The 55551-nt window shown below is 64.6% G+C and carries 53 protein-coding genes, 1 tRNA gene and 2 pseudogenes (2 of these 56 running past the window's edge); 28 read left to right on the top strand and 28 right to left on the bottom strand.

Features of this window, described 5'->3' with window-relative positions:
- On the top strand, positions 1–135 hold the end of the coding sequence (locus tag HAP54_RS02730; RefSeq protein WP_166298670.1) for a hypothetical protein. 339 nt of this gene lie to the left of the window's left edge; only the last 135 of its 474 coding nucleotides appear in the window; the start codon falls outside the window, past its left edge; the stop codon is at positions 133–135.
- Positions 136–150: 15 nt separating this feature from the next.
- Here the strand turns inward: HAP54_RS02730 and HAP54_RS02725 are convergent, their stop codons facing one another.
- Positions 151–843: a glutathione S-transferase family protein gene (locus tag HAP54_RS02725; RefSeq protein ID WP_166298669.1), complete on the bottom strand. Its 693-nt coding sequence runs from the start codon at positions 841–843 to the stop codon at positions 151–153.
- 149 nt (positions 844–992) lie between these two features.
- Complete coding sequence (locus tag HAP54_RS02720; protein ID WP_166298668.1) at positions 993–1241, bottom strand: hypothetical protein; 249 nt, start codon at positions 1239–1241, stop codon at positions 993–995.
- A gap of 263 nt (positions 1242–1504) precedes the next feature.
- Between HAP54_RS02720 and HAP54_RS02715 the strand changes: the two genes are divergently transcribed.
- A complete protein-coding gene (locus tag HAP54_RS02715; RefSeq protein ID WP_166298667.1) occupies positions 1505–1945 on the top strand; it encodes a hypothetical protein in 441 nt (146 codons plus the stop codon).
- A 53-nt stretch (positions 1946–1998) separates the two neighbouring features.
- On the opposite strand, the gene HAP54_RS02710 is transcribed toward HAP54_RS02715, so the two are convergent.
- From HAP54_RS02710 to HAP54_RS02695, 4 genes are read right to left on the bottom strand one after another with little or no spacing between them, the layout of a single operon-like run.
- Positions 1999–2580: a GDP-mannose pyrophosphatase gene (locus HAP54_RS02710; protein WP_029084066.1), complete on the bottom strand. Its 582-nt coding sequence runs from the start codon at positions 2578–2580 to the stop codon at positions 1999–2001.
- A gap of 19 nt (positions 2581–2599) precedes the next feature.
- The gene (locus HAP54_RS02705) at positions 2600–3037 is read right to left on the bottom strand and encodes a GNAT family acetyltransferase (RefSeq protein WP_166298666.1); all 438 of its coding nucleotides are present in this window, start codon (positions 3035–3037) and stop codon (positions 2600–2602) included.
- Positions 3038–3051: 14 nt separating this feature from the next.
- Positions 3052–4479, bottom strand: a complete 1428-nt coding sequence (locus tag HAP54_RS02700; RefSeq protein ID WP_166298665.1) for an FAD-binding oxidoreductase — start codon at positions 4477–4479, stop codon at positions 3052–3054.
- A gap of 30 nt (positions 4480–4509) precedes the next feature.
- A complete protein-coding gene (locus HAP54_RS02695) occupies positions 4510–5496 on the bottom strand; it encodes an L-threonylcarbamoyladenylate synthase (protein ID WP_029084069.1) in 987 nt (328 codons plus the stop codon).
- Between the two features lie 79 nt (positions 5497–5575).
- On the opposite strand from HAP54_RS02695, the gene HAP54_RS02690 reads away from it, so the two are divergent.
- A tRNA-Pro gene (locus HAP54_RS02690) sits at positions 5576–5652 on the top strand.
- A 288-nt stretch (positions 5653–5940) separates the two neighbouring features.
- Here HAP54_RS02690 and HAP54_RS02685 read toward each other — a convergent pair.
- Together HAP54_RS02685 and HAP54_RS02680 are read right to left on the bottom strand one after the other, a co-directional pair.
- A complete protein-coding gene (locus HAP54_RS02685; RefSeq protein ID WP_166298664.1) occupies positions 5941–7197 on the bottom strand; it encodes a tyrosine-type recombinase/integrase in 1257 nt (418 codons plus the stop codon).
- 504 nt (positions 7198–7701) lie between these two features.
- Positions 7702–9036 (bottom strand): IS1182 family transposase, encoded by a 1335-nt coding sequence (locus HAP54_RS02680; RefSeq protein WP_166202952.1) that lies wholly within the window; start codon positions 9034–9036, stop codon positions 7702–7704.
- A gap of 420 nt (positions 9037–9456) precedes the next feature.
- On the opposite strand from HAP54_RS02680, the gene HAP54_RS02675 reads away from it, so the two are divergent.
- Together HAP54_RS02675 and poxB are read left to right on the top strand one after the other, a co-directional pair.
- A complete protein-coding gene (locus HAP54_RS02675; RefSeq protein ID WP_166298663.1) occupies positions 9457–10440 on the top strand; it encodes an alpha/beta fold hydrolase in 984 nt (327 codons plus the stop codon).
- Between the two features lie 83 nt (positions 10441–10523).
- Positions 10524–12260 (top strand): ubiquinone-dependent pyruvate dehydrogenase, encoded by a 1737-nt coding sequence (gene poxB / locus HAP54_RS02670; protein WP_166298662.1) that lies wholly within the window; start codon positions 10524–10526, stop codon positions 12258–12260.
- Positions 12261–12395: 135 nt separating this feature from the next.
- Here the strand turns inward: poxB and HAP54_RS02665 are convergent, their stop codons facing one another.
- On the bottom strand, positions 12396–12911 hold the full coding sequence (locus tag HAP54_RS02665; protein WP_166298661.1) for a DinB family protein: 516 nt from the start codon (positions 12909–12911) through the stop codon (positions 12396–12398).
- A gap of 86 nt (positions 12912–12997) precedes the next feature.
- Here HAP54_RS02665 and HAP54_RS02660 point away from each other — a divergent pair, with 86 nt between their 5' ends.
- Both HAP54_RS02660 and HAP54_RS02655 read left to right on the top strand, forming a co-directional pair.
- Positions 12998–13921 carry a LysR substrate-binding domain-containing protein gene (locus tag HAP54_RS02660; protein ID WP_166298660.1) on the top strand — a complete coding sequence of 308 codons (924 nt, stop codon included), beginning with the start codon at positions 12998–13000 and terminating at the stop codon, positions 13919–13921.
- Between the two features lie 41 nt (positions 13922–13962).
- Positions 13963–14181 (top strand): annotated as a pseudogene (locus tag HAP54_RS02655) (hypothetical protein); the annotation flags it as partial.
- Positions 14182–14207: 26 nt separating this feature from the next.
- Here the strand turns inward: HAP54_RS02655 and cycA are convergent.
- On the bottom strand, positions 14208–14600 hold the full coding sequence (cycA, locus tag HAP54_RS02650) for a cytochrome c-550 CycA (protein ID WP_029079258.1): 393 nt from the start codon (positions 14598–14600) through the stop codon (positions 14208–14210).
- A gap of 236 nt (positions 14601–14836) precedes the next feature.
- On the opposite strand from cycA, the gene HAP54_RS02645 reads away from it, so the two are divergent.
- Positions 14837–16330: an FAD-linked oxidase C-terminal domain-containing protein gene (locus HAP54_RS02645; RefSeq protein ID WP_166210078.1), complete on the top strand. Its 1494-nt coding sequence runs from the start codon at positions 14837–14839 to the stop codon at positions 16328–16330.
- 57 nt (positions 16331–16387) lie between these two features.
- On the top strand, positions 16388–17722 hold the full coding sequence (locus tag HAP54_RS02640) for an IS1182 family transposase (protein WP_166202952.1): 1335 nt from the start codon (positions 16388–16390) through the stop codon (positions 17720–17722).
- 222 nt (positions 17723–17944) lie between these two features.
- Here HAP54_RS02640 and HAP54_RS02635 read toward each other — a convergent pair whose 3' ends face one another.
- Together HAP54_RS02635 and HAP54_RS02630 are read right to left on the bottom strand one after the other, a co-directional pair.
- On the bottom strand, positions 17945–19288 hold the full coding sequence (locus HAP54_RS02635) for an IS1380-like element ISBdi2 family transposase (protein ID WP_166204320.1): 1344 nt from the start codon (positions 19286–19288) through the stop codon (positions 17945–17947).
- A gap of 121 nt (positions 19289–19409) precedes the next feature.
- On the bottom strand, positions 19410–19823 hold the full coding sequence (locus HAP54_RS02630) for a hypothetical protein (protein ID WP_166298659.1): 414 nt from the start codon (positions 19821–19823) through the stop codon (positions 19410–19412).
- A gap of 278 nt (positions 19824–20101) precedes the next feature.
- Between HAP54_RS02630 and HAP54_RS02625 the strand changes: the two genes are divergently transcribed.
- On the top strand, positions 20102–21247 hold the full coding sequence (locus HAP54_RS02625; protein WP_224741404.1) for an acyltransferase family protein: 1146 nt from the start codon (positions 20102–20104) through the stop codon (positions 21245–21247).
- Between the two features lie 146 nt (positions 21248–21393).
- Here the strand turns inward: HAP54_RS02625 and HAP54_RS02620 are convergent, their stop codons facing one another.
- Positions 21394–21876 (bottom strand): putative quinol monooxygenase, encoded by a 483-nt coding sequence (locus tag HAP54_RS02620; RefSeq protein WP_224741405.1) that lies wholly within the window; start codon positions 21874–21876, stop codon positions 21394–21396.
- Positions 21877–22298: 422 nt separating this feature from the next.
- Here HAP54_RS02620 and HAP54_RS02615 point away from each other — a divergent pair, with 422 nt between their 5' ends.
- The 5 genes from HAP54_RS02615 to HAP54_RS02595 all read left to right on the top strand — a co-directional run bounded on the left by HAP54_RS02615 (position 22299) and on the right by HAP54_RS02595 (position 27428).
- On the top strand, positions 22299–23537 hold the full coding sequence (locus tag HAP54_RS02615) for an FAD-binding protein (protein ID WP_166298657.1): 1239 nt from the start codon (positions 22299–22301) through the stop codon (positions 23535–23537).
- Positions 23534–24850 carry a glycolate oxidase subunit GlcF gene (gene glcF, locus HAP54_RS02610; RefSeq protein WP_166298656.1) on the top strand — a complete coding sequence of 439 codons (1317 nt, stop codon included), beginning with the start codon at positions 23534–23536 and terminating at the stop codon, positions 24848–24850. Before HAP54_RS02615 ends, glcF begins: the two co-directional genes overlap by 4 nt.
- A gap of 213 nt (positions 24851–25063) precedes the next feature.
- Positions 25064–25459 carry a histone gene (locus HAP54_RS02605; RefSeq protein WP_166298655.1) on the top strand — a complete coding sequence of 132 codons (396 nt, stop codon included), beginning with the start codon at positions 25064–25066 and terminating at the stop codon, positions 25457–25459.
- A gap of 402 nt (positions 25460–25861) precedes the next feature.
- Positions 25862–26851: a TorF family putative porin gene (locus HAP54_RS02600; protein WP_166298654.1), complete on the top strand. Its 990-nt coding sequence runs from the start codon at positions 25862–25864 to the stop codon at positions 26849–26851.
- Between the two features lie 70 nt (positions 26852–26921).
- Positions 26922–27428, top strand: coding sequence for an HPP family protein (locus tag HAP54_RS02595; protein WP_166298653.1), 507 nt, complete (start codon positions 26922–26924; stop codon positions 27426–27428).
- Positions 27429–27434: 6 nt separating this feature from the next.
- Here HAP54_RS02595 and HAP54_RS02590 read toward each other — a convergent pair whose 3' ends face one another.
- Positions 27435–29180, bottom strand: coding sequence for an ABC transporter ATP-binding protein/permease (locus tag HAP54_RS02590; protein ID WP_166298652.1), 1746 nt, complete (start codon positions 29178–29180; stop codon positions 27435–27437).
- A gap of 309 nt (positions 29181–29489) precedes the next feature.
- Between HAP54_RS02590 and HAP54_RS02585 the strand changes: the two genes are divergently transcribed.
- On the top strand, positions 29490–31160 hold the full coding sequence (locus HAP54_RS02585; protein WP_166298651.1) for an L-lactate permease: 1671 nt from the start codon (positions 29490–29492) through the stop codon (positions 31158–31160).
- Positions 31161–31313: 153 nt separating this feature from the next.
- Positions 31314–31730 carry an META domain-containing protein gene (locus HAP54_RS02580; protein WP_166298650.1) on the top strand — a complete coding sequence of 139 codons (417 nt, stop codon included), beginning with the start codon at positions 31314–31316 and terminating at the stop codon, positions 31728–31730.
- Positions 31731–31767: 37 nt separating this feature from the next.
- Here HAP54_RS02580 and HAP54_RS02575 read toward each other — a convergent pair whose 3' ends face one another.
- Entirely contained in the window at positions 31768–32454 is a 687-nt protein-coding gene (locus HAP54_RS02575) for a hypothetical protein (RefSeq protein WP_166298649.1), read from the bottom strand.
- A gap of 182 nt (positions 32455–32636) precedes the next feature.
- On the opposite strand from HAP54_RS02575, the gene HAP54_RS02570 reads away from it, so the two are divergent.
- Positions 32637–33389: a bifunctional transcriptional activator/DNA repair enzyme AdaA gene (locus HAP54_RS02570; RefSeq protein WP_312022753.1), complete on the top strand. Its 753-nt coding sequence runs from the start codon at positions 32637–32639 to the stop codon at positions 33387–33389.
- Positions 33341–33808, top strand: a complete 468-nt coding sequence (locus HAP54_RS02565) for a PaaI family thioesterase (protein ID WP_166298648.1) — start codon at positions 33341–33343, stop codon at positions 33806–33808. The genes HAP54_RS02570 and HAP54_RS02565 overlap by 49 nt, the downstream gene beginning before the upstream one ends.
- Positions 33809–34017: 209 nt before the next feature.
- Here HAP54_RS02565 and HAP54_RS02560 read toward each other — a convergent pair whose 3' ends face one another.
- Positions 34018–34545, bottom strand: a complete 528-nt coding sequence (locus HAP54_RS02560) for an ester cyclase (protein WP_166298647.1) — start codon at positions 34543–34545, stop codon at positions 34018–34020.
- 248 nt (positions 34546–34793) lie between these two features.
- Between HAP54_RS02560 and HAP54_RS02555 the strand changes: the two genes are divergently transcribed.
- Together HAP54_RS02555 and HAP54_RS02550 are read left to right on the top strand one after the other, a co-directional pair.
- Positions 34794–34991 (top strand): hypothetical protein, encoded by a 198-nt coding sequence (locus HAP54_RS02555; protein ID WP_166298646.1) that lies wholly within the window; start codon positions 34794–34796, stop codon positions 34989–34991.
- A gap of 188 nt (positions 34992–35179) precedes the next feature.
- Positions 35180–35946: pseudogene (locus tag HAP54_RS02550) on the top strand (IS5 family transposase).
- Positions 35947–35972: 26 nt separating this feature from the next.
- On the opposite strand, the gene HAP54_RS02545 reads toward HAP54_RS02550, so the two are convergent.
- A complete protein-coding gene (locus tag HAP54_RS02545; RefSeq protein ID WP_166298645.1) occupies positions 35973–37175 on the bottom strand; it encodes a hypothetical protein in 1203 nt (400 codons plus the stop codon).
- A 127-nt stretch (positions 37176–37302) separates the two neighbouring features.
- Positions 37303–37779, bottom strand: coding sequence for a MarR family winged helix-turn-helix transcriptional regulator (locus HAP54_RS02540; protein WP_166298644.1), 477 nt, complete (start codon positions 37777–37779; stop codon positions 37303–37305).
- 92 nt (positions 37780–37871) lie between these two features.
- Here HAP54_RS02540 and HAP54_RS02535 point away from each other — a divergent pair, with 92 nt between their 5' ends.
- On the top strand, positions 37872–38240 hold the full coding sequence (locus HAP54_RS02535; protein ID WP_166298643.1) for an antibiotic biosynthesis monooxygenase family protein: 369 nt from the start codon (positions 37872–37874) through the stop codon (positions 38238–38240).
- A 232-nt stretch (positions 38241–38472) separates the two neighbouring features.
- On the opposite strand, the gene groL is transcribed toward HAP54_RS02535, so the two are convergent.
- Both groL and HAP54_RS02525 read right to left on the bottom strand, forming a co-directional pair.
- A complete protein-coding gene (gene groL, locus HAP54_RS02530; RefSeq protein ID WP_166298642.1) occupies positions 38473–40110 on the bottom strand; it encodes a chaperonin GroEL in 1638 nt (545 codons plus the stop codon).
- Positions 40111–40273: 163 nt separating this feature from the next.
- On the bottom strand, positions 40274–40570 hold the full coding sequence (locus tag HAP54_RS02525) for a co-chaperone GroES (protein WP_018269780.1): 297 nt from the start codon (positions 40568–40570) through the stop codon (positions 40274–40276).
- Between the two features lie 318 nt (positions 40571–40888).
- Here HAP54_RS02525 and HAP54_RS02520 point away from each other — a divergent pair, with 318 nt between their 5' ends.
- Positions 40889–41407 (top strand): hypothetical protein, encoded by a 519-nt coding sequence (locus tag HAP54_RS02520; RefSeq protein WP_166298641.1) that lies wholly within the window; start codon positions 40889–40891, stop codon positions 41405–41407.
- Positions 41408–41733: 326 nt separating this feature from the next.
- Here the strand turns inward: HAP54_RS02520 and HAP54_RS02515 are convergent, their stop codons facing one another.
- Positions 41734–42510: a protein phosphatase CheZ gene (locus HAP54_RS02515; RefSeq protein ID WP_166298640.1), complete on the bottom strand. Its 777-nt coding sequence runs from the start codon at positions 42508–42510 to the stop codon at positions 41734–41736.
- Between the two features lie 308 nt (positions 42511–42818).
- Between HAP54_RS02515 and HAP54_RS02510 the strand changes: the two genes are divergently transcribed.
- Positions 42819–43619, top strand: a complete 801-nt coding sequence (locus HAP54_RS02510) for a L,D-transpeptidase (RefSeq protein ID WP_166298639.1) — start codon at positions 42819–42821, stop codon at positions 43617–43619.
- Between the two features lie 164 nt (positions 43620–43783).
- Here HAP54_RS02510 and HAP54_RS02505 read toward each other — a convergent pair whose 3' ends face one another.
- From HAP54_RS02505 to HAP54_RS02480, 6 genes are all read right to left on the bottom strand, one after another.
- On the bottom strand, positions 43784–44668 hold the full coding sequence (locus tag HAP54_RS02505) for a DUF2076 domain-containing protein (RefSeq protein WP_166298638.1): 885 nt from the start codon (positions 44666–44668) through the stop codon (positions 43784–43786).
- Positions 44669–44855: 187 nt separating this feature from the next.
- Positions 44856–45698, bottom strand: a complete 843-nt coding sequence (locus tag HAP54_RS02500) for a ChbG/HpnK family deacetylase (RefSeq protein WP_166298637.1) — start codon at positions 45696–45698, stop codon at positions 44856–44858.
- Positions 45695–46741 carry a glycosyltransferase family 2 protein gene (locus tag HAP54_RS02495; RefSeq protein WP_166298636.1) on the bottom strand — a complete coding sequence of 349 codons (1047 nt, stop codon included), beginning with the start codon at positions 46739–46741 and terminating at the stop codon, positions 45695–45697. The genes HAP54_RS02500 and HAP54_RS02495 overlap by 4 nt, the downstream gene beginning before the upstream one ends.
- Before the next feature lie 139 nt (positions 46742–46880).
- Positions 46881–47858, bottom strand: coding sequence for an ATP phosphoribosyltransferase (hisG, locus tag HAP54_RS02490; RefSeq protein ID WP_166298635.1), 978 nt, complete (start codon positions 47856–47858; stop codon positions 46881–46883).
- Positions 47855–49021, bottom strand: a complete 1167-nt coding sequence (locus HAP54_RS02485; RefSeq protein ID WP_166298634.1) for an ATP phosphoribosyltransferase regulatory subunit — start codon at positions 49019–49021, stop codon at positions 47855–47857. Before HAP54_RS02485 ends, hisG begins: the two co-directional genes overlap by 4 nt.
- Positions 49022–49372: 351 nt before the next feature.
- Complete coding sequence (locus HAP54_RS02480) at positions 49373–50125, bottom strand: 16S rRNA (uracil(1498)-N(3))-methyltransferase (RefSeq protein WP_166298633.1); 753 nt, start codon at positions 50123–50125, stop codon at positions 49373–49375.
- Positions 50126–50631: 506 nt separating this feature from the next.
- Here HAP54_RS02480 and HAP54_RS02475 point away from each other — a divergent pair.
- Complete coding sequence (locus HAP54_RS02475) at positions 50632–51366, top strand: hypothetical protein (protein WP_166298632.1); 735 nt, start codon at positions 50632–50634, stop codon at positions 51364–51366.
- A gap of 25 nt (positions 51367–51391) precedes the next feature.
- A complete protein-coding gene (ubiA, locus tag HAP54_RS02470) occupies positions 51392–52324 on the top strand; it encodes a 4-hydroxybenzoate octaprenyltransferase (protein WP_166298631.1) in 933 nt (310 codons plus the stop codon).
- Between the two features lie 329 nt (positions 52325–52653).
- On the opposite strand, the gene HAP54_RS02465 is transcribed toward ubiA, so the two are convergent.
- The gene (locus tag HAP54_RS02465; RefSeq protein WP_166298630.1) at positions 52654–53178 is read right to left on the bottom strand and encodes a DUF6101 family protein; all 525 of its coding nucleotides are present in this window, start codon (positions 53176–53178) and stop codon (positions 52654–52656) included.
- Between the two features lie 275 nt (positions 53179–53453).
- Between HAP54_RS02465 and HAP54_RS02460 the strand changes: the two genes are divergently transcribed.
- Positions 53454–54848 (top strand): TldD/PmbA family protein, encoded by a 1395-nt coding sequence (locus HAP54_RS02460; RefSeq protein ID WP_166298629.1) that lies wholly within the window; start codon positions 53454–53456, stop codon positions 54846–54848.
- Positions 54835–55551 carry the 5' portion of a 3'(2'),5'-bisphosphate nucleotidase CysQ gene (locus HAP54_RS02455; protein ID WP_166298628.1) on the top strand. The gene runs 93 nt beyond the window's last position, so the window shows 717 of its 810 coding nt (coding positions 1–717); the start codon lies at positions 54835–54837; its stop codon lies off the right edge, out of view. Before HAP54_RS02460 ends, HAP54_RS02455 begins: the two co-directional genes overlap by 14 nt.

The raw sequence follows: 55551 nt of genomic DNA, 5'->3' as shown, positions 1-55551 counted from the left end.
CGCCCCCTTGCAGCGAACGAAATCCATCAGGCTTTCAAGCGCGCCGCCAAGACGGTGCATCCCGACGGTGGCGGCAACGGTCCGGCATTCCTCGAACTCGCCGCCGCCCGCGACGCCTTGATCAAGCATCACTAGAGAAGGCTCTGGGCGTCAGGCGCTCACGGCGGAATGGATGGCGCGGCAATGCCGCACGATATTGTCGTGGGCAACGACGAACTGCTTCAGCGGCGTCTCGATATCGTAGAAATAGATGTTGGCGATGAAACCATAGAGTCCGGCATCGATCGCGGTCGGCGTGTCGCCGTGCACATAGCCTTGCTGCGGGATCAGCGCCGCGATCGCGGCAAGATCTGCAAGGCCGCGCGCCATCGCCGCATCGGGATCGAAGCGGCCGATGCCCTGGTAGTAGTAGCGCTGGGCATTGTATTCTTTCGCCTTGAGCAGGCCCTCGTCCGTCAGTGCCGGGTGCTCTCGCTTCAACGCATCGCGGAACAAGTGCCAGTAGCGCTCGTCCTTGCAGCGCGAATACGACATCACCCAATAGAGGTCGTCGAGCATTCGTGTGATCAGCAAGTTCTGCGTTCGCTGTTGCGGCGTCAGCGAGGCATCAATCGAAAGGCGATATTTCCGGGTGAGCCAGGCGAGGATGGTCTCGCTGTCGCCGACCGTGTCAGTGCCGTCGACGATATAGGGCAGCTGGCCGCGCGGCGCCTTCGAGGCGTCGAAGATGTGCTCGTGGCGGAACGGCACGCCGGCGAGCCTTAGGAAGGCAAACACCTTCAAGCCGTAGCCGTTGTTGTCGGCGACGCCGAACAGCGGCGGGTAGGAATAGAGTGTGAGCATGTCGCACCGTCCCAAAGGTTGAACAGGGGGCTCTACGACAGGATAACGCAGTGTGGGCAAATCGCCAGCGTGCCTACCATCTCACGTTCGAACGGGAATGGTGGGCACGGCGCGAGCGCGCCTTTGCCCACCCGCAGTTCGAATAGGGCTCAGAACGCGCAGGTGCCGTTGTTCAGGAGGCCGGTCTTGTAGACGAACGCGGCATCGAAGGTCGGCAATTCCTCGCTGACGACCGAGAAGTTCGCCGGCCACGGCGTGGTCGGGATGCTCTGGTCCCAGATCTGGCAGAAGCCGGTGTCCTGCCAGCGGATCAGGTGATAGGGGTTGGCGCTGGCCGGGCTTGCCGCGGCAAGCACGGTGGCGGCAATGGCGGCACAGGCAATCGCAAGACGACGCATGGGGAAATCTCCGGTGTGAAAAAATGCACGCTCCGCAAGGCAATTGTGGAGCTCTGGGGCCGATCGCCCCGGACATGCAGTGAGTGTTACAACCCCGGGAACAGGTTCAACGCCGATTGCGCGGAAATATCCGGCCGGCGCTGTGCCAAATTGCGCCGGATGATGCGCTTGCTACAGTCGGCGCGTTGCGATTCGCACCGTCGTCGCGACGCGTGCAAATCGATTTGAGCAAATCGGCTGAGTAACTCCTGGGGAGACCGTACATGAAACTTTCATCCACCCTTCGCGCCGCGCTGGTCGCGCTGATGGCGTTCATCGGCCTTGCCTTCTCTTCGGCGGCCCGTGCCGACAGCGGCTTCGTGACGCTGACGATCTACAAGGCGGGATGGATCATCGGCGGCTCCGGCGGCAGTGGTGTCCTGACCTTCCGCGGCCGCTCCTATGCGCTCTCGACCGGCGGTCTCGACTACGGTCTGGTGTTCGGCGGCTCCAAGACGGTGCTGCGCGGCCGCGTCAGCAACATCAACCGTCCGTCCGACGTTGTCGGCGTCTACGGCGCAGCGGGCGCGGGGCTTGCGGTCGGCCGCGGCGCCCGCGCGATCGTGCTGACCAATCAGAAAGGCGCGGTGCTCGAATTGACCGGCCACCAGGTCGGTCTGATGGCCAATGCCGATCTGAGCGGCCTTGCGATCACGATGCGGTAGAGCATTGAGTGCGCGTGCGATGCTGTCCCGGCACCGGCCGGGACGGAGGGCGTTCACCTGAACAGATGCAGCGCCGCGTATTGCAGCAGCATGATGGTCTTGGCATCGACGATGCGGCCGTCGCCGATCATGGCGAGCGCGTCGTCGATCGAGAGTTCGAGCACCTCGATGTCCTCGCCCTCGTCGGCGAGTCCGCCGCCTTCGCCAATGCGCATCGCAGCGTCGTATTCGGCGACGAAGAAATGCAGCTTCTCGGTCACTGCGCCCGGCGTCATGAAGGCTTCGAACACCTTCCGCACGTGGTCGAGCCGGTAGCCGATCTCTTCCTCCGCCTCGGCGCGAATGCGTGCCTCCGGCGCGGCGTCGTCGAGCATGCCGGCGGCGGCCTCGATCAGGAGATCGTCATAGCCGTTGGCGAAAGCGGGATAGCGGAACTGCCGCACCAGCACGACGCTGCGGGTCTTCAGATTGTAGGGCAATAGCACCGCGCCGTTGCCGCGGTCATAGCTTTCGCGGACCTGGGTCTGCCACTCGCCATTGCGGCGGCGGTAGTCGAACGTAGTGCTGGTGAGCAGATAACGGGCCTTGGAGAGGACGCGGACGTCCTTGACGCGAACGCGGTCGGCGATGCTCATGCGTGACCCTTCAACTCCCTTACGGCGTCGCTTCGCGGCCGTCGAGCCATTTCGCCAGCATGACCGAGGTCGACTCCTCGTAGCCGAGCGTCTGGTAGAATGCGCTGGCCTTGGCGTTCTCCCGCCGCACCAGCAATTGCAGCTTCGGCACGCCGGCCTGGCGTAGCCAGTCCTCGACCGCCTGCATCATGGTGCGGCCAAGCCCCTTGCCCTGGCGGCGAGGGTCGACCGCGACGTAATAGACCCAGCCGCGATGGCCGTCATGGCCGACCATCGCGGTTGCGACGATCGCGCCGGCGTCGCGGCCGACCAGCACGGCCGAACTCGGTCCGCGGCGCGCCAGCGCGATGTCGGCTGAGGGATCGTTCCACGGCCGCGTCAGGCCGCACGCCTGCCACAGTGCGACGACGTCGGCGACGTCGGCATCGGCAATCGGAGCAATGGCGAGGGAGGGCATCGTCGCCTGCGCGGTCACAGCACCTTGCCCGGATTCATGATGCCGAGCGGATCGAGCATCGCCTTGACCTGCCGCATCAGCTCGATCGCGACCTTGTCCTTGACGTCGGGCAGTTCGTCGCGCTTGAGCACGCCGATGCCGTGCTCGGCCGAGATCGAGCCGCCCATCCGCAGCACGATCTCGAACACCACGGCGTTGACGTCGTGCCAGCGCTCCAGGAAGTCGGCCGCATTGGCGCCGACCGGCTGGCTGACATTGTAGTGGATGTTGCCGTCGCCGAGATGGCCGAACGGCACCGGCCGCGCGCCCGGGATCAGCTTCACGACCGCCGCATTGGCCTCCTCGATGAAGGCGGGCACGGCCGCCACCGGCACCGAGATGTCGTGCTTGATCGAGCCGCCCTCCGGCTTCTGCGCCGCCGACATCTCGTCGCGCAGTTTCCAGAACGCCTGGCGCTGGCTCAAATTGGCCGCGATGACGGCGTCATCGACGATGCCGTCCTCCATGCCCTGGGCGAGGATCGCCTCCAGCGTGTCGCGCGCGTCGTCGCGCGACGACGACAATTCCATCAGCACGTACCAGGGGTGCTTGCTCTCGAGCGGATCGCGGATATCGATGCCGTGGCGGATCGAGAAATCGACCGCGACGTCGGCGAGCAGTTCGAAGCTCGTCAGGCTGCCTGCCGCCTCGTTGCGCGAGATCGACAGCAATTTGAGCGCCGCCGCCGGCGACTTCAGGCCGACATAGGCGGTCTCGATCGCGCGCGGCCGCGGAAACAGTTTTAACGTCGCCGCGGTGATGATGCCGAGCGTGCCCTCGGCGCCGATGAACAGGTTGCGCAAATCGTAGCCGGTGTTGTCTTTCTTCAGCTTCGACAGCGCGTTCAGCACGCGGCCGTCGGCCAGCACGACTTCGAGCCCGAGCGCCATTTCGCGGGCCACGCCATAGGCGAGCGCCGTGGTGCCGCCGGCATTGGTTGAGAGGTTGCCGCCGATGGTGCAGCTGCCTTCGGCGCCGAGCGACAGCGGGAACAGCCGATCGACTTCGCTGGCCTTCTGCTGCGCGATTTGCAGCACCACGCCGGCCTCGCAGGTCATGGTGTTGGATTCGACGTCGATGTCGCGGATCTTGTCGAGGCGCCGCAGCGACACCACCACCTCGCCATTATGCGGTGTCTGGCCGCCGACCAGGCCGGTGTTGCCGCCCTGCGGCACCAGCGCGATCTTGTGTTCGGTCGCAAGCTTGCAGATCGCAGCGACCTCGGCGGTCGAGCCGGGGCGCAGCACCAGCGGTGAGCGGCCCTGGAACAGGTCGCGCTCCTCGGTGACGTAAGGCTTGATGTCGGCGGCGTCGGTCACCGCATATTTCTCACCGACGATGGCGCGGAATTTTGCAAGCAATTCGGGCGGAAGCGGCGGCACCGCTGATTGGACGATGTTCATTTTTTCTTGGTCTTTCACGTGTGTCGGGATTTACCGCCCAACCGCTGCACGGCGCAGCCGGTCATTGATGGCTTCGCCCAGCCCGTCCTCGGGAATGGGCATCACCGCGATTGCGTCCGCGTTTCTCTTGTCGAGGGTGCGGAGGTAACCGAACAGATTGGCGGCGGCCTCGGCGAGATCGCCGCGCTCGGACAGGTTCATCTCCACCGAGGCGCATTCGCGCCGCGCTACCTTGGCCGGCCCGAACGCCAGCAGGGCTTCGCCGACATGGACGTCGCTGGCATTGAGCCGGACCGGCGTCCGCGGCGCGTAGTGCGAGGCGAGCATGCCGGGGGCGATCGGCTGGGCGTCGGTCTCGGCGTCCGGCGGCGGCGACTGCAACGGGTGGCCGAGCACGCGCTCGATCTCGGCGCGGGTCAGCCCGCCCGGCCGCAGCAGCACCGGATCGGAGAAGCAGCCAACGATGGTGGATTCGACGCCGACCTCGACCGGCCCGCCGTCGACGATCAGGTCGATGCGGCCTGCGAGATCGCCGTTCACATGGTCCGCGGTGGTTGGCGAGACATGGCCGGAGAGATTGGCCGACGGCGCTACCACGGCACCGCCGAACGCCTTGATGATGTCGCGCGCCACCTTGTGGGCCGGGATGCGAATCGCGACCGTATCGAGCCCGGCGGTCGCGAGTTCCGCGACCGGGCATGAGAGGGCCTTCGGCAGCACCAGGGTCAGCGGACCGGGCCAGAACGCTTCCGCGAGCCGCAGGGCCTGGCCGTCGAACAGGGCGATCCGGCGGGCAGCGCCGAGATCGGCGACATGGGCAATCAGCGGATTGAAGGCCGGCCGGCCCTTGGCCTCATACAGCCGGGCGATCGCGGCGGCGTTGCCGGCATCGGCGCCAAGGCCATAAACCGTCTCGGTGGGAAAGGCCACCAGACCGCCCTCGGCCAAAACCCCGGCAGCGGTTGCCGTGGCGGCTGCGCCGGCCGGCAGAACGTGTGTTTTCAGGCCTGTTTCCACTGTGACTAGATTCCTCAATTCGGTGCCTTGTCGTCCCTTGCGGTCCCTGAAGCCCGACGCTATAAGCCGGCCTCTTAGTCGGAGTGTGGCTCAGCCCGGTAGAGCACTGCGTTCGGGACGCAGGGGTCGCAGGTTCGAATCCTGCCACTCCGACCATTCTTCCAAGCACTTATAGTTTCTGTGTTTTTCGCGCGCAACGAAATGCGCAATGATTTGAGGCACGGCAGCCTTGTCCGTCGAGTTTCGGACCCACTCGAGGTCGGCCAATCGTGAGACAGAGCCGCTAGGATCTTGCGCTGCTCGGAACCAGACGCGGGGCAATTGGGTAGCGCAAGGGAAACGGGCCCTGTCGCGACGTTGCGCGGGACATCGCCAAGCACCACATGTCCTCCCTTTGCACCTTGGACATCAAAGCACGAATAGCTCGCGGCGAGTAGTCCTCAGCTAGCGCCTGCCCCCGAACGCTTCCGCCGCCTCTACCTGAAAATCCGGGTGGTGGTGGCCGTAGTTGGCCTCTAATTGCTCAACCGTCATTCCGAGCCAGCCGGCAGCCTCCCACATGTCAACGCCCGCCTGCATCAGCCACGTCGCCGCTGTGTGACGCAATGAGTGCCGAACGACATCATCGCCCAGCCCCGCATCCTCCAGAATACCTTCCCAAGCCGACCTGATCTTTCCGGCAAGCGGCTGGCCGTCGTGCATGCGGCTCACGACGAACCGGATTTGCTCACCGTCTCTCATGACCCCTGAGGCGCGGAGTTCTGCAGACCGAGCTTGGTCGATCCTGTGCCAACGAACCAAGTGGGGACGCAGGCGGTTCGCGATCTTTGCTGGCGGTCGCCGCTTCTTGGTTGATCGCTCCAGTGCTCCATTACCCTGGTAGACCATCGCGTCCAGGTTCATCCACGGATGGGTCGTTGATGGCAGCCACTGGGTGCGCCGGATGGTCTCTTCTCGACGAGCGCTGTAGAGGCCAATCAAGCAGAAGCGCACCGCGGGATAGCGACGACGAATGATCCACCGTTCTCGGCGCACGAGCGCGCCATCGTCTCTGCGCTTCCACCTCTCCTGCTCGGTATCCCAAACGTAGCCGATTGCCGCTCCGAGCAGGCGTGCGGCTTCGTTACGGGTCAACCAGCGGCGTCGTCCTTCAGCTTTAGGGGGAAGAGTGATCTTTGGAACGACGCTGAGCGTGTGTTCGGCGTGGTAGGCGTTCACCGCAGCGCGTAGATCTTCGAGCCGGCGCCGCGCGGTTTGATCGGAGACGGTCGCGTTGCGTGGCGAGATGCCGGCTCTCCTATTGTTGTCGTTCGCAGTGCCGGTAGACCAATCGACAAAGTCGCGACAAAGCTGCGCTTTGAGCTCACTGACGGTTCTATCGCCAAAAAAGTTATTGAGATCGAGCAGGCGAATGAGAAGCAGGTCATGTTGCGCCCACGGGCGTTCGTCCCCCTCGTCCTTGGGCCGCTTTGAAATTTCGTAGGCTGTGAGAACGTCGGCTATTGCGAGGACGTTCGGATCAGTGGCCCCGATAGTGCTGGTATGCCGCTCGCTAATGTGGGTCTCGAGCGCCTTCGCAGCTCCGTTAACGTCGTCGCGGCTGCAGCCTGTGCGGATTTGCCGGCCACGATCGAGGATGATCCAGGTGGCGTCGTCCTCTCTAAACCAGAGTCGTGGCGGCTTGGCTTTGCGGCCCGGCATGACGGCTTCACTAATTTGCGGATTGCGCGAGGTGTCGTGAGATCTTTGCCTGCCACTTTGGCGACTTCAAGAGCCCCTGAGGCCGCAGCCCTGCGCAACGATGATAATGTCAGCGGACCGTGCGGAAAAAACACGGCGCCGGCCTCGATAAGGGTCATTACTTCATCGTCGCCCCATTGGGTCGGATCGGGGCGAGCTTTTGCGCGGGCGAGCTTATCGATCTTGCGCTTCGGCATGTCTTGAACGCGGTGCTCGTTAGTTCGCACTGCCTTTGGATCAGGCGCTAGGGCTTACGTGTATACGAAATCTGCTCTTCGAGGGGCCCGCCGCAGCGTGGGTGGTGCAATCGGCGGCCTACGACTACGAAACGGACGATTTGCTTGGAGTCCCTGAAGCGCCAAGTTGCGCCCGGTGCTCCAGGAAACCGGATCAAGCCCAGATGGCAGTCCTAGGAGCCCGTCCAGATATGTTTTCGTGACGGGCATTTGTTGTAGAGTAGCAGGCTCAGGCTGCGTTTGCGAGGTTGAACAGCTTGAGGAGGTTATGGACGGTGCAGATCATTGTCCACTCGGCGCGCACTTTCTCGATGCCCCGCAACAGGAACTGGCGGAAGCCTCTTGCCTGTTTGATCTGCCCGAACACCGGCTCCACCACTTGCTTTCGCAATCGGTAGGGTGTTTCGAAGCCGCCATCGTCGATCTTCTTTCGCATGGCCTGTGTCAGCGGGCCGCCGACTTTTCCGTTCGCTACTGTCGGGTGCTTGGCGCGTCCGGGCGCGACATAGCCATCGATGCTGCGTGTGTCGAGCGCTTCGAGATTGGCTTCGCTGCAGTAGCCGGAATCCGCTGAGGCCTGCCGCGGCTTGCGGCCAAGATTGCTCTCGATGGCCTCGATCAGGGGCACCAACTGGCCCTGATCGCTGCCGTGCTGGGTCAGTTCTTGCGCGACAATGATCTGGGCATGTGCATCGACGGCCGCCTGGGCATTATAGGCCTGAACGAAGCCATCCTTCGACTTCATGATGCGGCTTTCCGGATCGGTGAAGTTGCGTTGCGCCTTGGGATTGGGTTCCTCCGATGGCAGCGCCGCCGGTTTGCCCGGCTTCTTGCGGCCTTCGGCCTGGCGCTGCTGTTCCTTTTCGGCCTCGATGCGGCGCTCTTCCTCCGCCGCCAGTTTGGCGTCCGCTTCCAGCGCCGCCATCGCTTGCTGGATCTTCGCCAGCCGTTTCTGCTTGTCGACGGTCCAGTCCGGCAGTTCGTCGCTGTTGCCGAAAGTCTCATCCTCCGAGGCATCCGCCGCCTCGGCGGCCGCCAGCATGCGAGCGACCTCGGCCTTCAATTCCGCCTCGCGCTTCTTCATGCGCTCATAACTCATCGCCTTGTGTTTCGACGCGTTCGCCTTGATCTTCGTACCATCCAGCGCGACATGACCGAGCTTGACCAGCCCGGCCGTCTCGCACAACTTCAGAACCTGCACGAATAGCGCGCCGAGCGCCTTCAAATGTCGCTTGCGAAAGTCGCTGATCGTCCGAAAATCCGGCGCATCCAGCGCCACGATCATCACAAAATCGTTCCGCTCCCGGCAGGCCTTGGCAATCCGACGCGACGAATACAGCCCACTCGCATAGCTATGCAGCAGCAGCGCCACCATCATCCGCGGATCAAACGGCGGCTGCCCAAGCCCGCTCACATAGCTGCCCATGATCTCCCTGAGATCGAGGCTCTCCCGCACCAGATCAACCATAAACCGCGAGACATGGCCTTTCGGCACGAAGTCCTGCACATTCGGCGGCAGAAGCAGCGTCTGATCGATGTTCCAAGGCCGAAAATACTTGCTCATCGCCCAATGTTGAATCAGACCCGACCAGATTTGAACAGCGACTATCCAGACAAGCTCCTAGGGTCGGAAATCATGGTACTCCTCCGATTACTTGAACTCGTCGTGCGGACCGCAGGTTCCTGTGGATACAGTGTACAACCCAGCAAGCGTTCCGGTCGCGTCCCGGTTTCGATGAAGCCTCGCGCCTGATGGCGAAATTGCCACCGCCAAACTATGAAATTACTAATGACGCAGGTATGAACCCGCTATCCACAGGCTGGGCGTGCTGTGGACAACTTCGCCGGGCGCGCGACCCGGAAAATCGACAATTGGCTTTCCGGACAAAAGCATGCTCGGGAGGACGCAAATCCAGTACCGGGCGAAACCTGGCTTTAGGTACCTCGTAGTTACCAGGTGCCCAACACCCTTCGGATCCCCTCGATGTTAACCGTGATCATCGCGCTGACGGCCGCAGGGCTGGCGCTGGCCCTGGCAACGCAAATCGGCGTCACGCTGATCCAGCGCGCCTTTCCGCCTCAGGGTCGCATGATCGAGGTGGCCGGCGCGCGGCTGCATATCGTCGAGCTCGGCCCGCGCGACGCCGCGGGGCCGCCGGTGGTGATATTGCATGGCGCAAGCTCCAACCTCCGCGCGATGCGGCCGCTCGGCGATCGCATCGCCAAAACTCGCCGGGTGATCCTGATCGACCGGCCGGGCCATGGCTGGAGCACCCGCGAGCGCGTTGCGGATTCGACGCCTGTCATCCAGGGCCGGATGATCATGGAGGCGCTGACCAGGCTCGGCATCGACAGGGCGATCGTTGTGGCGCATTCCTGGGCCGGCGCGCTCGGCCTGCGCATTGCGCTCGATCATCCGGACCGCGTCGCGGGCCTCGTGCTGCTCGCCCCCGTCGCCTATCCGTGGCGCGGCGGCGCCGGCCGCTACAATGACGTGATTTCGACGCCGCTGATCGGGCCGTTGCTGGCGCACACGATCACGCTGCCGCTCGGTTATCTCGTCGCCAATTCAGGCTCGCGCGGCGTGTTCGCGCCGCAAGAGATGCCGGACGATTTCGTCAGCGACAGCGCGACATTGCTGCTGCTGCGCCCGCGCGAGTTCATCGCCAATGCACGCGACCTGGTCACGCTGAAGGCCGCCGTCGTCGAGCAGGCGCCGCGCTACGCGGAGATCAAGGCACAGGTCACAATCATTGCGGGCGACATCGACAAGACGGTCTCGACCCGCATCCATTCGCGGCCGCTTGCAGCCACGGCGCCGAACGCCAAGCTCATCGTGATGCCGGGCGTTGGTCATATGGTGCAGTACGCTGTGCCCGATCTTGTGGCGTCCGAGGTCGAGGCGGTGGCGGGCAAGTTGGTCCAACCGGCAGCAGCAAAGGACAAGACCGCCCCCGCGAATCTGTGATCGGCTAAGGCTTGCGCGGGTCCATCGCGCCGAACATCATGCGGCGGCGCGGTTCTTCAGATCTCACCCAAAGGATAAGCCCCATGCGGATCGACAACGTCGCCGACCTCATCGCTGAAACCCTTGCCCAGGCTGGCGTGAAGCGCATCTACGGTGTCGTCGGCGACAGCCTCAACGGCCTCACCGAGGCGTTGCGCAAGCGCGGCACGATCGACTGGCTGCATGTGCGCCACGAGGAGGTGGCCGCCTTCGCCGCCGCCGCCGAATCCCAGATCACGGCAGGCCTTGCGGTGTGCGCGGGCTCCTGCGGCCCGGGCAATCTCCATCTCATCAACGGCCTGTTCGACGCGCATCGGAGCCGCACCCCGGTGCTGGCGCTGGCGGCGCAGATCCCGTCGGCCGAGATCGGCGGCGGCTATTTCGAGGAGGCCCATCCGCAGGACCTGTTCTGCGAATGCAGCCACTATTGCGAATTGGTATCGGATCCGACGCAACTGCCCTACATGCTGGAGAACGCGATCCGCGCCGCGGTCGGCAAGCGCGGCGTCGCCGTCTTGGTGCTGCCGGGCGACGTCGCGATGCGGCCGGCGCCGAAGCGCGACATCTCGCCGAATGCCGGCCTGCTGCCGCCGGCACCGGTGGTGCGTCCGGCCGAACCCGAATTGAACGCGCTGGCCGCGCTGCTCAATGGCGCCAAGCGCGTCACGCTGTTCTGCGGCCGTGGCTGCGCCGGCGCGCATGACGGCCTGCTCAAGCTCGCCGAGACGCTGAAGAGCCCGATCGTGCACGCGCTCGGCGGCAAGGAATATGTCGAGTACGACAATCCGTATGACGTCGGCATGACCGGTTTCATCGGCTTCTCCTCCGGCTACGCCGCGATGCATGGCTGCGACGTGCTGCTGATGCTCGGCACCGACTTTCCCTACAAGCAGTTCTTCCCGACCGGCATCAGCATCGCCCAGGTCGATCTCCGTCCCGAAAATCTCGGCCGCCGCTGCAAGCTCGATCTCGGCATCGTCGGCGACGTCGGCGAGACCATCGCCGCGCTGTTGCCGAAGCTCACGGTCAAGACCGACCGCAAATTTCTCGACGCCAGCCTTGCGCATTACAAGGACGCCCGCGCCGGGCTCGACGATCTGGCCCGCGGCAAGCCCGGCTCGAGGCCGATCCATCCGCAATATCTGGCGCGCCTGCTCAGCGAGCAGGCCACCGAGGATGCGGTGTTCACCGCCGACGTCGGCACGCCGACGATCTGGGCCGCTCGCTATCTGAAGATGAACGGCCGCCGCCGGCTGATCGGCTCCTGGGTCCATGGCTCGATGGCCAATGCGATGGCGCAGGCGATCGGCGTGCAAGCGGCACAGCCCGGCCGGCAGGTGGTGTCGATGTCCGGCGACGGTGGCTTTGCCATGCTGATGGGCGATTTGATCACGCTGACGCAAGCGAAGCTGCCGGTGAAGGTCGTGATCTTCAACAACAGCGTGCTCGGCTTCGTCGCGCTGGAGATGAAGGCCGCCGGCTTCATCGAGACCGGGGTCGACCTGAAGAATCCCGATTTCGCGGCGATGGCCCGCGCGATGGGCATTCACGGCGTCAGGGTGGAGGATCCCGGCGAGCTCGAGGGCGCGATCCGCAACGTGCTCGCGCATGACGGCCCGGCGGTGCTCGACGTCGTGACCGCGACGCAGGAATTGTCGATGCCGCCGACCATTACGCTGGAGCAGGTGAAGGGCTTCAGCCTGTGGGTGCTGCGCGCCGTGATGAGCGGCCGCGGCGACGAGGTCGTCGATCTCGCCAAGACCAATTTGCTGCCGCGCTAGCTAGAGCATGATCCGGAAAAGTGCGAAGCGGTTTTCCGAAGAGATCATGCTTAAACAAGAATCTAAAGCGCGATGACGATTCTACCTGATCTCATCGCGCTTTAGGGTTGACCGTCGCCCCGTTCTTGCGTCGGCTCAACCTAAATTCGGCGCAGGCACGCCGCGCTGAAAGGCTAAGAGGTCGAGTGAGGGCGGCTCGCTGCCGGTCAGGATTGAGCAGCACGCATGCGCCTGGCCGCGGTGGTGGGTCTGATGATTGAAGAGATGCAGCAGGATATCCTGCAGCGGCTGGCGATAGGGTTTGCCCGACGTTGTCTGATAGGCGATGGGCTCCAAGAGATCGGCGCCGGTATAGCTTTCGACCAACTCATTCAAGCGCGCATCCTCCGCCATCCGGGCGCGAAGAAGATCGCGGCGATCGTCGTGCAAAATCGCGTCGAGGCGATCCGGATGCTCGCCGGTGCCGGTCAATCGCTTCAACCATATCCGATCCGTCAGCAGCAAATGATTGAGCGTCCCGTGCAGGCTGCCAAAGAACACGCCGGTTGAACGGCGATAGGCTTCCTCGGGCAGTTCAAGCGCGGCGCCGTAGAGCCGCAGGTTGGCCCAATGATTAGAGGCCGCGAGCTGCCGGAAGTTTTCGGTTCCCATCTTGCTGTCCTGTTCGAAACGATAGCGGATGATAGCTTGCCCACCCCCCCAATTGGTGAAAATATCTCACCAATTAGGAGGACTCGATGGGACGGTCGGTTCCACCATCGGCGCGTGCACTCACAGCGCTCTCGCTGTTCGCCACGCTCGGCACCCTGACCGAGACGGCCGAACAACTGGGCGTTACCCGGTCGGCGCTGTCGCACCGGATTGCCGAATTGGAAAAGCGCCTCGGCGTGGCATTGGTGAGAAAAGTCGGCCGGCGAATTTCGCTGACCGAGGACGGCGAACGGTTGCTCGCCAGCATGGGCGACGCGCTCGACCGGTTGGAGGCGGCGGTTGAACCATTTCAACGTTATCGCGGGCAGATCCGTGTAAGCACGATCGCAACCTTTGCTTCTCACTGGTTGATCCCGCGCATTTCGCAATTTCAGGCGCGGCATCCCCTGATCGAGGTCGCTATCTCTACAACGACGAGAGCTGTCGACCTCAAAACGGAAGAGATGGATTGCGCCATCCGCCACGGCCGCGGGGCGTGGAAAGGGCTTTCCTCGACGCTACTGTTCCGGGAAACCCTGATGCCCGTTGCCAGACCTGATGTCGTGGCCCGTGCCGCGACGAGCGCCAAACGGGCAAATTCTGCAAAGACAAATTTTGCAAAGATCTGGCACGGCACACCACTGATTCGGGCCCGATCGCGATTCGCTGATTGGTCGAACTGGCAGCAGCACGATCGTACGCTGGCCCAACGGCGGATCAAATGGTTGACGGTGGAAACCCGTGCGCAGGCGCTCGATGCCGCAATGGCCGGCGCCGGCGTTGCGTTGATGGATATGGCCTATATTACGACGCCCGTGGACGAAGGCAGGCTCGAGAAGCTCGCGGAACGTCCCCTGCAACTCCAGACCGGCTACTATTTTGTCAACGTGCCCAACGCCCGAACCGTGCACCTGCTGAATCATCTGCGCGACTGGGCCGTGGAGGCGGCACGTCCGTTTCGGACGGCTTAACGTGCCAAGCAAGCTGCGCGTGATCTGGCGGAGTCTGATGCAGGGTCGAGGACTCTGGGGAGCTCGACGTCGTCACCGCGACGCAGGAACGGTCGATGCCGCCGATTATCACGCTGAAGCAGGTCAAGGGCTTCAGCCTGTGGGTGTTGCGGGCCGTGATGAGCGGCCGCGGCGACGAGGTGGTCGATCTCGCCAAGACCAATTGCCGCGCTGATCGCGATGGTGACTCCGCCCTGACGCTTGCGCCAGGGCGGGTTTGAGGCGGAGTTCAGACCGTTACGGTCGATTACTTCGGCTTGCCGTCCTTGTCGAACGACGACACGTAGGCCCAGAGGTTGTTGGCCTCGGTCTCGTTCTTGACGCCGGCGAACGCCATCTTGGTGCCGGGGATCTTGGCCTTCGGATCCTTGATGTATTCGAGGAAGGTGTCCTTGTTCCAGGTGATGCCGGAATTCTTGTTGGCGTCGGAATAATTGTAGTCCGGCGCGGAGCCGGAATGGCGGCCGTCGAGGCCATTGAGCTCGGGGCCGACCTTGTTCTTGGCGCCTTCGCCGATCGCGTGGCAGGCGAGGCATTTGTTGAACGAGGTCTTGCCGGCGGCGGCATCCTGCGCCAGCGCGGAGGATGCGGAGGCCAGCGATGTGACGACCGCCAGCGCGCTCAAGGTCTTTAGGTTCATGGGGTTCTCTTCGTTTCGTCCCGGGGGGTAGTGTTTGGTTTGTGGCATGTCCGGCTTGGACAGGACAAGCCACGAAACTTTGACAGGTTTCACGGCCGCCCGCTTGTCCCAGAGAGAACTCGCCATTGCGGGGCGGGGCAATCCGACCTTCGGCCGGTTGACTGAAACAGGTGCAGAATTGATTGATTTGTCGTAACAAAATCGGCAAAGGGCAAAAGCCCTCCGAGGGAACAGCGATGTCCATCATGATGCCGGCGGCCGACCAGGCCGTCCTCGCCCGTCGCACTGAGATCGTGGCCGCCTTGCGCGCAATCGTCCCTGGCGAGGGCGTGATCGACAGCGCCGCCGAGATGCTGGCCTATGAATCCGACGGCCTGACCGCCTATCGGCAGCCACCGATGGTCGTTGTGCTGCCCGATACGTCAGAACAGGTCGCAAAGGTCCTCAAATATTGCCACGGGCAGGGCATCAAGGTGGTGCCGCGCGGCTCCGGCACCTCGCTGTCCGGCGGCGCACTGCCGCTGGCCGACGGCGTGCTGCTGGGCTTAGGCAAGTTCAAGCGGATTCGCGAGATTGACTTCGACAACCGCGTTGTTGTCACCGAGCCCGGCGTCACCAACCTCGCGATCAGCCAGGCGGTCGCCCATGCCGGCTTCTATTACGCGCCCGATCCGTCGTCACAGATCGCCTGCTCGATCGGCGGCAATGTCGCGGAAAATTCCGGCGGCGTGCACTGCCTGAAATACGGCATGACCACCAACAACGTGCTGGGCTGCGAGATCGTGCTGATGTCGGGCGAGATCCTGCGCATCGGCGGCAAGTCGGCCGAGAATGCCGGCTACGATCTGATGGGGATCATCACCGGCTCCGAGGGGCTGCTCGGCGTCATCACCGAGATCACGGTGCGGATCCTGCAGAAGCCGGAGACCGCGCGCGCGCTGATGGTCGGCTTCGCCGAGGTGGAAGCCGCCGGCGAATGCGTGGCTGCCATCATCGGCGCCGGCATCATCCCGGGCGGCATGGAGATGATGGACAAGCCCGCGATCCATGCCGCGGAAGCCTTCGTCCATGCCGGCTATCCGCTCGACGTCGAGGCGCTGCTGATCATCGAGCTCGACGGTCCCCAGATCGAGGTCGACGAGCTGATCACGCGGGTCGAGACCATCGCAAAGGGCTGCGGCTCGGTGACGCTGCAGATTTCCAACTCGGAGGCCGAACGCAATCTGTTCTGGGCCGGCCGCAAGGCGGCATTCCCCGCGGTCGGACGCATCTCGCCGGACTATCTCTGCATGGACGGCACGATCCCGCGCGGCGCCTTGCCCAAGGCCTTGGCGCGGATCCGCGAGCTCTCGGAGAAATACGGCCTCGGCGTCGCCAATGTGTTCCACGCCGGCGACGGCAATCTGCACCCCTTGATCCTCTACGACGCCAACAAGCCGGGCGAGATCGAGAAGGCGGAGGCGTTCGGCGCCGACATCCTGCGCTGCTGCGTCGAGCTCGGCGGCGTATTGACCGGCGAGCATGGCGTCGGCATCGAGAAGCGCGACCTGATGCCGGAGATGTTCACCGAGATCGACCTCAACCAGCAGCAGCGGCTGAAATGCGCGTTCGATGCGGAGGGCCTGCTCAACCCCGGCAAGGTGTTTCCCACCCTGCACCGTTGCGCCGAACTCGGCCGCGTCCATGTCCACGCCGGCAAGCTGGCGTTTCCGGATATCCCGCGGTTCTAGGAGCTTGTCTGGATAGTCGCTGTTCAAATCTGGTCGGGTCTGATTCAACATTGGGCGATGAGCAAGTATTTTCGGCCTTGGAACATCGATCAGACGCTGCTTCTGCCGCCGAATGTGCAGGACTTCGTGCCGAAAGGCCATGTCTCGCGGTTTATGGTTGATCTGGTGCGGGAGAGCCTCGATCTCAGGGAGATCATGGGCAGCTATGTGAGCGGGCTTGGGCAGCCGCCGTTTGATCCGCGGATGATGGTGGCGCTGCTGCTGCATAGCTATGCGAGTGGGCTGTATTCGTCGCGTCGGATTGCCAAGGCCTGCCGGGAGCGGAACGATTTTGTGATGATCGTGGCGCTGGATGCGCCGGATTTTCGGACGATCAGCGACTTTCGCAAGCGACATTTGAAGGCGCTCGGCGCGCTATTCGTGCAGGTTCTGAAGTTGTGCGAGACGGCCGGGCTGGTCAAGCTCGGTCATGTCGCGCTGGATGGTACGAAGATCAAGGCGAACGCGTCGAAACACAAGGCGATGAGTTATGAGCGCATGAAGAAGCGCGAGGCGGAATTGAAGGCCGAGGTCGCTCGCATGCTGGCGGCCGCCGAGGCGGCGGATGCCTCGGAGGATGAGACTTTCGGCAACAGCGACGAACTGCCGGACTGGACCGTCGACAAGCAGAAACGGCTGGCGAAGATCCAGCAAGCGATGGCGGCGCTGGAAGCGGACGCCAAACTGGCGGCGGAGGAAGAGCGCCGCATCGAGGCCGAAAAGGAACAGCAGCGCCAGGCCGAAGGCCGCAAGAAGCCGGGCAAACCGGCGGCGCTGCCATCGGAGGAACCCAATCCCAAGGCGCAACGCAACTTCACCGATCCGGAAAGCCGCATCATGAAGTCGAAGGATGGCTTCGTTCAGGCCTATAATGCCCAGGCGGCCGTCGATGCACATGCCCAGATCATTGTCGCGCAAGAACTGACCCAGCACGGCAGCGATCAGGGCCAGTTGGTGCCCCTGATCGAGGCCATCGAGAGCAATCTTGGCCGCAAGCCGCGGCAGGCCTCAGCGGATTCCGGCTACTGCAGCGAAGCCAATCTCGAAGCGCTCGACACACGCAGCATCGATGGCTATGTCGCGCCCGGACGCGCCAAGCACCCGACAGTAGCGAACGGAAAAGTCGGCGGCCCGCTGACACAGGCCATGCGAAAGAAGATCGACGATGGCGGCTTCGAAACACCCTACCGATTGCGAAAGCAAGTGGTGGAGCCGGTGTTCGGGCAGATCAAACAGGCAAGAGGCTTCCGCCAGTTCCTGTTGCGGGGCATCGAGAAAGTGCGCGCCGAGTGGACAATGATCTGCACCGTCCATAACCTCCTCAAGCTGTTCAACCTCGCAAACGCAGCCTGAGCCTGCTACTCTACAACAAATGCCCGTCACGAAAACATATCTGGACGGGCTCCTAGCCCGTCCTATTCGTGAGAGTGCTTTTTTTAGTCCGATTGATGTGGCCGCACATCTGCTCTGACGAGGCGCGCGGGATTGCCTTCGGCTTTTCACCGCCTGACGACCCGTACTTTGCAACGCGCTTGAGGGATGGGTTGGGCGAACGGGGGGCGGACGCCCCGCCGGTCAAGGACCGAGCGGCAGCAGCGCGCCTGGCAAGCCGCGGATCAGGTCGGCTTCGGGACATGCCGCGGCAAACGCAAGGCGAATGCGGCTCGTGGTCTCGACGACACGGGCAGCGAGTTTCAAGAGACGAAGACGCAGCGTCGCGAACTCGGCTGTGGCCAATTCCCGGGCTTTGGGAATCGCGTCGCGCACGGTCAGCATCAGCCAATAAGCGGCGGTGTGGAGAACGAGGCGGACTTGATTGGCGAGCGCCGAACGGCAGCTGGTGCGATCGGAGGCGAGCTGTGTCTTATGCAGCTTGATCAGATTCTCGGCTTGGCCGCGCGCGCAATACAGGCTGTCGTAGATCCACTCGGCCGAGCCGACATCGAGGCTGGTGACGACGAAACGGATGTCGAGGCCGAGCATCGTCGCCTCAATACGGGCGACGGTACGCCGTTCGCGATCCCAGGACTTGGCCTTGTGGCGCGTCTCGGTATAGCCACGCAGAACCGGCAGGTTCTCGATGGCGCGTCGCGTGCGGATGTCGTCGGCGGCCTCGTCGAGTTTTCTGGCGAGCGGCTTGGTGCCGGACAGACCGAAGATGTAGTCGATGCCGTTGGTCTCGCACCACGCCATTGCCTCCGGCCGGGCATAGTGCCCGTCGCCACGGAACGTAATTCGCGTGTTGTGCCACCGCGTCCGGATATGCCGTATCAGGCGGCGCAGATGGGCACGCACCTCGACGCCGCCCGGCGTCTTGCCGGGCCGCAACACGACCGCCACGGGCCGGCTCTTCTCCGTGTCGTAGACGTGGATCGGCAGGAAGCAGCGTTCGTCATAATGAGCGTTGAACAGCGAGAGCTGCTGATGGCCGTGGACGACATCGCAGGTATCATCGATGTCGAGCGTGACGGATGCCGGCTCGCGCGGGTAGCTATCCATCCATGCGTCGACCAAAGTGTAGGTCAGTCGGATCACGTCGCGCAGGCGCGGAGCATTCTCCAGCCGCGACAGCGTCGGTTGGGAACACAGATCGCGACCCGTGTCCGGCAGCCGTCCGCAGGCCAGCTTGAATGCGGGATCGGACCGCAGATGATCGAGGTCGTCGGCGTCCTCGTAGCCGCAGCAGATCGCGAACATGCGCGCGCGGAACATATCGACAAGGCTGTGCACGACCCGCGTCGGATCGCGCCGATCCGGGAACACCCGGGCCAAATTGTCGGCCAAGCCGAGACGCCGCTCGGCCATCGCCAGAAGCATCACGCCCCCGTTCGAGGTCAGCCGACCGCCATCGAAGGCAGCTGTGACTTTCTTGGCGTGAACGGCTGGAAACGAGAAGGGCAGAATCGTATCATCGGTCATGGCGGGCCTGGCGTTCGCGGTTGAGGTGATGGGGTTGGCTTTGCAACCGAATCCTACGCCGCATCAGCGCTTTACACCACGCTCGCCAGCCTCTCAGGCGCACTCTGACGAATAAGACGGGCTAGTAGCGTCTCAGCAGGCCCAGCGCCGCGCTGGTATCGCCATATTCGGCGCAGGCCCCTTCCGGGTCCTTGATTAACTCCGCCCGGACTCGCTTGAACGTTTTGCCGGCCACTTCGGTCACCTCGGGGCGGAATTTACGCGGATCGTAGTCATTGCCGTCGTTGGCCTTGATGGCTGCGTCAAAGGCGCTGATCATTGCCATCGCTGCGTTGGGGCTGCCGAGCAGTCTGGCGCCGAGTTGAACGCCGCCGGCGCCATCGGCCTCATAGCCGGTGTATCGTTGTTCGAGCACCGCGGCTGCGGTGACGAGCTGGTCGAGGAACGTCGCCTCGGCATCGGTGAGCATTTGGGCGCGCGCCTGTCCTGGTGCGATCATCGCAAGCAGTGCGATGGCTGGCAGTTTGATCTTCATGGTGGTTCTGCCTGCGGCCGTTGAGCCGTGATCACGGGGTTGCCGAGTTACGATGACGCAAGTGTGTTCCTTCGGGCATCAGGAGAGGCGTCAGCCGCGAGCGCCGGTCTATACAATTCGACGGATCGCGCTCACCAGCCGATAACCTTAACCGATGCTTGCCGCGATGGTCGTCAGGGCCCATCGCGCGTCGCTGCAATTTGCAGCGGGCACCGTTTACACGGCCTTAGACTGTTCCTCGGTATTTTCCCAAGATGCATGTCTTCGGCAACACATCGATGCCCAGCCTGGCCGATCAGCTGGCGCTTTCGCGCAATCGGCCCGCAGGGTTCGACTACATGCGAATTGCGCTGGCGGTGTCGATCATCGGCCTGCACAGCCTGAACGTGACGCTCGGGCTCGGCCACGCTCTGGAAATCCAGAGCACGCTTCGCATCGGCGTCGCGATGATCCTTGCGCTGTTCTTTGCCCTGAGCGGCTTTCTGGTGACGGCGAGCCTGTTGAGGTGCAAGAGCCTGATTTCCTTCCTCGGCCTGCGCGTGCTGCGGATCGGACCGGCGCTCGCGGTCGAGACCACGCTGTCGGCCGTCATCATCGGTTCGCTCTTCACTGAGCTGCCGCTGGCGCAATATCTCGCCGACCCGAAATTCCACGCCTATTTCCTCAATATCGTCGGCGACATCCACTACGAGCTGCCGGGCGTATTCCTGCACAATCCGCTGCCTGAGTTGGTGAATGCCCAGCTCTGGACGGTGCCGTATGAATTGTGGTGCTACGTCATCCTGGCGCTGCTCGCGGTGACCACGATTTGCTTCAACAGGGTAGCGTATCTTGTGTTCATGGTGATCACCCAGATCGGGCTCGCCGGCTACGACCTCTACCGCTGGGACGAGGTGCCGATCCAGCTTCGCCCGCATCTTCTGGTGTTCTGCTTCCTCGCCGGCGTCGGCTTCTATCTCTGGCGCGACAAGGTGCCGTTCAACGGGACCGTCTTCCTGTTCGCGCTGGTGCTGTGCGCCGCCGCGATGGCCACCGGGCGCGGCGACGCGCTGGCGGCGGTGCCGGCCGCCTATGTCGCGTGCTATCTCGGCCTGATGAACCCGCCGCGGAGCTGGATCGTCTCGTCGGGCGATTACTCCTACGGGCTTTATCTCTATGGCTTCGTCATCCAGCAGTGCATTGCGACCTTCGGACCGCCGGTTCAGCACTGGTATCTCAACATCCTGATCAGCCTGCCGCTCGCCTTCGGCGTCGCCGTTGCGTCCTGGCACCTGGTCGAGAAACACGCACTCCGGCTCCGCGGCCAGGTCGAGAAGCTCGAGGCGGCAGCGCTGGCGCGGAGCTCGATCATAGGCTTCTGGCGCCGCTCGCCCGAGCGGGTCGAGTTGCACGCAAGGCTCGGCAACAGCAGCGCATCGATCTGATCCGCGTCCGCGGGAAGGAATGGAGCTTCGGTTCTGATTGAATCAGAACCGAAGCTCTGGCTTCTTGTTTTGACGCGTTTTCTTCACGCGAACCGGTGTCCACTTCGCTCGAAAACGCTTAGTATCCTCCCCGCGGCGGCGTCCCGTTACAGGAGGGCGTATTGCGTCCGCTCGCGCTTGGCGAGCAGCGGCAGCGCTTGTTCCGCGATGTAGGTCTTGAAGTAGGCGCTCTCCTGATGCGCCTTGAACGCCGCTTCGTCCTGGAACAATTCGTAGAACAGGAATTGCGCCGGATTGTCCTTGCCGCGGCCGATCAGGAACAGCTTGGTGCCGGCGTCCTTCTGAGCTTCGGGCAGGAAGCCGTCGAGAATTGCCGCGACCTTGTCGGCCTGTCCCTCCTTTGCTTCCCATTGCGCCACCACCAGAAGGCCTGATGTGTTGATTGCATCGCTGATGGTCCTCGTGCTCATCGCATAGTGCTTCATTTGCATTCCTCCGTTGTTTTGCTCCGATCGAGCTTGCGATCCGACCCAGGGCGAGACGCCGGCGATCGCCATGATCGCGAACGAGCCGATGGCCGATCGCCGGGTAAGCATCATCGTCGTGGTCGTGACTTCCGAACGTTTCATGATCGCCTCCAGATGGTTCGCACCAACCGTCTTGCCGGGCCGAACCGCGACGCGAGAGATAGTGGATCGTCCGGCGAACCCAGTTCGGTGATGGTCGAATTGTCTATGTCGTGAAAATGCTTCGATCATGGCCGAAGTGTCGTGGCGGAAACCGCACCACGGCGAATGTCCCGACATCGGGGCTTGCCGTGCCGACCAGCACGCCGGAACAGGCGGAAATATCGTGTTCCTGCCTTTCGCAGGGCGGCGGATTTTTGAGCTGGGCGGGACCGTCCGGGCAAGGCAGCCAATGGCCGTTACCACTGCGGAAGCCCCCGCCACCGGGCCGTTCCGTCGAGATCACCGAGGCCGGGCTTGTCGCATTCAGAGATTTGTTCGGCGCGCATTTGATTTCGGAGCCGAATTTCGATACCGCCTAGCGTGTGGAAACGCTCAAAGTCAGGGATGCCCAGGACGTCGAAGAGGTGGTGCGCGCGGCTGTCGCCGGCGAGCAGCCGCTCGAGGTCATTGGCCATGGAACGAAGCGCGCCATCGGTCATCCGATGGCGACCAATGCGGTGCTTGACGTCTCGGTGCTCAACGCGGTCACCTCCTATGAGCCGAACGAACTGATCATCACCGTGCAGGCCGGCGCGCCGCTCGCCGACGTGCAATCCCTGATCGACGCCAAGAACCAGCAATTCGCCTTCGAGCCGATGGACACATCGGTGCTGCTCGGCACTGCGGGAGCGGGCACGATCGGCGGCATGATCGGCGCTGGGCTGGCCGGTCCGCGCCGCATCAAGGCCGGCGGCGCCCGCGACCATCTGCTCGGGGCGCACGCGGTGTCCGGGTTCGGCGACAGTTTCAAGACCGGCGGACGGGTGGTCAAGAACGTCACCGGCTACGACCTCTGCAAGCTGCTCACCGGTTCCTGGGGCACGCTCGCGGTCATGACCGAGGTGACGCTCAAGGTCATGCCGAAGCCGGAAGCCGAGCGGACGCTGGTGCTGCGCTCCCTCGACGACGTCACCGCCAACCGGGCGATGACCGCGGCACTGGGCTCGCCGTTCGACGTTTCAGGCGCCGCGCATCTGCCGGGCTCAGCGTTGCGGTCCGGGACCGGTGCGCTCGGCAGCCTTGGCGCCTCCGGCCAGGCCGTCACGCTGGTGCGGCTCGAGGGCATTTCGGCCTCAGTGGCACACCGGGCGGCCTCGCTGACCCAGACACTATCTTCTTATGGAGCGGTCGACTTCCTCGCGGACGACGCCTCGGCTGCGATCTGGAGCGCGCTGCGCGACGTGGTGCCGTTTGCGGCGAACGGCGCGCTCGGGGCCTGGCCGGTGTGGCGTATCGTTTGCCCGCCGGTCGCTGGCGGCGCGCTGGGCCAGGCGCTGTCGCGCGCAACCGGCGGCGACGTGATCTACGACTGGGGCGGCGGGCTGATCTGGGCTGCACTGCCGCAGAGCGCAGACGCGCACGCCGCGCTGGTCCGCGGCCAGGTCGAGGCGATCGGCGGGCACGCCACCCTGATCCGCGCCGGCGAGGAGGTGCGCCGTGCGGTCGATGTGTTCCAGCCGCAGGCGGCCGGCCTTGCCGCGCTCGGCGAACGGGTCCGGGCGAGTTTCGATCCGAGGTCGATCCTCAACCGCGGCCGGATGAGGCGAGGCGGGGCTGCATGAAGACCGAGTTTTCCCTGGCGCAGCTTGCCGATCCCGACATCAAGGAAGCCGACAAGATCCTGCGCGCCTGCGTGCATTGCGGCTTCTGCACCGCAACCTGTCCGACCTATGTGCTGCTCGGCGACGAGCTCGATAGCCCGCGCGGCCGCATCTACCTGATCAAGGAGATGCTGGAGAAGAACAAGCCGCCGACAGCAGACGTGGTCAAGCATATCGACCGCTGCCTGTCGTGCCTCGCCTGCATGACCACCTGTCCGTCGGGCGTGAACTACATGCACCTCGTCGACCAGGCCCGGGTCAGGATCGAGCGGGACTACCAGCGGCCGCTGGCCGAGCGGCTGCTGCGTTCGGTGCTCGCCTACGTGCTGCCGCGGCCGGGCCTGTTCCGGATCAGCATGATCCTCGCCGGGCTCGCCCGTCCGTTCGCGGCGCTGCTGCCGACGCCTTCGGTCGGCGCGTCGAACCCCGGCCTCTTACGGCGGATCAAGGCGATGCTGGCGCTCGCGCCACGCGGCCTGCCGCAGCCGGGTCCATCAGCCGGAACCGTGTTTGCGCCGACCGGCCGGCGCCGCGGCCGGGTCGCGCTGCTGCAGGGCTGCGCCCAGCAGGTGCTGGCGCCGCGTATCAACCAGGCCGCGATCAACGTCCTGACCCGGCACGGCGTCGAGGTGGTGCTGGTCAAGGACGAGCAATGCTGCGGCGCGCTGACCCATCACATGGGGCAGGATCACGACGCGCTGGCGCGCGCGAAAGCCAACATCGCGGTGTGGCAAAGGGAAGCGGACCAGAACGGACTCGACGCCATCCTGGTGACGACCTCGGGCTGTGGGACAGTTGTCAAAGACTACGGCTACCTGCTGCGCGAGGACAAAACATTCGCTGAGCCTGCCGCGCGAATCTCGGCGCTGGCAAAGGATATCACCGAGTATCTCGCTGGCCTCGAGCTCGCGCCTTCAACGCAGAAAGGCGACGTCACCGTCGCCTATCATTCGGCTTGTTCGTTGCAGCATGGACAGAAAATAACTCAGCTACCGAAAGAATTGCTTTCCAAGAATGGATTCGTGGTGAAAGATGTGCCTGAGAGCCATTTGTGTTGCGGTTCGGCGGGGACCTACAACATTCTCCAGCCCGACATTGCGAGCAGATTGCGCGATCGCAAGGTCGCCAATATTGCGCTTGTCAAACCGGACATGATCGCTGCGGGCAATATTGGGTGCATGGTTCAGATTGCCGGCGGTACGTCAGTTCCTGTGGTGCACACGATTGAGCTTCTCGATTGGGCGACAGGAGGTCCCCGGCCAGGATTGAATTGATCGACTGCCACTCGAGCATGATCCGGACCCCAGCCTTGCCCTGATGCAACGTGAAGGACCGGCGCTTCCTTGCCACAGACGCGAAGCGATAGCGCGGCCATCATGCCCGACAAGCGAAGTGGAGGGGCCTCTCTCCGAGGCGCAGCCAACGACCGGCAAGCGATCACTTCAATACGCCCGGTGGACTCAAATCAGCGGCAACAGGAGACCACGATGGCGAAGTCGAAGAAGGCGAAGAAAAGCAAGAAGGCCAAAAAGGCCAAGAAGGCCGTAGCGGCGAAGAAGTCGGCCAAGAAGGCCGCGAAGAAATCCGCCAAGAAGGCGGCGAAGAAATCAGCGAAGAAGTCAGCCAAGAAGACTGCAAAGAAAGCGGCCAAGAAGGCTGCTCCGAAGAAAGCGGCCCCCAAGAAAGCCGCCCCCAAGGCTGCGAAGAAAGCCGCCAAGAAGAGCGCTCCGAAGAAGGCCGCCGCGCCGAAGCCGGCTGCGCCGGTCGCAGCGCCCCCGGCCCCCGAGCCCGCGCCGCAGCCGGCCCCGAGCTGGGCGACGCCAAGCCATGAACCCGCGCCGGGCTGGAGCGCCGGCAGCTCTGATAGTGGCGAGCACCACTAGCCGCAGCTTTCCCGGAGAGGTTCACCTGACCGAAGCCGCAGCGGACGCCGCTGCGGCTTTTTCCGTTCCACGATTCCGTTCCACGACGGCGGCCCGTGTTTTTGCGGGTACGGCGATTCGCTTTGGCGCTTTCGCTGCAGGCCGGCTGTTGCTCATCCACTTCCGGTGCCCGGCTCAACCGCTACGGGAGCGACTGTTTTGTGGTGCAAATGCAACACCCGCAAGTCAACGTGCGGCGAAATGGCTGGAACGCCTAAAAAGTCGGCACATGCATGTCTTTTTTGCTTCACGGTGCCGTGCACGACCTGCAGATTGAACCCACGCGATTTAGTTGCAGTCCGTTATCGCGCGCCCTGGGGGGCCACGGAGCTGGGCTGTCTGGACAAGTAGATGGGGATAGTCATGAAGAAACTGGCCTTGTTAGCAACGGCGCTAGCAATGATTTCGAGCTCGGCAATGGCAGCTGACATGGCGGTGAAGGCCGTCAAGGCGCCGCCGCCGGCTCCCTTCGATCCCTGGGACATCGCTTTCGGCGCCGGCATCATGAACGACTACATCTTCCGCGGCGTCACCCAGTCGAACCACAATCCGTCGGTCACCGCGTATTTCGAGCCGCGCTACAACGTCAACAAGGACCTGCAGCTCTACATCGGTACCTCGACCGAAAGCATCTCCTTCGCCAACCGCGCCGCGGCCGAAGTCGACGTCTACGGCGGTATCCGCCCGACCTTCGGCGCCTTCGCCTTCGACATCGGTGTCTGGGGTTACCTGTATCCGGGTGGAACCTGCTATTTCGGCGGCCCCTTCGACACCGCCGGCAACCCGCTCAGCGCGCAGTGCGCCGCCAACTTCCTGCCGAACGGCAACGTCATGAAGAAGGACGTCTCGTTCTTCGAAGTCTACGGCAAGGCGACCTGGACCATCAACGACAACTGGGCGTTCACCATCAACGAATACTACTCGCCGAACTTCCTCAACACCGGCGCCTGGGGCAACTACTCCTCGATCATCGGCAAGTACACCGCGCCCAGCACCACGTTCGGGTCGAGCGGCGTCGGCATGTATGTCTCGGGCGAGTTCGGCCGCCAGTGGCTCGGCACCTCGGACAGCTTCTACGGCGTTCCGGCGTTCCCGAACGGCATCAAGTATGCCGATTACAACACCTGGAACATCGGCATCGGCTTCACCTACAAGGTGTTCACGCTCGATCTGCGCTACTCCGACACCGACCTGTCGAAGGGTAATTGCAGCGCCTTCACCAGCGACTTTACCGCGGGCGGCACCACCAACGTGACCCCGATCAACCCGCTCGGCACCGGCTCCAATTGGTGCGGCGCGGCAGGCATCGCCAAGCTCTCGGTCGACCTGACGGCGGCGTCCAGCCTGAAGTAATCTTTCCTTTCGGAGATCGCGGGGGCGGCAGAGTAATCTGCCGCCCCCTTTGTTTTTGTGGGCAAGGCTCATGGCATCGGACCGGACCGCGGTGAAGGCATTGATGCGGGTGGGGCGGCGCGACCTGCTTGCGGGCGCGGTGGCGGGCCTCGGCGGCGCGATCGCGATCGGCACGATGGAGTGGTTCTCCGTTGCGGCCGGATATCCGCTGGGCGTGATCCCGTTCGCAACCTCGATCGTGCTGGTGGTGGGATCGCCGGAGGCCGAGCCGGCCCAGCCGCGCGCCCTGATCGGTGGACACCTGGTGTCCGCACTGGCCGGCTTTGCGGTGCTGTGCCTGACCGGGCCGCATGCCTGGGCGGCCGCCGCCGCGGTCGGGGTTGCAATCCTGGTGATGGTCGTGACCGACACCTTCCACCCGCCGGCGGGAATCAGTCCGCTCCTGATCGTCTCCGGCAATTTGCCGTGGTCGTTCCTGCTCGCACCGGTGCTCGCCGGCGTCCTGATGCTGGCGGCCTTCGCCTATGGCTGGCACCGCTGGGTCAGCCGCAGGCCGTGGCCGCGGCTGAGCCAGTAGTCCCCGCTACGACGCGGCGACCTTGACCGTGTCACGCAAGCTGAAGCGGTCGCCATCGCGGACCAGCGTGACGTTGCGCTCATGGAAGGCGCCGAGCGTCGAGCGGTGGCCGATCGAAACCACGGTGGTGTTGGGCAGCTTCTCGGCGATCAGCCTGTACAGCGCGGCTTCCGACGGCTCGTCGAGCGAGGCCGTCGCCTCGTCGAGGAACAGGAATTGCGGCGCATGCAACAGCGCCCGCGCGATGCCGAGGCGCTGCTGCTCGCCGAGCGACAGCATCCGGTTCCAGTGCGCCTCTTCCTCGAGCCGCGCCGCGAGCTGAGGCAGTCCGACCGCGGTGAGGACGTCGCGAACCCGGCCCGCCTCGAATTGCGTGGCCTCGCCCGGATAGACGACGGCGTCATGCAGCGACCCGATCGGCAGATAGGGACGCTGCGGCAGCATCATCAGGCTGGCATTGGCCGGGATCTCGACCGCGCCGTTGCCGAATGGCCAGATGCCGGCCACGGCACGGAACAGCGTCGACTTGCCGGCGCCGGAGGGGCCGGTCACCAGTGTCCGCTCGCCGGGACGGAAGCTGAAATGCTCGGCCGCGACCAGCGGCGTACCGTTCGGCAGCTTGACCAAGAGCTGCGGCAGCGCGATCTCGCCGCCGGCCGCGGGCTTTTCGTGAATCGCGGCAGGATCGTCGGCCAGCTTTTCTGCGGCCGCGATCGCGTTCTCGAAGCCGTCGAGACGGGCGACGGTCGCGCGCCACTCCGCCAAGGTGCGGTAGGCCGAGACAAAGAACGAGAGCGAGTCCTGCACCTTGCCGAAGGCCTCGGCGATCTGGATCAGGGAACCGAGCTGCACCGTCTTGCTGACGAAATAGGCCGGGCCCGCCAGCGCGAAGGGAAACACCACCGACGCCTGCGCATAGCTTTGTGTGAAGGCGGTGATCCGCTTGGTGCGGCTCATGATGCCATACCAGTTGGCGACGACGCGGCCGAACCGATCCAGCAGCCGTCCGCGCTCGGCGCCTTCGCCCTTGAGCAGCGCGATCTGCTCGGAGTTTTCGCGCACCCGCACCAGGTTGAAGCGGAAGTCCGCTTCCAGCCGCTGCTGGTTGAAATCGAGACCGACGAGCGGCGAACCGATCCATTGCGTCAGCATGGTGCCGAAGATGGCGTAGGCCAAGGCGGCCCAGACCAGGTAGCCGGGAATCGAGAGATCGATGCCGAACAGGGTCAGGGGCAGCAGTTCCGAGAGCCCCCAGAGGATGATCACGAAGGAGGCAAGCGAAACCACCGCGTTCAACAGGCCAAGGCCCAGCGCCAGCGTCTGGGCGACGAACAGCTTGACGTCGTCGGTGATGCGCTGGTCGGGGTTGTCGGCCGCATCGTTGGCGAGCTGCATGCGGTAGTGGTTGGCGTCATGCACCCAGTCGCGCAGATATTTACTGGTCATCCATTTGCGCCAGCGGATCTGCAGCCACTGATTCAGGTAGAGCTGGTAGACGCCGAGGGCCACCGAGACGGCTGCGATCGCGCAGAACACCAGCATTTCGCGCTTGAACGTGTCCCAGTCCTTGTTCTGCAGCGCGGTGTAGAAGCGGTTGCGCCACTGGTTGATCAGCACGTCCATGAGGACTGACGACAGCTCGATCGCGACGACCGCGCCAAGCAGTATGCGGCCGGCCCATTTGTCCTCGGATTTGAAAAAGGGCGATGCGATGCGCCACACCGTCGCGAGTGTCGAGCGAATGTTGTTCACAGATTATCGTCTCCGGGGAAGGGGGCCGCAAAGGCCTGAAGAATCGGGACAATCGGAGTGGACATCGACTAAAGTCGTAAGCCTGGCATGCAAGCGTTGGCTTGTCCCGGCGAGCGAGTCAACCCTAGCATGGCAGTCAACGGCGAGGGGCGGGGGACCTTCGATATTCGCGAGGATGTGAGCGATCCTTACCGATCGTTCATTCGCGAGCCGGGGCTTCAAGTTTTGTAGACGGACTCCCGCAATCGCACCAGCGCCCGGCCTGCAGGCAGGCCGGCGCGCTGCATAAGAACATGGGGAGGACCCGAGATGAATACCTGGAATCAAATCTACAATCCGCTGGGTAATGCGGCGCTGTCGACGATCGCGGCCGCCATTCCCGTCGTCACGCTGCTGATCCTGATCGCCAGCGGAAAGGTGAAGGCGCATATCGCTGCCATCATTGCGGTCATCCTGACCAATCTGATTGCGATCTTCATCTTCACGATGCCGGCCAACATGTCGATCCGCGCCTCGGTGCTCGGCATCGTCTCCGGCTTCTTCCCGATCGGCTGGATCGTTCTCAACGTCATCTTCCTGTACCAGCTCACGGTTGCAACCGGCCAGTTCGAGCTGTTGAAGCGCGCGGTCGGCGGCGTCACCGAGGACCGCCGCCTGCAATTGCTGCTGATCGCGTTTTCGTTCGGCGCCTTCTTCGAGGGGGCATCGGGATTCGGCACCCCGGTCGCGATCACCGGTTCGGTGCTGATCGGGCTCGGCTTCTCACCGCTCGCGGCCTCCGGCCTGTCGCTGATCGCCAACACCGCCCCGGTTGCCTATGGCGCACTCGGCACGCCGATCCAGGGTCTCGCCTCGGTCACCGGGCTCGATCCCTACATCCTCGGCGCGATGGTCGGCCGGCAGCTGCCGCTGTTCTCGCTGATCGTGCCGTTCTGGGTGGTGTGGGCATTCGCGGGCTGGCGCGGCATGAAGGAGGTCTGGCCAGCGATCCTGGTCACCGGCGTCTCCTTCGCGGTCCCGCAATTCGTGATCTCGAACTACATCAACCCCTGGATCGTCGACATCGGCGCCTCGCTGATTTCGATGGGCGCGCTGATCCTGTTCCTCAAGATCTGGCAGCCGAAGCAGCTCTGGCTGTCGCCGGTGCTGCGCGGGCGCGATGAATCGGCGGCGACGATGACCGCACCGAAGCCGATGGACAAGACGCCGCTCACCAACCGCGAGCTCTGGACCGCATTGCTGCCGTGGATCATCGTCTGCATCGTGATGCTGATCTGGGGCAACGGCGCCTTCAAGACCTGGGCGAACTCGATCTTCACGGTGAACTATCCGATCCCCGAGCTCGACAAGATGATCAACAAGATGCCGCCGGTGGCGGCCAAGCCGACCCCGGAAGGCGCCGTGTTCGGCTTCACCTATCTGTCGTTCACCGGCACCGGCATGCTGATCGCCGCGATCATTTCCGGGTTCCTGGCGGGCTTTTCGCCACTGCGGATGATCGCCGATTATGGCCGCACCATCAAACTGTGCGCGATATCGCTGATCACGATCTCGGCGATGCTGGCGATCGGCACGCTGACCAGGCTGTCGGGGGTCGACGCCACGCTCGGTCTCGCCTTCGCGGCGACCGGCGTGCTCTATCCCTTCTTCGGCACCTTGCTCGGCTGGTTGGGCGTGGCGCTGACCGGATCGGATACCGCCTCGAACATCCTGTTCGGCAATCTGCAGAAGATCACCTCCGAGCAGCTCGGCCTGTCGCCGATCCTGATGGCGGCGGCGAACTCCTCGGGCGGCGTGATGGGCAAGATGATCGACGCGCAATCGATCGTCGTCGCCTCGACCGCGACCAACTGGTACGGCCACGAGGGCTCGATCCTACGCTACGTATTCCTGCATTCGATCGTGCTGGCGTGCCTGGTCGGCCTGTTCGTGACCCTGCAGGCCTATGTCTATCCGTTCACGGCGATGGTTTTGAAATAACGAGGCGAGGCGTCGCCCAAACGACGATCCCCGCGGGTGAGGAGCCCGCGGGGATTTTGCGTTTCAAGCGCTTTTTCTGGCGCCGCCATTCTGGCCAATCGCAGCCTCGTCCCATACAAGGGCGGCGTTGCGCGGGGTATTTCGAGGACTGGCATGATGTCGATGAAACGGATTCTGAACGGCGGCATCGCCGCGTTGGCGATGGTTGCCCCGGCCGTCGTCGCGGTTCCGGCCGAGGCTCAGGAGGAATTTCCGTTCGGCTTCGTGATGACGCTCGATGCCGCGCGCATGCCGGGCTCCAAGCGAATCCCCTCGATCGAGGTCGGCGACAATGGCGAGGTGATCCTCGAGCTGTGGTGCGACGGCGGCAAGGGCCAGTTCTCGGTAGCCGGCAACACCATCGTCTTCGTTCCCGGCGCGATGGAGAACCGCAGCTGCGCGCCGGAGCGCGCGCAGGCCGACAAGGATCTGCTCGCCGCGCTCGGCGATATGACGTCCTGGCGCCGGCAGGGTGATCAGGTCACGTTCATCGGCAGCAAGTCGCTGCGTTTCGTGATCAACAGTAACTGATGGCGGCGTAACGCGCTGGCGCGTCGAGCGCATCCGCTCAGGGCGTCGCGATCAATCCGCTGGCGGTGGCGACGATCCAGCGGTTGCCCCAGCGTACGATCGAGTCGACTCGACCAAGCCCAGGGACGACGTCGCCGCGCGCGGCCATCTTGACGCCCTCCGGCCCCTCGAGCACGGCGGTGCCGTCGCGAACCTCCACCACTGACCAGCCGGGAATGGTGCTTGGCCGCGTCTCGGGTGCTGCCGGAAGCGGCTGCTTCGGCCCGAGCGCCATGGCCTGCGCGTTCAACGTCGTGGGCGCGGCACCAACCACCTGCGGGCGTGGATTGGCTACGGATTTGGGAATGCTGCCGGTGACGGCGCGGTCCGCGTTGGACGCGGTCCGCCGCGGGCTCTCGATTCTCCCCTCGATCTTGGGGCTCGGCCGCGTCTCCGCGACGTGGGGGACAGGCGCTTCCTTCTGAGCCACCGAGACCGGGGCGGGCGCCGCAAAGTCGTGCCAGTTGGCGCCGCCGGTCCAGCCCAGCACGAAGCTTGCGGCAAGGGCCGTGGCTGCCAGCAGCGCGGTGCCGATGCGATCGGCGAATGGCTCCCGCAGCAGCAGGGCGGCGTCGTGGTTCTCGTTGGAGACGTCCCAGAGGTCCGCCGTCTGCGCCGGCGAATGACCCTCCGTCACATCTGTTGGCCAGATGCTCGCAGCACTGATCGGCTCGCGGTCTTGCATGGCGTGACCTGTGTTCGGTGACGCAAAGGATGATCCCCGAAACTAAATCGAGCCTTAATTTTCGGTGACCGAACTGCGGCAGCACGAAGTCTTTTGGTCGCAGTCCCCGTAAAAGTGCGGGGCTCAGGACGCAGCGGTCGTTTCCGGACGTCGTCTCCGCAAACCGGGTCGTCGCGGCGTGCGTGCGCGGCTATAGCGATCGCATGCTCGATTTCGCCGCACAGTATGCCGCCTTTCAGCGCCGCGACCCGGCCTGGGACGGCATCGTGTTCGTCGCGGTCAAGACCACCGGCGTGTATTGCCGCCCGGTCTGCCGGGCGCGCACGCCGCTGGCGCGCAATGTGAAATTCTATGGCAGCGCCGCGTCGGCGGAGCGCGCCGGCTTCCGGCCCTGCCTGCGCTGCCGTCCCGAGGCGGCGCCGTTCTGTCCGGCGTGGAGGGGCACTCGGACGACGGTCGAGCGCGCGCTGGCGCTGATCGAAGAGGGCGCACTCGATCGCGGAGATGTCGCGGCGCTGGCCGACCGGCTCGGCATCGGCACGCGGCATCTGTCGCGGCTGTTTGCCGAGCATCTCGATGCCTCGCCGCTGCAAATCGCGTTGTCGCTGCGCGTGCAGCGCGCCAAGCGCCTGATCGATGGCAGCGATCTTCCGCTCTCTCTGGTGGCGCAGCGCGCCGGCTTCTCCAGTGCAAGGCGCATGAACGCTGCGTTCGCAAGGCTCTACGGCCGCTCGCCCGCCTCGCTGCGACCGAAGCGGCCGCCAGAGCATGATCCGGAAAAGTGTGAAGCGGTTTTCCCTCGCGACAAACGCGGGACGCGTTTGCGCGGAGATCATGCTCAAACAAGAAGCTATCACGATGCAATGAACCTCGATGGAGATCAGCAATGGCCAAGAGCTACGGCACCGTCAGTGCGGAACGCAAAGCGCAGATGAGCGGCCTCGAATTCGTCCAGGGGCTCGCCTCCGGCGCGCTGCCGCTCAACACCATCGCGCAGACCCTGGGTTATGACGTCACTGAGGCCGAGCGCGGCCGCGTCGTGGTCACGCTGCTGCCGACGGACGCGCATCTCAATCCGGCCGGCACCGTGCATGGCGGGCTCACCGCCACGCTACTCGACAGTTGCATGGGGCTTGCGGTGCAGTCGACGCTCGAGGCCGGCACCAGCCAGACCACGCTCGAATTCAAGATCTCGCTGGTGCGGCCAATCACGCCGGACACCGGCCCGATCCGGGCGGAAGGCCAGGTGCTCAATTGCGGTCGCCGCATCGGCACCGCCGAGGGCAGAGTCACCGACGCCAAGGGACGGCTGCTCGCCCACGGCACGACGACGTGCCTGATCTTTCCGTCGTAGCGCAAACGCCGTTGGCACGGAGAGACTGCGCCGGCCTGCATCTGTAGATGCGATACCGGCGCAGCAACATTGGAACGTGTCCAGCGAGGCACCGACTTAGAGACCTTCAATTTCACTGAACCGATCGATTAGCTTACCCGAACGCTATGGGAACAGCGTTCGGGTAGTCAGGATGCGATCGTCGACGAAGCCACGCCGCACAGCCGTGCTCAGCGCGGTCCCTCCGGATATCCCGGCATGTTGTTCCATCCGGCAGGCAACTCGCCGCCGGGCCGCGTCGCTGCGCCATCCTGTTCGGGCAGGCGGATGAGGCCGAGCTGAAACATGGCGGTCAGCGCATCCTCCTGCCCGAGCTCTTCGGCGATCCGTCCCTCGCGCACGCGGAGCACGGTCGTGCCGGCGAACGTCATCTTGCGGCCCGAGGCTGCGGGCAGCGAGCCGAGGCGGAAGTCGCTAAACGCTGGTCCGGTGTGGGTGCCGCCACCTTCCCAGCGGCCGACGACGAGGTCGCCTTCCGCGATGAGATCGCCGACGCCCCAGAAATTGAGATCCGGAAAGGCTTCGCGAAACTCGGTGATGAACTTCTCGACCGCGGCGCGGCCGCGCTTCGGTTCGTGCATCGGGTAGTGCACGACAATGTCTGACGTGGCGAGCTCGTTGATGATGCGCGGATTCCAGGGATTGCCCCAGAACTCCTTGAACCACCGGCCTACGACGTTCTTGTTTTCCTCTGACATCGGATCGTCTCCATTTGCGGTTTACCGGTATCGCGACCGGCGCTGTCTCGATGCGCGCAGTAAGCATTTGGAGGCGCGTGTCGTGCCACCCGATTCCGGATCGGGCGTGCGCTCGGCCTTCAGGCGAGATTCCGCTGTGTCGGCATGGTGCTTGGCGCAGTTTTTTGCGCGTCGTCGCTCAATCGGGAAACGGGTGGTGCGCGCAACGCGGGCACGAAATCATCGTCCCAAATACACAGGAGAACATCATGCGCAATTTCGATGCGATCGCCGCGCTGCGCGGCGACGGACTTCGTCCCGAGCTGCGGGCGCTCTTTGATCGCGCTGCGATCGAGCTTCGCGCTGAACTGTTCGTCAGAAGCGACGGGATGCTTCAGTCCGGTCCGGACGCCACTCCCAAAGCGGCGCGCGACAATGTCGTGCCGCTGAAGAGCAGGGCGGCTTGAATCACCAGAGCATGATCCGGAAAAGTGTGTAGCGGTTTTCCGAAGAGATCATGCTCAAATCAAAGAGCTGGACCGGGATGACTTCTCGAAGAAAAGTCATCCCGGTCTAGGTGGTGTGGACTCTAAGGATTCCCTTTTAGGAGCAAATCAGATTCAAGGCTGCTTTTGGGGAGGCCGCCTTGGGTGTGATGGACCGTTTGGTATTGAGCGACGCGGCGTGGGAGCGGATAGCGCCGCTGATCATAGGGCGCCCCGATCAGAAGGGCTCCACCGGGCGCGACAACCGGATGTTCGTGGAAGGTGTGCTGTGGATCGTGCGTACGGGGTCTCCCTGGCGCGATCTTCCGGAGGTGTTTGGGGACTGGAACAGCGTGTTCCGGCGCTTCAGTCGATGGAGCATCAAGGGTGTTTGGTGGCGGATCTTCGAGGCGATGTCCGATGATCCGGACTTCGAATATCTGATCGTCGATTCCACCATCGTTCGGGCGCATCAGCACGCCGCCGGCGCCAAAAAGGGGGGTCTGAAGATCAAGCGGAAGATCAAGCGATCGGCCGCTCGCGCGGCGGCCTGAGCACCAAGATACATATGGCCGTTCGAGGCTTGGGATGTCCGGTGCGGTTCAAGCTCACCGCAGGTCAGAAGGGCGATGCACCGCAAGCCGCCGCATTGATCGAAGGCTTATCCGCCGAGGTCGTCATGGCCGATACGGCCTATGACGCCGATCACTTGCGCCAAGCCATCGCCGCCAAAGGCGCGCTCGCCGTGATCCCCAACAACCCGTCACGCGCGCTCAAATATCCACTCGACAAGCATTTCTATGCCCAGCGTCATCTCGTCGAATGCTGCTTCTCAAAGCTCAAGCAGTTCCGCCGCGTCGCAACCCGCTTCGAAAAAACGGCCCGGAACTACCGGGCCGTCGTCACTCTCGCAGCCATCGTTCTATGGATGCGCTAGTGTCCACACCACCTAGCGCGCCGGCGTTAGCGCCACACCGACTTATCGGCGTCCCAGCGCTGGCCCTTGAATTCCTTGATCAGAGCGTCGATCGCGCCGTTGTCGTCCTTCGGCTCGCTGCCTTCCTCGTCGCTGCCGCTGGAATCGTCCGAAAGATTGAGCTTGGCGCCGGCGCTGTCGTCGGACGTCGAGACGGTCGGCGTCGAGACCCACAGCATCAGCTTGTCCGAGCTCCCGGGCTTGTCGGGCGAGACGAGGGCGGTGACCTCGTAGTTCTGGATCAGGCCGAGCGCCGGATAGACCGCGCTCGGCCGCTTCAGCACCAGCTTCAGCTTGCCGGTATTCGCGTTCCAGGTGGCGGAGGCAGGCTTCGCGGCAAGCGTCTTCGCCAGAACGCCGGCGACGGCGGAGGCGAGCTTGTCCTTGTTGATCTTGTCACCGTCGCGCCAGTCGGCGGCGGCAAAGCGGATCGTGCGGTCCATCTCGAACGCGCCGCTGGTCCAGCCGGCTGCGGTCACGCCGGGCGTGCTTTTAGCCTTAGCGAGCAGCGCGCCGGCGCGCTCGGGATCGACGGTGAGGTTGATGGTCTGCTCGCCGGCGCGGATCTCGTCACAGGTCACCGCAAGGCTGGAGGTGCCGATCTCGACGGCTTCGCCCTTCAGGCTCTTGAGGAAGTCGGCCGCCGCATCCAGCTTCACGCGCACGCCGATCGATTCCGGCGAGACATCGGTGAAATCCTTCGGCTGCGGCGTGATGTCGTCCTGGCTGGCCTGGCTGTCCTGGAATTCCTTCTCGCTGAGATCGGAATTGTCCGTCGAGGCCACCTCGGTCACGGCTTGGCCGATCGTGATCTGGCCGCGGAACTCGAAATCGTCGCCGGTCTGCTTGCGGGTCAGCTTGACGGTGACCGGCTGCTTGACGGCGATGCTCTGGCTGGTGCCGGCGAGGGTCTGGCCGCTGACGGCGAGGTTGGCGATGAAGCGGTCCTTGCGGTCGGAGCCCTTCTCGACGGGATAGCAGACGTCGAGCACGGCCGCGGTCACGGTCTTGCCCTGGCGGGTTTCCTTCAGGATGACGTCGGCATTGCCGTCCATCAGGCCGATGATCGAGTTGAAGTAGCGCGTCTCGGGGCCGCCGCCGGGCGCCGCCTTGGGCTGCAGCTTCATCTGGGCGAGAGCGGGCGCCGAGACGACGGCAAGACCGAGCAGCAGGAGCGGGAGCGCGCGCATACGATAAGTCCTCGAAGGGCAGAATCGGTTCCGTCGTAACTAGCAAACCTGTGTGTCATTGGCCAAAAAGAAGGCCGCCTAACGGCGGCCTGAGAGCGTTTTCATGCGAAGCGGGTACCGGTGCGCGTCATACGCGTGCACGGGGCTCCTCACTGCTTTCCAGCCTGCCGCGCAGCGCGGTCACGACGCGGCTCACGGTTTCGATGTCCTTTGTCGAGAGACCGTCGGCGAGGCCGTTTACCCAGGGCAGTTGCAGGCGCATGGCCGCGTCGAAGGCCTGCTGTCCCTTGCCGGTCAGCACCACGAGCTGGGCGCGGCGGTGATGCGGGTTGGTCTCGAAGGTGACGAGCCCGTCCCGCTGGAGGTCGTTGACGATCCGCTGCACGTTCTGTCTGGCAGCGCCGAGGTCGCGCGCCAGCCACGCCACCGGTTGCGGGCGTTCGGCGGCGATGATGGCGCCGAGGATCTGCCAGCGCGCGCTGGTCAGCCCGAGCCCGGCCACCAGCCGGTCGCCGGCGGTGAACAGCAGGCTGTTGAGCCTGAACAGGTCGAGAATCAGGTTGCTCAGGGCCTCGCCGGCCGGGGTGCGCTTGGTCTGCGGCATTTGTCACCATAAGAGTATATTGACATCATGATGTCAATATTGTATCCATCCGTAACGGAATGACATCATAGCACCAGATCACGGAGCCAGCCATGCCGCAGATGCGCCCCCTCGACCCCGCATTCCCGATCGACCGCCAGCTCGCGGTCGATGCCACCGCCGTCGTGCTCGTCAACCTGTTCACGCTCGATGCTGCCGACGAGGACACCTTCCTCAAGGCCTGGCAGGACGACGCCGCCATCATGAAGCGGCAGCCCGGCTTCATCTCGACCCAGCTGCACCGCGCGCTCGGCGACAGCCCGGCCTACCTGAATTACGCGGTCTGGGAATCGACCGCGGCTTTTCGGGCCGCCTTCGCCAATCCCGAGTTCAGGGCCAAGCTGTCCGCCTATCCGGACTCGGCCGTGGCGTCGCCGCATCTGTTCCAGAAGGTGGCGGTGCCGGGCGTCTGCGTCGCGTAGGCGCACGGTGAGGTTGGCTCGATGCTGGGTTCCCTCTCCCGCTTGCGGGGGAGGGTGGGGTGGGGGTCTTACCGCGAGTCATATTGCGGTGAGAGCCCCCATCCGGATCGCATCTTGCGATGCGATCCGACCTCCCCCGCAAGCGGGAGAGGTGAGGGAGGCTGCTGCCTCAGACAAAAAGAAGGCCGCCCGGAGGCGGCCTTCGATTGCGATGTGGATTTGCGGGAGAGGCTCAGAAACCGCCCATGCCGCCCATTCCACCGCCGCCCGGCATCGCCGGCGCAGCGTCCTTGGGCAGTTCGGCGACCATGGCTTCGGTGGTCACCAGCAGGCCGGCCACCGAGGAGGCGTCCTGCAGCGCGGTGCGCACCACCTTGGCGGGGTCGATGATGCCCTTGTCGACCATGTCGACATAGTCCTCGGTCTGGGCGTCGAAGCCGAAGGTCTCCGACTTGTTCTCGAGGATCTTACCGACCACGATCGAGCCCTCGACGCCGGCGTTCTCCGAGATCTGGCGGACCGGAGCTTCCAGCGCCTTGAGCACGATGTTGATGCCGGCCTGGACGTCGGCATTGGCGTTGGTGAGACGGCCGACCGCCTTCTTGGCGCGCAGCAGCGCGACGCCGCCGCCGGGCACGATGCCTTCCTGCACCGCGGCGCGGGTCGCGTTCAGCGCGTCCTCGACACGGTCCTTCTTCTCCTTGACCTCGATCTCGGTCGCACCGCCGACCTTGATCACCGCAACGCCGCCGGCGAGCTTGGCAAGGCGCTCCTGCAGCTTCTCTCGGTCGTAGTCCGAGGTGGTCTCCTCGATCTGCGCCTTGATCTGGCCGACGCGGGCGTCGATGTCCTTCTTCTTGCCGGCGCCCTTGACGATCGTGGTGTTCTCCTTGTCGATCACGATCTTGCCGGCGCGGCCGAGCATGTTCACCGTGACGTTTTCGAGCTTCATGCCGAGGTCATCGGAGATCAACTGACCGCCGGTCAGGATCGCGATGTCCTCCAGCATCGCCTTGCGGCGATCGCCGAAGCCCGGCGCCTTGACGGCGGCGACCTTGAGCCCGCCGCGCAGGCGGTTGACCACCAGCGTCGCCAGCGCCTCGCCCTCGACGTCCTCGGCGAGGATCAGGAGCGGACGGCCCGACTGCACCACGGCTTCCAGCACCGGCAGCATCGACTGCAGGCCGGTCAGCTTCTTCTCGTGCAGCAGGATGTAGGCATCCTCGAGCTCGGCGGTCATCTTCTCGGCGTTGGTGATGAAGTAGGGCGAGAGATAGCCGCGATCGAACTTCATGCCCTCGACGATGTCGACCTCGGTATCGAGCGACTTGTTCTCCTCGACGGTGATCACGCCCTCATTGCCGACCTTCTGCATCGCCTGCGCGATCATCTTGCCGATCGCGGCGTCGCCATTGGCCGAGATGGTGCCGACCTGGGCGACTTCTGAGGAGGAGGCGACCGGCTTGGCACGCTTCTCGATGTCCTTGATCACGGCGGCGACCGCGGTGTCGATGCCGCGCTTCAGATCCATCGGGTTCATGCCGGCGGCGACCGACTTGGCGCCCTCGCGGACGATGGCCTGCGCCAGCACGGTTGCGGTGGTGGTGCCGTCACCGGCGGTGTCGTTGGTCTTGGAAGCGACCTCGCGCAGCATCTGCGCGCCCATGTTCTCGAACTTGTCGTCGAGCTCGATATCCTTGGCGACGGTGACGCCGTCCTTGGTGATGCGGGGCGCGCCGAAGCTTTTCTCGATGACGACGTTGCGGCCCTTCGGGCCGAGCGTCACCTTCACGGCGTTGGCGAGCACGTCGACGCCGCGCAGCATGCGCTCGCGGGCGTCTCCGGCGAATTTTACGTCCTTGGCAGCCATTGTTTTCAACTCCTGGAAAGCCGTCATCCCTTGCATAACGGCTTTGCCGTTATTGCTCGAGGAGCGGGCCTTGGCCTGCGTCTCGAAGGATGAGTTTGTGGATGTTCACCCTTCGAGACGGCAGCTCCGCTGCCTCCTCAGGGTGACGGAAAAAGAGGTGGGCTTAAGCCAGCACGCCCATGATGTCGGACTCCTTCATGATCAGGAGCTCCTGGTTGTCGAGCTTGACCTCGGTGCCCGACCATTTGCCGAACAGCACGCGGTCGCCGACCTTGAGGTCGATCGGGATCAGCTTGCCGGCCTCGTCGCGGCCACCCGGGCCGACGGCGACGATCTCGCCCTGGGACGGCTTTTCCTTGGCCGAGTCCGGAATGATGATGCCACCCTTGGACTTCTCCTCGGCATCGATACGCTTGACCACGACGCGGTCATGCAGTGGGCGGAAGGTGGATTTAGCCATGACGTTCCCTCTTGGAGGCTCGGTTTCAGGTCCGGTTCATCGAGACCGGCGTTGAATGCCGGCCCGGTCGGCGCCAGGCAGGACGCCCGGCGCATTTAGCAATCGTGGTGCGAGAGTGCTAATTGCGGGCCGGGAAATATGGCTTTGCGGGTTTTCTGTCAAGCAAAGTGGTTAAGGCCTTGGTGAGGCCAATATAGGATGGTGGACCGGAAACCAAATCGTAGCGATGACGTAATTTTGTCAGACGTCGTTGCTCCGCCTTAAGTTTTACGCTTGGCTGCAGGACGGGTGCGGCCAGGACATAGTCGGGGGATGCATATGATCAGGTCACTCAACGCGCGATTGGTCGCACGATTCGCGGCTGTCTCGGCGCTGACGGCACTCTTGGGGGCGTGCAGCAGCTTCAGCCTGCCGTCCTTGTCGTCGAACCCCGAGCCGGCGCCCTCCGAACCCGGGGGGGCCCCGGAGATGCCTGCGTCGATCCGCCCCGATGAGATCGTCGGCCGCTGGGGTCTCGCCTCGTTCCAGAATCCCGCCGACCGCGCCCGCACCGAGGCCGCGGCGCGCGGCCAGTGCAAGCAGCCTTACGTGATCGGCGCCGGCCAGAACGGCGGCGTCATCATGCATCTGGCCGACCAGGCCACCCCGCAAGAACTGCGGCTGAAGGGTTCCCCCGGCGGCAAGAACTATATCGGCCCGCCAGGACCTGTGCCCGGCGAACAGGACCGCGAGATCATCTCGTTCGACGGCCGGGTCTTGATCACCCGCTTCGTCGACAAGGACGCCGCCACCCGCTACGGCAACATGGTCTACGTCCGCTGCGCGCCACGGGCGTAACGGCGGGGCATCCGTTTTATCTCCGGCTAGCGCCACATCGGCAGTCCGCCTCTCCCCTTGTGGGAGAGGCCGGATTGCATCGCCAGATGCAATCCGGGTGAGGGGTCTCTCTCCGCGAATCCAACTCTGTCATTTGAACTCGTGGAGACAGACCCCTCATCCGGCGCCATAGCCGATGCGAAGCATCGGCGTTCTACGAGACGGCGGCCGGAAGGCCACCTATGCCACCTTCTCCCACAAGGGGAGAAGGGAAGAAGGGTCGCCGCCAGCCCGAATAAAAAACGCCGGCCCGAAGGCCGGCGTTTTTTATTCGGATCCGACAAATCTCAGTTGAACATCGCGTCGATGTCGTCCTGCGAGGCGTGGCCGGCGTCGCCGTCGAGCTTCGGGCCGTTGAGCAGGCGGGCGTCGCCCTCGCGAGTGTCGACAACAGGCGGGACGTGCGTCTTGATGGCGTCGACTCCGCCCCAAATGTTCATCATCTCGTTGATGTGCTGCTCGATGAACTTCATCGTCTGCATCACCTTGTTGATGCGCTGGCCGGTGAGGTCCTGGAAGTTGCAGGCCTCGAAGATCGAGACCACGCGTTCCTGGATATCCTCGCTGAGCCGCCTCTGCTGGTCGGGGGTGACGTTGTTGGCGAGCGCCGACGCGGCCTGGTCGATCGCCTCGACAGCCTCGAGGATCTGCTGGGTGGCCTGTTCGGTGCCGCCGACCACGGCGCCGAGCTCGCCATTGACCTTGGCCATCTCCTCGCCGTTGAAGCTCTTGCCGTGCAGCACGGCGATCTCGCGCTTGGTGCGGCTGATCGCGTCGTGGATCAGGTCGAGCTCGACCTTGAGCTTCTCGCACTGTTCGACCTGGGCGCGATAGGTCTCGAGCATCTTATGCGTCTCGGCGACCTCGCGGGCCACGATGGAATCGACGCTGTCGGCGGTGCGCTGCGCCGGTGCTGCGGCCATCTGGGCGCGGATCGAGCGAAGCTCGGCCATGATCTCGCGATGCATCGGACCAAGATCGGCGCCGCCGATGGCCTCCGGCTCCGCCATCACCACTTCGCCCATCGCCTGCTCGACACGAAAACGCTTGCGCTTCACTGACATGATTTGATTCCCGCCCCTTCACTGAGGTCCGTTCTAGCGAGAGGTGATTTAACGTCAGGTTCACGCGGAACAATTTGCGCGCACGGCGCGCGGCGGCCAGCGCTACCGGCGATTAACCATGTTGCCGCGGCGTTCACGCAAAATAAACGCTACCCGGCAAAACCGCGCGCTATTGCCGGGATGGTGAATCGAAACCGCCGATCCGTTTACCAAGCCGATGCGGTTTTCATTGCTTATTGACCACGTGCAACGGCGCTCGTCGCGCCCTCGCGCATCACCTCACGACGAAACCAGTACAGAGTACGTCGATGTTCAGGAAAACCACGCTTGCGCTGCTTGCCGGCGCCTCTTCTCTTATTGCCGTCCCTCATCACGCCATGGCGATCGACGCGGTGTCGCCCGCCGAGCCCACCGTGATCTACGCCAACCAGGGCGCGCCGCAGCCGCCGATGCGCACCGCCTATGTGCAGCCGCAGCGCTCCAGCATGGGCGGCGGCTTCATCGAATTCCTGTTCGGCGATGCTCCGTCGTCGCAGGGATATTCGCCGCAGATGTATCAGCAGCAGCCGGGCTATTACGGCAACCGCCTGCCGCCGATGGATCCGCAGCAGCAGATGATCCGCCAGCAGGAAGAGGCCGCGGGCGATCCGGCGCAGCGTCCGTTCGATCCGCGATATGAAAAACAGCTGGTCGACTATCACGGCAAGGAAGGCGTCGGCACCATCGTGGTCGATACGCCGAACAAGTTCCTCTATCTGGTGCAGGGCGATGGCCGTGCGATGCGCTACGGCATCGGCGTCGGCCGGCCCGGCTTCACCTGGGCCGGCGTCAAGACGATCTCGGCCAAGAAGGAGTGGCCGGCCTGGACGCCGCCGCCGGAAATGCTGGCGCGCCGCCCCGATCTACCACGGCACATGGAGGGCGGGCCGGAGAATCCGCTCGGCGCACGCGCGATGTATCTCGGCTCCTCGCTGTACCGCATTCACGGCTCCAACGAGCCCTGGACCATCGGCACCAACGTGTCGTCGGGCTGCATCCGGATGCGCAACGAGGACGTCATCGACCTCTACGGCCGCGTCAATGTCGGCGCCAAGGTCGTCGTGATGTGAGATTGTCTGCGTAGCCCGGATGCAGCACAGCGTAATCCGGGACAGTTGTGCAAGCTGAGAGATTTCCCCGGATTTCGCTTCGCTGCATCCGGGCTACGGATTGATCAAAATAAAACGGCCGCTCGATGAGAGCGGCCGTTTGCGTTTAGACGACGCGCACGCGCTTACGCGTAGTTGCTGTCATCGCTTCCGCCGTCGAATCCGCCGTCATCATCGTCATCATTGTCGAAGCCGTCGGAATCGTGGTCGGTGTTGTAGTTGTCGTCGTTGCTGTTGTTGCTGTTGTTCGAGGCCTGGTCGAACAGGCCTGAGCGCGAGCTGGAATTGTCGTTGCCGCGGCCGGATGAACCGACGTCGTTGATCCCGGCGTCACGTGCGAGGTCGCTCGACGACTGGTCGCCGCCCCAGGGACGCGAACCGCTGCCCAGGCCGCCGGCATCGGCCAGCGACTGATGGCTGCCGCCACCCATCATGCCGCGGATGCTGGAGAGCAGCAGCCCGCCGCCGACCACACCGGCCGCGGCTGCAGCCGCCGTGCCGAGGAACGAGCCGCCGCCGCTACCGGGAGTGCCGCCGCCGAAGGCCGGGGGCTGCGGGCCGCCGTAAGGCTGGCCGTATTGGCCCTGGCCGTATTGCTGCGGCGGCTGGCCGTAGTTCTGGCCGTAGCCGCCCGCCTGCTGCGTCGCCTGGCCCGAGTTCCAGACCGGGCGGCTGCCGCCGATATCGGGGGCGCGGACCGGGGGCACCGAGCCGTGCGGCTGGCCCTGTCCGAAGATCGCGTCGCGCATCGAATCGAGGAAGCCGCCGCCTTGCTGCTGTGCACCCTGCTGCTGGCCGACCGCGGCCTCGAGCTCCTGGATGCGATCATGGGCGCGCTTCAACGCCTCGTCCTGCACCAATGCGGTCTGCACCAGCGCGTAGACCGCATTCGGCGCGCTGCGCAGGCCCTGCACGATCGCGGACATGGCCTCGCCGTCGCGCGGGGCATTCTCCAGCTTGGCGAGCCGGTCGAAGAGATCGTCGATCAGTTGGCGTTCTTGCGGTGTCATGGCGTTCTCCATCGCGTCGATCGAATCGCCGCGCCCGAGATGTAGGACGGGCTTTGTGGCGCAAGGAGTGGGGGGCCCAATTAAATTTATGTATGCGACAATACGACCGGCGGCTTTTCGTGAACCTAAAGCGGTTTCGAGCGAAGTGGGTACCAATTCGTGCGAAGGAAACGCGTCAAAACAAGGGTCAGGCCAGTGTAACTTTATTCAGGGCGAGCAGGGCCGGGAAATCGTCGCCTGCCAGATAGGCATGTTCGGTCTCGCGCTGCGTCGTCAGGGGGTCGAGGCTTTTCAGCGTGTCATCGACGAAACCGGGATGGCACATCACGAGGCCGCCGTCGGGCATGCCGTCCAGAAAGCCGCGCATCAGCGCCGCGAAATCATGCTCGCGCATGAAGTCATAGGCGCCGGCGAAGGCCGGATTGAACGTCAGGCCGGCGCGGGTCGCTTTCGCCCGGAATTGCGTGCTGAGCACGTTCAGCACCAGAGCCTTCGGCCCGACCAGCCGTGCCAGGGGACCGTCGCGTCCGCACTGCCGCACCCAGGCCTGCGGCGCGCGCTCCTTCACCGCGCGCAGGAAGCCGTCGCGCGCCTGCGGGAACAGCTGCGCATGCTGATGGCCGTCGACGAAATCGGGGGCGCGGCCGAACAAATCGTGGAAGGCATCGAGCTGCGCCAGCACCTCGGCATGCACGAGCTCGGCGTCGAGCCGCCGCATCAGCCCGGCGCGCAACAGTTTTGCGAACGGCAGGAACATGTCGCCGTCGAGCGGGCGGAAATGCATCGTCAGCGGCCGGAACGGCGCGGTCAGCGTCACATGCAGCCCGATCGCGCAGCGCGGGCTGTTCGCGACCGAAGCCTGCAGCGCCGCCGCAGCCTCGCGGCCGATCGCCGGCGTCACCGTCATCACCGAGGTCGCGTTGAGGCGGCCGCGCTCGATCAGGTCCCGGATGGCGCGGTTGACGCCGTCACTCAGGCCGTAATCGTCAGCACACAGCCAGATCCGGCGTGGCGCAGCGGCATCGCTCATTCGGCGGCGGTCCGCTCGGCGGCGCTTTGCGCCGCCCCGCCGTCGGCGTGCTTTTCGGTGTGCTCGGCGACGAAGTAGATCGGCCGCGCCTTCAATTCGGAGAGGATCTTGCCGATATATTCGCCGACGATGCCGATCATGATCAGCTGCACGCCGCCGATCGTCATCACGCCGATCATCAGCGAGGGATAGCCGGGGACCTGCTTGCCGGTGGTCAACACTTCCCAGAGGATCGAGAGACCGAACAGGAAGGCCGCGCCCGCGAGCAGCGCGCCGAGCAGGCTGGCGAAGCGCAGCGGCGCCACCGAGAACGAGGTCAGGCCTTCGATCGACAGGCCGATCAGCCGGCCGGCATTGAAGGTGGTGACGCCATGCGCGCGCGGCGCCGGCTCGTAGTCGACGCGGATCTGCCTGAAGCCGATCCAGCTGGCGAGCCCCTTGAAGAAGCGGTTGCGCTCCGGCAATTGCCGCAGCGCTGCGGCCGCGCGCGGCGACAGCAGGCGGAAGTCGCCGGCATCCTCCGGGATCTTCTGCCGCGCGCCCCAGTTGATCAGCGCGTAGAAGCCGCGCCCGGCCAGCCGCCGGAACGCCGATTCATTGTCGCGATGCGCCTTCGCCGTGTAGACCACGTCGTAGCCGTCATCGATCCAGTGCGCGACCAGCTGCTCCACCAGCGTGGGCGGATGCTGGCCGTCACCGTCCATGAACAGCACCGCGCCGCGGCGGGCGTGGTCGAGGCCGGCCATCAGCGCCGCCTCCTTGCCGAAATTGCGCGACAGCGACACCACCTGCAGGTCCAGCCCATCGGCGGGCAGGCCGCGGGCGATGGCGAGCGTGCTGTCGGCGCTGCCGTCGTCGACATAGACCACTTCGCAAGGAAGCCCGTAGCGGGCGCGCAGCGACTTGGCGAGATCGATCAGCCGCTGGTGCAGCGCCGCAAGCCCGGCGGCCTCGTTGTAGACGGGCACGACGATGGACAGACCCTGCGCGGCGGCGGTCTTGGCGGTTGTGGTCAGGCTGGAAACGTCAGAGCCCAGCATCATCGGTCAGGTTCCAGAACTAAGCGCGTTTTCGAGCGAAGCGGACATCCGGCTCGCGTGAGGAAAACACGTCAAACAAGAGAGCTTGAACAGAATATGGTACCGCGGGGCAGCTGTCGCCAAGATGAACGGCCTTGCCGGCTCATTGTCGCAGGAACGCCTCGAGCCTGGCGAACAGCGGGTTCTCGCGGTCGAACACATAGTCCAGCGACACCACCGACACGGTTTCCGCGCCGTGGTCGCGAAGGAAGCTGCCGAGCGCGTAGAGCTTGCCCGGTGGGCAGTGCAGCGTAAGCATGCCCGACGAGGTCGGCCCCCCGAACGGGGCGACCACGCCGAAACGGTGATGCGCCTCGGAGAGCAGCGCATCGTTGCAGCCGGCAAAGCGGGTGCGGACCTCGCGATACTTGCTGGCACGGGCGCGCGCGGCGATGTGGTCGAGGATGACGCGCGCGGTCTCGCGGGCGCCGGTCGACCAGTCGGCATCCCGCGACGCCACCAGATTGGCCTGGCTGCGCAGCATGACGCCGTCGTCGAGCACCTTGAGCCCGTTGGCGGCGAGCGTCGCTCCGGTCGTGGTGATGTCGACGATCAATTCCGCGGTGCCGGCCGCGGGCGCGCCTTCGGTAGCGCCGGCGCTCTCGACGATACGGTAGTCGCCGACGCCGTGCTTGGCGAAAAAGCCGCGCGTCAGATTGATGTATTTGGTCGCCACCCGCATGCGGTGATTGTGCTGCTCGCGGAAACCGGAGGCGACGTCGTCGAGGTCGGCCATGGTGCGGACGTCGATCCAGGCCTGCGGCACGGCGACCACGACATTGGCATAACCGAAGCCGAGGCCCTCGATCATCAGCACGCGCTTGTCGGCATCCGGAATGCTCTCGCGCACCAGATCCTCGCCGGTGACACCCAGATGCACGGAACCGCGCGCCAGATTGGCCGCGATCTCGCTCGCCGAGAGATAGGCGATCTCGACATTGTCGACGCCTGAGATGGTGCCGCGATAGTCGCGCGCGCCGCCGGCCTTCGACAGCGTCAGCCCGGCGCGGGCGAAGAAGCCTTCCGCGTTTTCCTGCAGGCGTCCCTTGGACGGGACGGCGACGACGAACGGCGTGCTCATGGGGCGCCTCCGCGGCCGGCGGCCTTGCCATGCCGGGTCATCGCCTCGATCCAGACCGAGAAGCCGACCGCCGGGATCGGGCTCGCCGAGCCGAGCTGCGTCATCAGCCCATCGTAGCGGCCGCCCGCGACCAGCGGCTCGGCGCCGTTGCCCTTGGCGTGCAGCTCGAACTCAAAGCCGGTGTAGTAGTCGAGGCCGCGGCCGAACGCGGTCGAGAACCGCGTCTTCCTGGTGTCGATGCCGCGCGCCGCCATGAAGCCGACCCGGCTCTCGAACTGGTCGATCGCGGCGGCAAGGTTGAGCTTCGCGTTGTCGGCCAGCGCGCGCAGTTGCGCGACTGCGTCGTCGGGGTCGCCCGATATCGCAAGGAAGCGCTTGATGATGGCGACCGCGTCGCGCGGCAGCGCGCCGGCCTTCAGCGTCGATTGCTCGAGGAAGCGATCGGCGATCTCGGCCACTGTGCGCCCGCCGACATTGGTGGTGCCGGCGATCGACATCAGATCGGTGACCAGCGCCAGCGCCGCCTTGCGGTCGGAGCCGGCCAGTGCGGCGAGCACACCCTCATATTCGTTGCGGCCCGGCGCGGTCGCGAGGGTCAGCTGCTCGATGTCGTCGGTCAGCGAAACCTTGCGGTTGAAATCCTTGATCAGCCGGCGCCGCCAGACCGGGTAGAGCTCGAGCGCATCAATCAACGCATTGAACAGCGCGACGTCGCCGGTGCGGATTTCGACATCGCTCAAGCCAAACGCCGTGGTCGCCTCCAGTGCCAGCGCCAGCATCTCGGCATCGGCTGCGGCGCGGTCCTGCCGCCCGAACGATTCGATGCCGGCCTGCAGGAACTGGCTGGGCTGGCCGCCGCGATAGCGGAACACCGGCCCGAGATAGCTGAAGCCGGCCGGCTGGCCGGCCCTGTTGGAGGCGAGGTAGTCGCGCGCCACCGGGATCGTGAGGTCCGGGCGCAGGCAGAGCTCCTCGCCGCTCGGGTCGGTCGTCAGATACAGGCTCTTGCGGATGTCCTCGCCGGAGAGGTCGAGGAACGGCTCGGCCGGCTGCAGGATCGCGGGCTCGGACCTGACATAGCCGGCCTGCCCAAACGAGGCCAGCAACGCATCCGCCCAGTCGGCGGATCCGGCGGCGGATCGTGGTGCGGCAGCTTCGGTCATCTCGACGTCCAATTCGCCCCGAAATCGCGGTTCCAGAGCGGGTTCCATGGGTGGTGTTGGCGGAGCCCTTAGCATGGTCGGCCCGGGCTTTCGACAGGGATCGGCCAAGTGGCTTAATGATTGGGTTCGTTAACGATTTTGCGACGGCTTGGCTAGGGAAAGATGTTTTCCTTCATCCTGGCTACGCGCTGCGGCACGGGCGGTCCACCTCTCCCGCTTGCGGGGGAGGTCGGATTGCATCGGAGATGCAATCCGGGTGGGGGCTCTCTCCACTCAAAGAATCTCGTTGCGGCGAGACCCCCACCCCAACCCTCCCCCGCAAGCGGGATAGGGGGCGCAGTCCCTTCTTGGCTACGAGTTCGCCCCCCAATCCCCCAGCGCCGCCTGCACCAGGGCCAGTGCGGCGACGGCAGCGGTGTCGGCGCGCAGGATGCGCGGACCGAGCGCGAGGCGGAGGATGTTGGGCTGGCGCAGCAGCAGGGCGCGCTCCTCCTCGGCAAAGCCGCCTTCCGGGCCGATCAGGACATCGATCCCGGCCTTCGTGGCCGTTGCCGCCTGCAGCGCCTGCACCGGGTTCGCGACCTCGGCGGCCTCGTCGCAGAACACCAGCAGGCGCGCCTGGTCGCGCCCCGTGAGGAAACGTTCCAGCGGGAGCGGATCGGCGACCTCGGCGAGCGAGATGATCCCGCACTGCTCGGCGGCCTCGACCACATTGGCGCGCATCCGCTCGCTATTGACTCGCGACACCTGGGTGAAGCGGGTCAGCACCGGCACCAGCCGCGCGGCGCCCATCTCGACCGCCTTCTGCACCATGTAGTCGAGCCGCGCATGCTTCAGCGGCGCGAACACGTAAGCGACGTCGGGCAGGCGGTCCTGCGCGCGGGTCTGCGCCGCGATCGAGAGCGTGTCGGGGCGCTTGCGGCCACCAATCTCGGCGCGCCATTCGCCGTCGTGGCCGTTGAACACCAGCACGCTGTCGCCGGCGCCAAGCCGCAGCACATTGCCGAGATAGTTGCTCTGGTCGCGTTCGAGCGCGACGGTCGCGCCGGCGCCAAGCGGCGCATCGACAAACAGGCGGGGGCTGCGAAAATCGAGTTCAGGCATGTCCTATTCCGGACCGCGCTTTAGCCCAAAAGGCAAGGCGGCCTTATTGCTTCGTGGCAAATTTACCAAGCTGAGCAATACCGTAGTCCCGCGGACTCGTCAGGAACTCGCCGGCCAGCGTAGTAAGGACCTGTCGATGTATTGCTTCTGTTACCAAGTCATTGGTTAAGTTCTTAAGTCCAAAGTTCCTAAGCCCAAGGGGTCGCTTGCACGCGGCCCCTTTTGCTTTTCAGTCACCTCTGCGCGGCGTGGGGTCGCAAATCCAGACTGTGGCATGACCAAATCGGGATCAGGTATATTTGATGGTCCGGTTTTACCGCCGTTCGTAGCCTAAAGGCTTATAAACGAGGAACAATTTAATGTGGCCGGCGTGGCCCTACGCCGCGCTGTCGCCCAAATCGACGGGTTGTTAAGGCGCCACAGGAATCGTAAAACGCCCCCAAATTCGTTGCTTCGTTTTTGTTGCGCTGGGGTTGCCTGGACCTTTTGCCGGAGAGACACCCTCGATGATCCGCCGCCTGATCGTGCTGACCGTTGCCGCGACCGCCCTGTCTGTGGGGCAGGCCGCTGCCCAGAGCGCCTTTCCGGCTCCGCTGCCCAATCAGGCCGGCAAGGCTGGCACCGCGTCCGATCCGGCGTTTCCGCCGGTCAATGGTATGCGTCCAAGCCAGGCCGGAACCGCCTCGGATTCCGCATTCCCGCCGGTTAATGGCGCGCCGGCAGCCAGGGTCGGCGCGGCGCCGTCGGCGTTCCCGAGCAATGGTGCGGCGCCCATAGCCGGTGGCGGGTTGTCCTCGCCGCCGCCTCCGCCGAGCGAGGCGGGTGGCGCCAGCGAGGCCTGCATGAAGAATTTCGTGCCGCTGCGTGAGGAAGCTGAGAAGCGCGGCAAGGCGATCAAGGCCGCGAGCGATCGCCACGCCAGCCCGCAGGAGGCCTGCAAGCTGATCGGCAATTACAGCCAGGCCGAGGTCAAGATGATCAAATATGTCGATACCAACGCGGCCAAGTGCGGAATTCCGCCGCAGATCGCCAACCAGCTCAAGGACGGCCACAAGAACACGGAAGCGCTGCTGAAGAAGGTCTGCAATGTCGCAGAGCAGGCGGCGGCGCAGCCGCGCGGCCCCGCTGGGCCGTCGCTGAGCGACGTGCTGGGTTCGTCCGCTTCGCTGCCCGAAGCGACCCCGACCAAGAAGGGCGGCAGCACCTTCGACACGCTGAACGGCAACGTCCTCACCCGATAAGGGACCGCCCGATGATCGACTGCTCATGAGCGACGTCTCCGCCCGCGTTGCTGACTCCACAGGCAACTGGGTGGACACCCATGCGCCGGTCTGGTCGCGACCCTATCTGCGGCTTGCGCGCTACGACCGGCCGATCGGCTCCTGGCTGCTATTGATGCCGTGCTGGTGGTCGGCTGCGCTCGCCGCTGGCGGCGCGCATGATGTCCGCTCGCTGCCGCTCGTCGTGCTGCTGTTCTTCATCGGCGCCTTCGTGATGCGCGGCGCGGGCTGCACCTGGAACGACATCACCGATCGCGATCTCGACGCCAAGGTCGAGCGCACGCGGTCGCGGCCGATCCCGGCCGGGCAGGTGACGGTGACGCAGGCGGTCGTCTTCATGGTGCTGCAGGCGCTGATCGGGCTTGCGGTGCTGCTGCAGTTCAACCGCTTTGCGGTAATGACCGGCATCGCTTCGCTTCTGATCGTCGCGATCTACCCGTTCATGAAGCGGATCACCTGGTGGCCGCAGGTCGTGCTCGGCCTCGCCTTCTCCTACGGCGCGCTGATGGGATTTGCGGTGACGCTCGAACGCATCGATGCAACGGCGATTGCGCTCTATGCCGGATCGATCGCCTGGGTGATCGCCTACGACACCATCTACGCCCACCAGGACGCCGAGGATGACGCGCTGATCGGCGTCAAATCCACCGCGCGCCTGTTCGGCGCACGCACCCACCGCGCGCTGGTGATCTTCTATGGTCTCGCCGTGCTGCTGATCGGCGCGGCGTTCGCGCTCGCGGGCGCACGCTGGCCGGCCTGGATCGGCCTTGCCGCATTTGCGCTGCATCTCGCCTGGCAGGTCCGCCGGCTCGACACCAGCGATCCCGCGCTCTGCCTGCGCATCTTCAAGTCCAACCGCGACGCCGGCTTCATCCTGTTCGCAAGCCTCGTCGTCGATGCGGTGATGCGGGCGGCATAACGGCCCTGCGAACTGCCCCGGAATGACCGTGAGGTGAGCACGCCTCTCAGGCTCCCTCTCCCCTTGCCCATCCCATCGCGCAGGGAAAGCCGGATTGCTCCGGTTACACCTGTGGTCCTACCCCCGAGCTTTCCACCTTTTGCTCGGGGCCCATGGGTGCGATCGGCACCCGGCTTTCCCTGCGCCCTCTGCGAGAGAGAGGGCGGAATGAAAAGCAAAGCTCCGACGGTTCATGTCGCGAGAATGCGGGTGTTTGGCTCAGGTCGCGCAACACACGAAGTGTCGTCCTGGCGAAAGAGGTGAGAGGCGTGGAGCGCGGTGAAATGACCTCAATTCCGCGCGATGATCTCGCGCTCGTCGCGATGCACGCTGGCCTCGTTGAGCTGAACGCCGGCGCGGCGGCGGACCAGGAATTTCGGGCGGCGGGCGCGGATCGCGTTGCGGCGACGGCGGCGCGCCGCCGGCTGGCGCGGCGCCGGCTCGGTCAGTTGCGGGAGACGGAAGATGTCGCTCCACATCTGCCAGGCGGACGTGATCTCCTCGGCATCCGAACTGGTGCCGAGCGGAATGGAGAGCGCGGGATCGCGGTGAACCAGCACCAGCATCTGCGCGTCGTCGATGCCGCGCAATGCGACGCCGAGGAAATCGCTGACGCGAACATTGACCGCCATCCGCATGCCGAGAACGGCACGGCGCAGCACGACATGTTCGCGATGAAGCTCGACCTGCCGCGTGCCGCCATCCGCGCGCGCATCCTGCGCGTGGAAAGAGAGCGGAAGGGAAAGAGGGTCGAGCCGCAACGCGCAGCTCGACCCGGCGGAATTGATTCCGCTTGTTGGTGTTTGACGCCTCAAAGCCTTATCTCCCCGCCGGGATTATGTTCCCGGTCGATGTGTGAGAGCCTAGCCGAGCGATGGCCGTTTCGGCTTAAAAAGCCTGGTTAACCCATCCTCACCTGGCGCCATGATTGACAAGAGGTTGGCCCGCATGATTGACGAAGCGTTGCGCCGATCACTCAAATCTTTGTTGCCCGCCGGTGCAAAGTGCTTGAAATCCCTGTGAATCCTGCACATCTGGTGGGTCTGTCGACCTCGTTCCGGGCCTCCCCTCAATCCGCAGGAATTCGTTCGTGAACCCTTCACCATCTGCATCGTCGTCGCGACACGGCGATTCCTCCGATCTGTTCGACCAATCCGGCCTCAGCGACCTCGCGCAGCGTCTCGTCGAGGCCGCGAGGCGCGCCGGCGCAGATGCGGCCGATGCGATCGCGGTCCGCGGCGTCTCGCAAGGCGTCGAGGTGCGCGACGGCCGCGTCGAGGAAACCGAGCGCTCCGAAGGTGACGACGTGGGGTTGCGGGTGTTCGTCGGTCAGCGCCAGGCGGTGGTGTCGACCAACGATATCAGCGGCGACGGGATCGCAAAGCTTGCGGAGCGTGCGGTGGCTATGGCGCGCGTGGCGCCCGACGACAAATATGTCGGTCTGGCCGATCCTGCGCTCCACGCCCATGATTTCCCGGATCTCGATCTGCTCGATCGCAAGGTCCCGACCACGGCCGAGCTCGAGCAGCGCGCCATCGAGGCGGAGGCCGCGGCGCTCGCGGTCAAGGGCGTCAGCAAGTCCGGTGGTGCGTCGGCCTCGACCGGGATCGGCGGCATGGTGCTGGTCACATCGACCGGCTTTCACGGCTCCTATCTGCGGTCCAGCCATGGTATCTCGACGACCGCGATTTCCGGTGAGGGAACCGGCATGGAGCGCGACTATGATTTCACCAGCGCGCCGCATGGGTCCGATCTCGATTCACCCGCTTCCGTCGGCCGCAAGGCCGGCGAGCGCGCGGTGGCACGGTCGAACCCGCGCAAGGTCGAGACCTGCAAGGTGCCCGTCGTGTTCGATCCGCGGGTTGCCGGCTCGATCGTCGGCCATCTGGTCGGCTCCATCAACGGCGCCTCGATCGCGCGCAAGACCAGCTTCCTGAAGGACAAGCTCGGCGAGCAGCTGTTCTCCAAAAATATCCGTATCATCGATGATCCCCTGCGCGTACGCGGCCTGCGCTCGCAGACCTTCGATGCCGAAGGCGTCAAGGTGAAGCGAACGGCGCTGATCGACGAGGGCGTGCTGACCACCTGGGTGCTGGACTCGGCGACCGCGCGCGAGCTCGGCCTGGTCACGACGGGGCATGCGCATCGCGGCGTGTCGTCCTCGCCGTCGCCCGGCACGTATAATCTGCATCTCGAGCCCGGTGCGGTGACGCCGAAGGAGCTGATCTCCGACATCAAGCAGGGCTTCTACGTCACCGACCTGATCGGTTCCGGCGTCAACGGCGTGACCGGCGATTACAGCCGCGGCGTGTCCGGCTTCTGGATCGAGAACGGCGAGATCACCTATCCGGTCAGCGAAGTGACCATCGCCGGGCATCTGCTGCCGATGTTCAAGTCGCTGGTCGCCGCCAACGATCTGGAATTCCGCTACGGCGTCAATTCGCCGACGCTGCGCATCGAGGGCCTGACGCTTGGCGGACGCTGATACGGACGACTGGACCAAGGCGCGCGATGCTGTCTTGCTGACCCGGCCGGTGCAGGAAGCCGGTCGGCTCGCGCTGTCGCTGTTCCGCACCGAATTGAAGAACTGGACCAAGGGCGCGTCCTCGCCGGTCTCCGAGGCCGACATCGCGGTCAACGACCTGCTGGAGCAGCAGCTGCGTTCGGCGACGCCCACCTATGGCTGGCTGTCGGAGGAAAGCGCCGACAACACGGCCCGGCTCGGCAAGCGCTTCACCTGGATCGTCGATCCGATCGACGGCACCCGCGCCTATCTCGCCGGCCGCGAGGACTGGTGCGTCAGTGTGGCGCTGGTTGAAAATGCAGCTCCGGTGCTCGCGGCGGTGTATGCGCCGGTGAGCGAGGAATTCTTCTTTGCCGCCCGCGGGCAGGGCGCGACCCTGAACGACAGCGCCGTGCATGCAACCGCAGGCACCGAATTCGATTTTTCCCGCATGGCCGGACCGAAGCCGCTGGTGCAGCGGCTCAGCCCGACGTCGGACGAGATCACGCTGTTTCCGCGGATCGGATCGCTGGCGCTGCGGTTGTGCCGTGTAGCACAAGGTCGACTTGACGCCGCCTTTGCGGGCGGGCAAAGCCGCGACTGGGATCTTGCCGCCGCGAATTTGATCGTGCAGGAAGCGGATGGTAAGATGACCGCGCTCTCGGGGGAAGCGATTGAGTACAAT

Source organism: Bradyrhizobium sp. 2S1, assembly GCF_011516625.5.
Taxonomy (GTDB): domain Bacteria; phylum Pseudomonadota; class Alphaproteobacteria; order Rhizobiales; family Xanthobacteraceae; genus Bradyrhizobium; species Bradyrhizobium septentrionale.
This window is presented reverse-complemented; position numbering and strand designations above follow the sequence as displayed.

Excerpts from the sequence above, each read along its gene's own strand:
- HAP54_RS02510 (WP_166298639.1), top strand. The coding sequence starts at position 42,819 with ATGTTCAGGAAAACCACGCTTGCGCTGCTTGCCGGCGCCTCTTCTCTT.
- hisG (WP_166298635.1), bottom strand. The coding sequence starts at position 47,858 with ATGAGCACGCCGTTCGTCGTCGCCGTCCCGTCCAAGGGACGCCTGCAG.
- HAP54_RS02485 (WP_166298634.1), bottom strand. The coding sequence starts at position 49,021 with ATGACCGAAGCTGCCGCACCACGATCCGCCGCCGGATCCGCCGACTGG.
- HAP54_RS02565 (WP_166298648.1), top strand. The coding sequence starts at position 33,341 with ATGGCCAAGAGCTACGGCACCGTCAGTGCGGAACGCAAAGCGCAGATG.
- HAP54_RS02585 (WP_166298651.1), top strand. The coding sequence starts at position 29,490 with ATGAATACCTGGAATCAAATCTACAATCCGCTGGGTAATGCGGCGCTG.
- HAP54_RS02665 (WP_166298661.1), bottom strand. The coding sequence starts at position 12,911 with ATGGGAACCGAAAACTTCCGGCAGCTCGCGGCCTCTAATCATTGGGCC.
- HAP54_RS02715 (WP_166298667.1), top strand. The coding sequence starts at position 1,505 with ATGAAACTTTCATCCACCCTTCGCGCCGCGCTGGTCGCGCTGATGGCG.
- HAP54_RS02685 (WP_166298664.1), bottom strand. The coding sequence starts at position 7,197 with ATGCCGGGCCGCAAAGCCAAGCCGCCACGACTCTGGTTTAGAGAGGAC.
- HAP54_RS02675 (WP_166298663.1), top strand. The coding sequence starts at position 9,457 with ATGTTAACCGTGATCATCGCGCTGACGGCCGCAGGGCTGGCGCTGGCC.
- groL (WP_166298642.1), bottom strand. The coding sequence starts at position 40,110 with ATGGCTGCCAAGGACGTAAAATTCGCCGGAGACGCCCGCGAGCGCATG.
- HAP54_RS02535 (WP_166298643.1), top strand. The coding sequence starts at position 37,872 with ATGCCGCAGATGCGCCCCCTCGACCCCGCATTCCCGATCGACCGCCAG.
- HAP54_RS02720 (WP_166298668.1), bottom strand. The coding sequence starts at position 1,241 with ATGCGTCGTCTTGCGATTGCCTGTGCCGCCATTGCCGCCACCGTGCTT.
- HAP54_RS02500 (WP_166298637.1), bottom strand. The coding sequence starts at position 45,698 with ATGAGCGATGCCGCTGCGCCACGCCGGATCTGGCTGTGTGCTGACGAT.
- HAP54_RS02505 (WP_166298638.1), bottom strand. The coding sequence starts at position 44,668 with ATGACACCGCAAGAACGCCAACTGATCGACGATCTCTTCGACCGGCTC.
- HAP54_RS02575 (WP_166298649.1), bottom strand. The coding sequence starts at position 32,454 with ATGCAAGACCGCGAGCCGATCAGTGCTGCGAGCATCTGGCCAACAGAT.
- cycA (WP_029079258.1), bottom strand. The coding sequence starts at position 14,600 with ATGAACCTAAAGACCTTGAGCGCGCTGGCGGTCGTCACATCGCTGGCC.
- HAP54_RS02705 (WP_166298666.1), bottom strand. The coding sequence starts at position 3,037 with ATGCCCTCCCTCGCCATTGCTCCGATTGCCGATGCCGACGTCGCCGAC.
- HAP54_RS02640 (WP_166202952.1), top strand. The coding sequence starts at position 16,388 with ATGAGCAAGTATTTTCGGCCTTGGAACATCGATCAGACGCTGCTTCTG.
- HAP54_RS02480 (WP_166298633.1), bottom strand. The coding sequence starts at position 50,125 with ATGCCTGAACTCGATTTTCGCAGCCCCCGCCTGTTTGTCGATGCGCCG.
- glcF (WP_166298656.1), top strand. The coding sequence starts at position 23,534 with ATGAAGACCGAGTTTTCCCTGGCGCAGCTTGCCGATCCCGACATCAAG.
- HAP54_RS02625 (WP_224741404.1), top strand. The coding sequence starts at position 20,102 with ATGCCCAGCCTGGCCGATCAGCTGGCGCTTTCGCGCAATCGGCCCGCA.
- HAP54_RS02525 (WP_018269780.1), bottom strand. The coding sequence starts at position 40,570 with ATGGCTAAATCCACCTTCCGCCCACTGCATGACCGCGTCGTGGTCAAG.
- HAP54_RS02560 (WP_166298647.1), bottom strand. The coding sequence starts at position 34,545 with ATGTCAGAGGAAAACAAGAACGTCGTAGGCCGGTGGTTCAAGGAGTTC.
- HAP54_RS02630 (WP_166298659.1), bottom strand. The coding sequence starts at position 19,823 with ATGAAGATCAAACTGCCAGCCATCGCACTGCTTGCGATGATCGCACCA.
- HAP54_RS02595 (WP_166298653.1), top strand. The coding sequence starts at position 26,922 with ATGGCATCGGACCGGACCGCGGTGAAGGCATTGATGCGGGTGGGGCGG.
- HAP54_RS02580 (WP_166298650.1), top strand. The coding sequence starts at position 31,314 with ATGATGTCGATGAAACGGATTCTGAACGGCGGCATCGCCGCGTTGGCG.
- HAP54_RS02700 (WP_166298665.1), bottom strand. The coding sequence starts at position 4,479 with ATGAACATCGTCCAATCAGCGGTGCCGCCGCTTCCGCCCGAATTGCTT.
- HAP54_RS02495 (WP_166298636.1), bottom strand. The coding sequence starts at position 46,741 with ATGATGCTGGGCTCTGACGTTTCCAGCCTGACCACAACCGCCAAGACC.
- HAP54_RS02620 (WP_224741405.1), bottom strand. The coding sequence starts at position 21,876 with ATGAAACGTTCGGAAGTCACGACCACGACGATGATGCTTACCCGGCGA.
- poxB (WP_166298662.1), top strand. The coding sequence starts at position 10,524 with ATGCGGATCGACAACGTCGCCGACCTCATCGCTGAAACCCTTGCCCAG.
- HAP54_RS02600 (WP_166298654.1), top strand. The coding sequence starts at position 25,862 with ATGAAGAAACTGGCCTTGTTAGCAACGGCGCTAGCAATGATTTCGAGC.
- HAP54_RS02635 (WP_166204320.1), bottom strand. The coding sequence starts at position 19,288 with ATGACCGATGATACGATTCTGCCCTTCTCGTTTCCAGCCGTTCACGCC.
- HAP54_RS02475 (WP_166298632.1), top strand. The coding sequence starts at position 50,632 with ATGATCCGCCGCCTGATCGTGCTGACCGTTGCCGCGACCGCCCTGTCT.
- HAP54_RS02540 (WP_166298644.1), bottom strand. The coding sequence starts at position 37,779 with ATGCCGCAGACCAAGCGCACCCCGGCCGGCGAGGCCCTGAGCAACCTG.
- HAP54_RS02545 (WP_166298645.1), bottom strand. The coding sequence starts at position 37,175 with ATGCGCGCGCTCCCGCTCCTGCTGCTCGGTCTTGCCGTCGTCTCGGCG.
- HAP54_RS02520 (WP_166298641.1), top strand. The coding sequence starts at position 40,889 with ATGATCAGGTCACTCAACGCGCGATTGGTCGCACGATTCGCGGCTGTC.
- HAP54_RS02710 (WP_029084066.1), bottom strand. The coding sequence starts at position 2,580 with ATGAGCATCGCCGACCGCGTTCGCGTCAAGGACGTCCGCGTCCTCTCC.
- HAP54_RS02605 (WP_166298655.1), top strand. The coding sequence starts at position 25,064 with ATGGCGAAGTCGAAGAAGGCGAAGAAAAGCAAGAAGGCCAAAAAGGCC.
- HAP54_RS02660 (WP_166298660.1), top strand. The coding sequence starts at position 12,998 with ATGGGACGGTCGGTTCCACCATCGGCGCGTGCACTCACAGCGCTCTCG.
- HAP54_RS02725 (WP_166298669.1), bottom strand. The coding sequence starts at position 843 with ATGCTCACACTCTATTCCTACCCGCCGCTGTTCGGCGTCGCCGACAAC.
- HAP54_RS02680 (WP_166202952.1), bottom strand. The coding sequence starts at position 9,036 with ATGAGCAAGTATTTTCGGCCTTGGAACATCGATCAGACGCTGCTTCTG.
- HAP54_RS02645 (WP_166210078.1), top strand. The coding sequence starts at position 14,837 with ATGTCCATCATGATGCCGGCGGCCGACCAGGCCGTCCTCGCCCGTCGC.
- HAP54_RS02515 (WP_166298640.1), bottom strand. The coding sequence starts at position 42,510 with ATGTCAGTGAAGCGCAAGCGTTTTCGTGTCGAGCAGGCGATGGGCGAA.
- HAP54_RS02555 (WP_166298646.1), top strand. The coding sequence starts at position 34,794 with ATGCGCAATTTCGATGCGATCGCCGCGCTGCGCGGCGACGGACTTCGT.
- ubiA (WP_166298631.1), top strand. The coding sequence starts at position 51,392 with ATGAGCGACGTCTCCGCCCGCGTTGCTGACTCCACAGGCAACTGGGTG.